Below are 57671 nucleotides of genomic sequence, written 5' to 3' on the forward strand. Positions count from 1 at the left end.
TCGATCAGGCGTTCTCCTCCACGCTCGGGGTTACGATCGACTTCGACTACTCCTGCGAGGGAGCAGCTGCGCTCGGCGACGGCTTCAGCGTCTATGTGATCGATGGTGCGCACACCACCCAGCCCGGCGGTATCGGCGCCGCGCTCGGCTACTCCATCACGAAAACGGGGTCGGGGCAGATCACCGCGCCGGGAGTCACCGCCGGGTTCGTGGGAGTCGGCTTCGACAACTACGGCAACTTCGCCACACCGCTGGCAGGCATGGGAGGCGGCGCGCAACGGCCCAACACCGTCGGGGTGCGCGGTTCCGGCAATCTGCGGGAGGGGTTCGGCTGGCTGACCGGCGTTGCGGTGCCGGGTGGGTTCCACGCTGATTGGGAGCGCGGCGCCCATATCCAGGTCTCCATCATCGGCGGGCGGCTCACCGTTCGCCACGCAGACAAAACCAACCCGAACGGCACCCTGCTGATCGACAACTTCGATCTCGCCGGCGCCGACGGTCAACCGCGTGTGCCGGAGACCTTTAAACTAGGATTCGCGGCCGGAACCGGTGCCGCGACTGCCTACCACCGGATCCGCAACCTCAAGGTGACCCTGCCCGCGGAAATGCCTCTGGAGATCAGCGGCCCGCAGACAGCGCAGTCCGGTCAGCGGATCACCTACCGCATCGGCGTGCAGAACCTCGGCCCCAACGACGCCCCCGACGCCCAGCTGGAGGGGACGATTCCGACAGAGCTGACCGATCTGGAACTGACCTGCCAGGCCGAAAACGGGGCCGTGTGCGGGACCGGTTCGGTCCGCGACGGCTTACACATGCCCATCGACCTGCCCAAGGGCAGCAAAGCGACCATCACCTTGGCAGGCACCATCGATCCGCAGTACGAGGGCCGACTCACCTGCACCAGCCTGATCACCTCACCTTCACGCGCCAATACCGCCGAGCGGCACTCCGGCTCGGTCACCACCGAGGTCGATCGGCCTCCTGTCACCGTCTCCCCGGTGATCGTCGGGCAGTGGCCCCAGACCTGGCCCGAGGACGCCAAAGGGTGGGTTGTCAGCTACGACCTCACTCTGGCCGCCCACGAGCAGCGGGTGGTGTGGTGGGAGATCCGCTTCGACGTCCCGCCACGAACCCGAATCAATCCGCAGCAGAGCCAGTGGTACCAGGTGATCAAGGACGGCACCGACGGATCGGTCGTCATCGCCACACCGGACGACACCCACACCATCGAACCCGGAACACCCCTGACCGTGGCCGTGCAACTGCTCTACCCCTCCCAGCACGAGGCCGGTGACGGCACCCTGCGCAACCTCCACGCCACTGAGGTCACCCGCCCATAGCCCGCCGAACTCCAGAAATCCTCCTCGGAGTCGGTGCCCGAATCCTGAGGACTGTAAGACATGTGTTGAGTCAGAGTCGAGCAGGCCGGGGCACAGTCGGGATAACTCCCGTTCGGTGCCCCGGACCTATCGCCGAGCCGCGGCCAGGTGCGGCCGAAGGACGGGATCGGCGCGTCAGCGGGGCCGGATCTTTGCGGTCAGAGCCCGCTGCTGCCGAGGGACAGAATGCTGCTTCCGGCGCTGAGCAGCAGCGACAGAATCGACAGGAAATTCATTTCGGACTCTCTTTCCCCTGGTCACCGCCAGGGCTCTGATGGGCCGGTCCGGGGGAAGGTTGCGAGCGCTTCGGCGCTTCGTCCGCGGACCGCTGGGCTGCAGCGTAAACGGTCACGGCGGTTCGCCTGCGGGTTGCACTGCCCACCTCTGGCAACAACTACACCGAGCAACCTCGGGGTGGCCTCCCGCGCGAGATTGGATACTAATTCGAAGTCGCAGGATAGTCTGCAGCTAAGACTGTGTCTTACGGTTGTGATTTGTTCGCGTTGTGCCGGGATCGGCTGTGCTGCATGATGTCCGACTCGTGGCCGATGAGTTGTCGAAACGTCTCGTTCCGGATGAGTTGTGGGCTTTGGTCGAGCCGTTGCTTCCGGAGTTCACTGCACGTCCGCAGGGTGGTGGCACCGCTCCGGTCGATGAGCGTGCGGTATTTACCGCGGTGGTGTTCGTGCTGACCAGCGGTTGTGCGTGGCGGATGCTGCCGCCTTCGTTCGGGGTCACCGTGCCGACAGCGCACCGCCGGTTCAGCGTGTGGACCGAGGCCGGGCTGTGGCGACGTTTACACAACACCGTCCTGGACGAGTTGGGTCGCGCAGGCTTGATCGACTGGACGCGAGCGGTGATCGACGCGGCGAGTGTGCGGGAACCCCGCTGTCGGTGGGTATCTCGGCCGCCAACACCACCGACGCCGAAGCGCTGCGGCCTCTGGTCGAAGCCGTCCCGGCCATCCGCTCGCGGCGCGGTCCGCGCCGACGCAAACCCGGCAAGCTGCACACCGATAAGGCATACGACACCGCCGAACTGCGGCAATGGGTGCGAGACCGCGGCATCGGCGTCCGCATCGCCCGCAAAGGCATCGAATCCAGCGACCGCCTCGGCCGCCACCGTTGGGTGATCGAACGCACGATCTCCTGGCTCACCGGCTACCACCGCCTCTACATCCGCTACGACCGCAAGGCCACCCACTCCCTGGCCTTCCTCACCCTCGCCGCCACACTGATCTGCTACAAGAAACTCGCGAATCAACCACGTGAGACACGGTCTAAGAAGAAGCGGCCCCCAACCCGGCACGGTTCAGCCGGATCCGAAATCGCTGCTCTGGAAACTGGTGCGAGAACCCTTGAATGCAACTTTGTCGAACGTGGCGTCGCCGCTGAAGCTCGCCCAGTCGGATCCGGCGTTGCGGCTGAGAGTGGACTGGCCGAACTCGGCGTGGGCGCTGAAGGTCGTCTCGCCGAATCCGGCTGTGCCGCTGAAGGTCGCCCGGCCGAACTCGGCGTCGCCGCTGAAGGTGGCCTCGACGAACCCGGCGTCGCCACCGAAGGTCGCCTCGCCGAACGTGGCGGTGCCGCTAAAGGTGACATGTCGAACCGGGAGGTGCCGGAGAACGTGCAGCCCCGGAAGTCGACGTCTTCCAGATCGGCGGTACGGAAGTCGAACTCGCTTGTTGACCAGTTGTATTCGGTGTCCGGTTTCGGGTGGTCGGCAATGACTCGGACGATGGTCTTGCGGACCTTGCGGTCGTTCTCCCGATACTCGACATGTTCCTCGATCTCGCCGCGGTCTACACGGGGCGTCTTGATCACTAGCTTGGTGCGCCCACTACCACCGTGTTCGGCATCGTAGGGCAGGCGCAGATATCCGCAGAGTACGTCGATACATTGCTGTCGGCGCAGGCCGTTGGTCTCGTCGGCGACGCCGGCCATCGCGTACACGCCAGCGAGGCGGACCGCGACATCGGGCGCCCCGAGCTGCGCGGCCGCGGCGCCGAACCGTTCGACGAACCGGCTTTGCTCCAGATCGCGCTGACGGCGGTAGGCGATCACTAGTGCGACGACACCACCGACTCCCGCGACGATGGTCAAGGAAACCCGGGTGATGTCGATCGGCGCTGCAGCAGCCGTACTGGTGGGCGTGATGATCGGTAGGAACCCGTAGGCGGCGAAGGCGACGACCAGGCCGGCGCCTAGCGCGAAACCGACTACAGGGAAGAGCCCGATCAGTCCCGCCCGGCGCCGAGCGCCGCCCTGTTGACCCTGCTTATCCGCGCCCGCCCGCGGCCGTCTTTGTACATGTCTGCGCGTCAGCCGCACTCGCCCACCCGAGCATTGCCCGATTGTGATCGAAGACGCGCTACCCACCCGATCCTGAGAACTATCCGTAGCGGCCCAAAAGTTTGGGCTGTGCAGTCCCGCTAGCCGGCGAACCCCGGGCACAGGTTGGTGGTGGCGGCGCTGACGAAGAGCACGCCCTGGTGGAACTGGTAGGTGGCCTCGACCGCGGAGATCTCTTCGAGTACCGTGGTGCCGCCGCGCAGGTGATCGCAGGTCGCGTACCCGGCGGCGACCATCTCGTCGGCCTTCTTACCGGGCAGGGTGGCGTTGTTGATGCTGATCTCCTCGAGGAAGGAACCCTCGGCACTCGGGTCGGCGGTGGCGATGGCACCGCCCAGCACGGTTGCGCCGAGCGCGGCGGCGGTGACGGCGGTCGCGACGGCGAAGGTGCGGAAGCGGTTGCGGGTGATCCCCATGATGTGGTTCCTGTTCGAGAGGTGTTGTGCCTGTGGGACTTAATGATTCCGCCCCGGCGCGCCCGGAAGTAGCCACCCCAGGGATGAGTCGGCCACCCCCTGTGGCGCGCTGGACGCACGGGGAAGGGCCCCGGTGCGCGGACGGGGCCGCGCTCGAAAAGCGCGAGGTTTGTTTTCCGGTTCTGGTAAGCCTGCTGTCAGTCGCGGGCGGAGCGCCGTGGACTGAAGGCGCTCGGGAACTATCGCAACGCCGCTTCGACCTGTGTTCCTCTGAGCCGAATCCGCATCGGCGGGCGATGGTCGCCACGCCGCCACCCAGGGCCCTCGAGCGTCCTTCCATATGCCGGAAGTACTGGGTGGGCGGCGTGGCTACCAGCGTGCGAGGGGGTGAGGCTCACTGGTGAGTGCGGCCAATACCGCAGCGACCGTCGTGTTGCCCAGCAATGGGTTACCTTCACGTCTGCGCAACGCGGCAGCTTGGCGCAGTGCTGACTCGACGAACGAAATGTTGCCTCGACCAGTTGAATCCGCCCAGTACACTTCGGTGCGGTTCGCCGAGTCGCTACTGCTGGCCGGGATGATGCCGTCGATCGGTAGTGTCGCCGACGCATACGATAATGCGTTGGCGGAAAACATAATTGGGCTCTACATGACCGAAGCGATCCGCGCCGACTCCCCGTTCCGTCGCGATCCGCTGCGCGACATCGGTGATGTGGAAGCGGTCACCGCCGCCTGGACGGCCTGGTACAACAGAAGCCGCCCGATGCACCGCCTCGGACGCAAACCGCCGGTCGAGTACGAGGCCGATTACCCTGCGAAGGCCACCGGCCAACAAGCCGGAATCAAATAAACCGGTGTGCACCAATCCCGGGGCGATTCACCGGCGAGCGCGCCCCCATCTGACCACGTGCCTGACGCAGCAGCCTAGCTGCTCGTGAATTGAGCCTTGACTACTGGTATCGCACGATTTGCGAGCTCAACGCCTGCTGAGCTTCTCCCGATTCCCGGGAGCGGCGGAGGCGATCGTGCACCGCACGGTCACCACGCTCCGGTGAGGGTTTGGGACTCCGGCGCGGGCCGAGAGGTTTCGGGGCTCAAGTGCGCCCGGTGCGCAGCCAATGCGCCCAGTCGATGCACCCCGGCTGTGGCGGCCTTGTCGATCACCGGTCGAACACAGAAGGAAGGAGATTACCGGTGCACTCGCCGGCCCCGATCCGGGCAGCGCCGGGACCAGGGACGGCGGGCGGCGCCGGCCGGTCTGATGGATTATGCCACCTGATGCTGGTAGGCGGAGTAGTCGAGGTAACCCTTGTCGCCGCCGACGTAATAGGTCGCCTCGTCGGCCTCGTCGAGCGGAAGGTCGGCCCGCAGGCGCTCGACCAAGTCGGGGTTGGCCAGGAACGCCCGCCCGAAGCTGATCACATCTGCACCCAGCTTGAGCCAGTGATCGGCGGCTTTGCGGTCGGCAGGAGTGGCGCTCAACGGGTTCGAGGGATTCACGATCAGGGTGCCGGGCCATGCTCGGCGCAGCTCGACCAGGACCTCCTCGTCGGTGGTCGCCTCCAGGTGCACGTACGCAAGGTCGTGCTGTGCGAGCTCGGCCAATAGCGCGCTGTACAGCTCGGGGATATCATCCTCGATCGCGTCCCAAATTCCCGCACCTGGACTGAGACGAATGCCGACCCGGCTGCCGCCGATCGCTTCCATGGCCCCCTCGACAGCCTCGACGGCGAAACGGATCCGACCGGCGATCGAGCCACCGTAACGGTCGGTTCGCTGATTGGCATTGCTGGAGAGGAACTGCCCGATGAGGTAGCCGTTGGCGCCGTGCAGCTCGACTCCGTCGAAACCTGCCTCGATCGCCCTACTCGCCGCTGCCGCGTACGACAGGGCCTCGGGGGTGACTTCGGCAGTATCGAGCGCTCGGGGGACGGGTGTCGGCTGCGGCCCGGTCGGGGTGAAGACCATCGCCTCACGCGCTGCGATGGGCGAGGGGCCGACGGGTTGCAGGCCGGTGGTGTCCGGGTGGCTGATCCGGCCGCCGTGCATGATCTGAGCGAAGATCCGTCCGCCATTCGCATGGGTCGCCGCGGTGACTTGTCGCCACGACTCGACCTGGGCGTCGGTGTACAGTCCAGGCGTCATTGGGTTGGACTGGCCGATCAGGCTGGGCTGGATGCCCTCGGTGATGATCAGCCCAGCAGTCGCCCGCTGCGCGTAGTACGTCGCCATCGATGCTGTCGCCAGGCCATCGGCGTTGGAGCGCACGCGTGACATCGGAGCCATCGCAATCCGGTTCGGGAGCCGAAGCCCCGCGAGGTCGTAGGAGTCGAACAGGGTTGTCTCGGTTGTCATGGCTCGACGGTAAGACCTACCATTGACGTCAGAGGCAAGTATTTGCGATGGAGGTCACAGTGCGGATCGGTCAGCTGGCAGAGCAGGCAGGGGTGAGTGTCCGTGCATTGCGCTACTACGAAGAACAGGGACTGCTGACCAGCACGCGCAGCCCCAGCGGCCAACGGACCTACGTCGACGGCGCTGTCGAGCGGGTCCGCCTGCTCCGCCGCCTGTATGCCGCCGGACTGTCGAGCCGCACCATCGTCGAGCTGCTCCCTTGCGTCGACTCGCCGCGCGCCGAGCAGTCCGACGAGACCTGGGCGCGACTGCTGGAGGAACGTGCGCGCCTCGACGCGCACATCTCCGACCTGCTCCAAGCCCGCGATGTCCTGGACGGGATCGTAACGACGAACCGCCGCCATCGCGAGACATTCGTCGACCAGGTCGACATTCACTGACCGCGAGCACGATGGTGTATGAACCCCAACGAGTGGTTCCAACTCGACGTCACCACTCGACTGGTGGAGACCGGGTTCGAGGTCGGATCGCTCGAACTGGTGGCCGTCCTCGAGCCGATGCCGGGACTGCCGAAACCCGCACCACGTCTATGTCGGCCGGATCCCACCGTGAGGTCCGGGTGTTCCTACCGGTCGCACGGCCTCCTCGACTCTGGCGACCAGGTACTTGGCGTGCAGGTCGGGGCATGCGCGTCGAGGCCGACAGGTGCACGATCAGCTTCGGGTCGGGCAAACCGCTCCGCCTGAATGTGGCGCAGAGACCCCTTGTGGAGAATCGTCGATCCCGTTGTCGATTCCCTTGAGCCCACTTGTCGAACCACGCGCACTGCAGCGCCGCCGTGAGAGTGAAGATCTTCTTGCGCGCGTCGCGCTGGTCGGGACCGGCGGCCACGAACCTCACCTCGACGATGTCCTTGACCGTAGGGGCCATGGTGTGGTGTCGGACACCCTGCTCGTCGCCAGGTCGGCGGTGGTCATCGGACCGCACACGTCGAGCATCTCCAGCACTGCAGCGAGGACGAAATGCCCCTGACCTGAACAGACGTCGCGCAGGTCGAGTGCCACCGGCCGGGCACTATTGGGAATGGGAGCGACCAGCGGTTTCGTGGAGGACGCTGAGGTCGAAGCGAGATTCAGCCGTCCCAGCCTGATTGACGCACAACCGGAAACTGAAGCCCCGAACCCACTGTCGTGGGTTCGGGGTCATTGTGTTCACAGTGGGCGGTCGAACGGTTCGGCCGGCACCGGTGGGTGATGGGGTGAACCATGGTCTGGCTAAGAGGATTCCGTGAGCTCACGCTCCGCTACGAGCGCCTCGCGGCGCTGACCGGCTACAACAAGCTCGAACTCCCGAACAACATAAGACCGCTCTGAGGAGCCGATCGTCGCGCCCTCCAGCAGCGTGCTGGTCGCATCGTTGATGCAACCGAGGCGCCCCTGGCATTGTCGCCACTCGTCCGATGCCGCAGACGCGCTAATGTGTGGTGACGAACCGCCGTTAAGTTGCATCTGCTACTCGACTGACGGATTCGGTATGTGAATGCCGGATGTCGGAGATTGATTTTCGCTGCAGATCCCGGTCAGCTATCACTGCGACCACCGGAGAAGCCAGAAAATTGATGCTGTAGTTGATGAGCCCTATGGCGATAGCAAGCGTGAGACCAGGCGATGCCACCATGATGGCGCCGATGCCTACCGACAAAGAAATAATGCCCAAAACGGTCTCGCCGGCGGCTACGCGTAGCGCGCCCAAGCCGGAAGGCAACGAGCGGAACTTGTTGGTGCGCTGCCAATGTGCGGGTAATCCGAGGTCAGCGGCAAAAGCAGCGACAAGGATCACGCAGGTCAGCGCGGTTGTGGCGATCTCCCCACCCACCGCTTGCCGCCAGGTCGACTGAAGCACATGACGATAGGTCAGCGCCCGCATGGCTTTCCGCGACGCCGCCATAGCAATCAGGGCAGTCCAGACCGGTACTAGAAGCGGGAGCGAGTCCTGATTCCAGACGGCCGCGGCGATCAATGCTATCGAGAGCGCGATGAGTACCAGTTGAAGGCCCGCCAATCCTATGGACAACCCATGTACCGCGTGGTGCATCCGTTGGCGGACTGTGAGTGCAGAGGGAGACCTCGCTGGACCAGGTACAAACAGTCGCCAATGTGTCCGAAACTCCTGCACCGGACCGTAGGTCCACCGGAACCGCTGCTTCTTGTAGCCCGCATATGTCTCTGGGATGAGCCCCCTGCCATAGGCCTTGGTCAGATAGACTGATCGGTACCCGAGGGCATGGATGCGGATGGCCAGTTCAGAATCTTCGGTCAGACACCACTCGGCCCAGCCTCCGGCCTCGAGTAGCGCATTGCGGCGAATCAGTGACATGGTTCCCACGGTCAAACCGGTACCGTGTTCATCCAACGACACCATGGACGTGTGAAAGAACATCGCATACTCGGCGTTGGCCATTCTCCCGAATACTGAGTCGCTGTAGTCGCGATAGGCGTGCGGACATTGAACGAATCCCATCTCCGGATCATCAAAAAAGCCGACCGTGTCCCTCAGCCAATCTGGATCAACGTGGTAGTCGGCATCCACCACTGCAACAAGCTCGGCAGTCGGATCCGTGTGCTGCAGAGCCCAGTTCAGTGCACCGGCTTTCGCGCCGGTTATACCCATGACGCGCAGGAAGCGGAACCTTGGCCCGAGACGACGGCAATGCTCCTCAACTGGCCGCCACAACGTCTCGTCCGCTGTATTGTTGTCGATCACCAATACCTCGAAGTCCACGTATCGCAACTGCGACAACACGTTCAGGGTCTCGATTACCAAATCCGGCGGCTCAGCATGCGTCGGAACATGAATCGACACCCTTGATGGCCGATTATCTGGTTTCCAACCTGCAAGCGGCTCGGCCCGCCTGGTCCACTGCTGCCGGAGCAGAACCTCCCAGTGTTCGAAGACATTAATAATATGAGCCGGAAGAACTATCAGACCCACCACAGCCATGGCTATCATTAGCAACCATGTCACCATGCTGGTGTGCGACAAGATCAAAAAGCGCGTTCCCCATAGGATCTGACTGACGATCATCAAAAGGAAAGATATCCAAACCGCCATTCCAACCACTCGAAAATGTGGCCATCTTCGAACCGCGAGCGCGGTCGCCGCCATCCCGATGGCCGCAATCGCCACTGCAATAAACCAATCGCAACCCAACACGCATGCAGTTGCGGCGCCGACCCCATGTGACACCGGTATCGCCAGCAGAGCTGGACGTCGCGTCATCCGCCCGCGCCAGCTTAAAGCTAGAAATCCGATACTCACCAAATGGGCAATCGATGCCTCTACCAGCCCAGCAGTGATCCATGCATTGAAGCTCATCGCCCCTCCAGTTTTGCATTCACAAACACGATTTCGTAAGAAATCGGCATTCTGCGCGCAGAATAGGTTCTACTCATGACTGACCTTTAACGCGATCAGTATCTATTGCAGGATGCAGCTCTTTCTGCGGATCGAGGCTTTCGACTACAAAGGCGAGCGGAATCTGCGCAGACCGCTACGATCAGACTTGAGGGGGACGCGGTCACCTTTCGCCAGGGCTTGCAGGATATTTTCCTTTCCAGTCCTGGCCGGCCGCCTCGAATGAGTTCGATTGGGTTCATTCGACCGGTCTGCGCTCCATCCGCCGCACCGCAAGCTGCCAGTAGGTCAGGCCGAATAGGTAGAGCACACCAAGATGGAAGAGGTCGACCAGACCGTCGAAGCCGAACACCGCATGTCTGACGAGCTGGATTCAGTGATGAACCCGGATTTGCATTGGCAGATTATCTGCATCCACTTCGGCAGTGCGGAAATCGGGCAGTTTGTGCCAGCGGTGACGATGCCAGGGTCGTAGGCGAAGTTCCTATCGACCGGAACACCCGCAATTAGCATGCTGAACGAAGCCCATCCGAATTCCGTCACGAACCCGATGAGTGGCACTGCCAACATGCCCAAGCGGGATGTAAGCCGAAGATCGGCGAGACCACGGGCGCCATCCAACCGTAGATCCCGCGCGCAAATCCCGCTTGGACGGCGATCGACGGCGCCGTGGAGTCAACAGCTATCGTGGCCGACTCGGTTGGCGATCCGTGTGGTGGCGCACCAGCTCGTCCCGCGCGACCGTGGTGGCGCAGCCACACAGTGCTGTGGCTGCTGTCCGGTCAGCGTGCCGCTAGCTGCACCTGCTGAGGCTGGGCCAGATGATCGGCGAAGTGGGGTGCCAAAGCGGTCCAGCCGATCTGCTTACGCACTCGTTTGATGACCTTCTTGAACGACTTCGCGTCTACGTATCCAGCGTGGCGGGCCGACTTGACGAGGTGCAGACCGCCGCTGAGGTCGGGACGGTCGGTGGCGATCAGGCGGTCGAACTGCGCAGCCCTCTGTGGCTGGGTTGTCTGGTCACGCAGATATTGGGCGACGATGTTGGAGATGTTGTCGAACAGTGTGTACGCACTCGAGTTGGTTTCGAGATAGCCGAGGGTGAACAAGTTGCGGTGCTCACGGTTGAACGCTGTCAGGTACTGCGCCGGCCGGTCGCCGTTCCAGGCGAACAGGTCTGCGTTCACATACGGGATGCGCATCTCGTAGCCCGTCGCGTACAGCACCAGGTCGATCTTCTCCCGGGACCCGTCGGTGAAAACGACGTCCGGACCGTCGAAGCGTTCGATATCGGGTTTGACAGCGATGTCGGCATGCTGGAGATGGTGCAGCAGTTGACTGTTGAGCAGTGGATGGCTCTCGAGCAGCTTGTGATCGGGTTTTGGCAGACCCCATCGGGTGACGTCGCCGACGATCAGCCGCAGTAGCGCGGTCACCACCGGGGTTTCGAGCCATCGCGGAATCGTGAAACTGGTGTCGTCGAACTTGTCGGCGGGCACGCCGAACACATGCTTGGGGATGATGTGGTAGCCGCGGCGGACGCTGATGAACGCCGCATCCGCAGCTTGGGCCGCGTCGCAGGCGATGTCTGCTCCAGAATTGCCCAGACCGACGACCAGCACACGCTTACCAGCGAAGTCGGAGGCTCGACGGTGGGTCACCGCATGACGGACCTCGCCGGCGAAGGTTCCCGGATGGGTCGGGATCCGCGGATGCCAGTTGGTGCCCGTTGCGCAGATCACCCCCCGGTAGCGACGCTGCTGGCCGTCGGCGAGGGTCAGCACCCAGTGGTCGCCGTCGGGGGTGGCCGCCACGACCGCGGTGTCGAACGAGATGGCCTGTCGCAGATCGAAGGTGTCGGCGAAGCTGCGGGTGTAGGCCAGGATCTGCCGGCGGCTGGGATAGTCGCCGAAATGCTTCGGCATCGGGAAGTCGTAGAAGCCCGAGAGATCGCGTGAGGAGATGAAGTGCGCCGACTCGTACATCGGTGTTCCCGGATTGTCGATATCCCAGATACCGCCCACGTCGGAATGACGTTCGAACTGGTCGTATTCGACGCCGTAGTGGCGCAGCATGCGGGCCATGCTCAACCCGGCCGGACCAGCACCCACGATGGCGACAGCATCGCCGCGGTCGACGAGTACCTCGGCAGCCTGTCGAGTCTCCTTGGCGCCGTTGGCCTCGACCGTGGAGCGGGTTGCGGTCTTGTTTTCCTTGGTCATGGTTCTCCGATGGTTGGATAGAAGATCTGATCGTGACGAACGGCGGTCAGGCGCCGATGCGGGCGAGGTAGCGTTGGCGGCCTTTCTCCCCGATCCAGTTGGCGGCGGGCAGCATCAGCGGGACCAGCCGTGGCATGGACTGCGCCAAACGGGTGAGGATCCCGTCGGAGGCTGGGACGAAGATCTCCACGCGGCCGGTACGCAGGGCTTTGTCCACCGCGTCGGCGACATCGCCGGGTGAGGAGATCGTGCCGACGAAGTTGAGAACGCTGCCGCCGTGGGCCGCCTCGTGCCGCAGCATCGGAGTGTCCACCGCGCTCGGGTACACCCCTCCGGCCGTGACACCGCTGCCTCGAAGCTCCAGATGCAGTGCAGCCAGGAATCCACGCAGCCCGGCCTTGGCCGCCGAATACGTTGCGCTGCCCGGCAAGGCGAGTACCGCTCCCTGCGACACGGTCGCCACAATGTGCCCGCTACCGCGCTTCGTCATCGCAATCGCCGCCGAGCGGGCCAGCTTGATCGCCGACACCAGCATGATCTGCAATTGCAGGTCAACCCGTTCAGGCGAGGTGTCCACGACATCTTCGGGAACCACGATGCCAGCATTGAGGAAACACACCTCCAACTCGCTGCCCCACTCGTTCTCGATACGCGCCGACAACGCCGCGACGGCGGCACCATCGGCCAGATCGCATGCCACCGCCACCGCTCCGGCTCCGATCTGTTCGGCGGCCTGCTCGGCCAGCATCTGGTCTCGTTCTGCGGCGAGAACTACATGACCGCGGGACACAAGTCGCCGCGCGACCTCTAACCCGATACCACCTGCAGCGCCCGTGACCAGCGCAAATGTCTTATCCGTCATGCTTCTCCTTGGCTTCAACCATGCTGGTCAATTGACCTGGTCAAGCGACCCAACTTTGTTCAGAGTAGATGGCGTGCACGGTGCTGCCCAGAGAATTCGTGTTACAATTCGGTCAATCGACCTGTTCATTCGACTGGGTCGGCTGACCAAGAACTGATGACCTGCCACAAGCGGGCACAGGCCGCGGATGCGTGCACCCAAGCCACGTCCCGGTAGGGCCAGCGCCATGCCGCCGTATGCCGTCGGCTCCGCTGCCCGCCGTCCGCTGCTCTGCCCGCCGCGGCCCACGGCGGGCGGAGCCCGCCATACTCTTCTCATCACCAGGTGACACCTATGGTTTTGCGCCAATCACACGCCGACACACACGATGGCCGGAGAAGCGCCGACGACCCCGCCCTACAGGAGGCGCGAATCCCTCCGAGCGTGCTGCTGGGCGTCTTCGATCTCGCCGACCATCGCGGCGTGGCCTGCGAATCTTGGCTTGACGGGATCGGCCTAACTCGCCAGCAGCTGACGATGCCCGAGACTCGGGTGTCGTTTCGTCAGGCCACGGCCATCCTGCTGCGCGCCCTGCGAGGGTTGGAGCCCGGGCCCATCGGCATCCACGTCGGTAGCCGTGATGTGTTCGTGTCCTGGGGGCTGACCGGCTTTGCCCTGCGCGCGGCGGCTTCCGTCGGCCAGGCCGTGTCGCTTGGGTTGGACCTGCACCAGGCTGCGGGCAGCCTGCTCGACTACGAATTCGAACCAGGCACAACAGAATTCGCGCTGCGGCTCGCCGAGCGCAGCCCCAACCCGGAACTGCTGGCCTTCCTTTGCGAAGAAGCGTGCACATCGATACTCGTGTTGGCTCGGTCGATATTCGGCAGTCAGGTGACACCGACTCGGCTCGAATTCGCCTACCCACGGCCCGTATACGCCGAGGCCTACAACCGAGCCTTCCGCTGCCCCATCCGATTCAACGCATGCGCCACCCGCGTCTACTTCGATGCCGCCCTGTTGAATCGGCCGCTGCCCACCGCCAACCCCGCCCAAATCGGGTTGGCCGTCGAAACAGCCCGACACCTCGCCGACCCCGAACGATCCCGCCACGACCTCGTCGCCACGGTGGAGACCCTTCTGCGGCAGAATCTGCGACGACCGATCACCGCGGCATTCATCGCCCAGCGCCTCAGAATCAGCGAGCGCACCCTGCACCGGCGACTCGCCGAGGCCGGTGAGAAATTCGGCGAAATTCGCGATCGAGTACGCACGCATCGCGCCCGAATTCTGCTGCGTGAATCGGACATGCCTCTGACGGCCATCGCCATGGAAGTCGGATTCAGCGACCGCCGAGAATTCCGGCGCGCCTATCAACGCTGGACAGGCCGAAGCCCCAGCGCCGAACGAGCCTCTGCTACGGCAGCAATGGAAAACTCACCGCACCGCGGTGGTGGAGTTACGCCGATCTCGTTCTAACCCGCCGTGAGCGGCGGACTCGTCGCCGCGCGGCCGAATAATGCCAGTTGCATTCAAATCGAAGGATTTATTTGCAGAAATAGACCCGCGGTTCGAGTTGTGACGCAGACGCCCCCCGTGCCGACAGCAATTCCCCTATGCCTGTCGGGTGAGTGCTGATTGAATCTCGCGACAGCCGGAGTTCGAAGAGACCGGATCCGCTCGAGGGCACGACCCTGATACCCCTCACAACAAAGCCTCAGCTCTTATCCAGTCGCATGCGGCTTCCACGTACACCATGGCTCACCGAAAATGTAAAAGAATTTTATACAAGGGGAAATGTCTCGTGCATCACACATCCCGCACTCGTCTCACAGTAGCAACCACCGCCTTCGCGATCGCGGTACTGGCCGGTGAAAACACGATCACCGCCACGAATGCCTTGGCCGAATCTTCACTGTCCCCGGCCGCCACGGCGACAGCCGCAACCCCGGACCAGGTCGCACCCCAGACCGCCGTCGACACCTGGGTTGCCGCAGCTCTCGACGTCCCTGACACCGGTATCGACCTTCGCCCGCAGCCAGACATCGCGGATGTGCCCGACCGGCCGCAGTCGGCGGTGGCCACTGCAACCGACATCGACGCACAAACCGATATCAACAACGCGCTCAGTCAGGCTGGCAATGAGTTCATGCTGGCCGTCACCGTAGGCACCATGGTCGGCGGTGTCGTCGGACTCGTTGGCGGCTGCGCAGTCGGCGCAGTCGTCGGCGCAATCGGGGGCTGCATACCGGGACTGGCTCTGGGCGCGGCGGTGGGCCCCATCCTCGGAGCGATGATCCTCGGAGTTCCTGCCGCCATCGTCGCGCTGGCCCAGGCCTACAGCACCCTGCACGCCGCAGGAGAGATCAGCGCGCCGCTGCCCACTCACTGACCGGCATCGTCCGGTCGAACCCACACCCGCATGAAGCTTCCCATGACAGCCGGGTTGCACGGTTCGGGTGGGAGAGCTTCACCGCTCTCACACCCGAGCTGCTGTGCTGGGCGACCGAATTCGGGACGCCCGTTCCGCTCGACCGAAAGCCGGCATGAACGACACCAACACCTCAGCCGCGGACAGCGCCACGGCCCCGGTCTGCGGCAGCTCTGCGCGACAAGTCAGCCGCCGCTGGATCGCTGCCTTCGCCCTTGCATGGCTGGGAATCTGGATGGCGCAGTTGACGTCGTTCCAGCTGATCCTGCCCTCTCAACTCAACACCAGCCTCGGCATAGGAACCATTCTGCGCCAAGATAATTGGCAACGCAGCGTCGCCGACTTCGGTCTCATCTCCGGCATAGCCGCAGTGTGCTCGGCAGTCGCGTTCCCCGTCGCAGGCACGCTCAGCGACCGCACCACCAGCCGCTTCGGCCGCCGCAGACCGTGGATCGTCGCCGGATCCCTCGTGTTCTCGGCGGCACTTGCTGTGCTGGCCACGCAGCACACAACGACCGGGATAGCACTGTGCTGGTCGATGGTGATCATCGGTTTCAGCATCGCTTGCGCGTCGCTGACCGCAATGATTGGCGACCAGGTGCCCACATCGCAGCGCGGCGTCGTATCCAGCTGGATTTCGGCACCTCAGGCGTTCGGCATCATTCTCGGTATCGGGATGATCGCGGCGCTGGCCCTCGACACCTCCCGTTCCTATCTGCTCGTCGCAGCCCTGCTCGTCGCCTGCGTGGCGCCGTTCGTGCTATTCACACCCGACCCCCAGGTCAGCAGACCGCGCCGCGCCTCACAAACCCTCCAGCATCTGCTGGCCGTGCACGATTTCCGTTGGACCCTCATCGGGCGCGTGCTGGTCAATCTCGGCAACTCCCTGGGTACTTCGCTCGCCCTGTACTACCTGCAGTTCGGCCTCGAGGTCACCGACCCCGACACCGCGCTTCTGACCTTGACCGGCGGCTACACGATCTGCGTCGTGGTTGCTTCCATCCTCAGCGGCTGGCTGTCTGATCGCTTCCGGGCCAGAAAGCCGTTCGTCATGATCGCCGCTCTACTACAGACGATCTCCGCCATCGTCATCCTTGCCACCGGAAGCGTCTGGGGCGCGGCAATCGCCAGTGCGATCACCGGTGCTGGTTTCGGCTGCTTCATGTCGATCGATCAGGCACTCGCCGCCGACGTCCTCCCTGATAGCGAACACAACGGTCAAGAACTCGGCGTCATGAACATCGCGATGGCTCTGCCCCAGGCTCTGGGCCCGCTCGTCGGCGCCTGGGTGATCGAGCTCGGCGGTGGATTCTCCGGGCTGTATATCGTTGCCGCCGGCTTCGCCACACTCGGCGGATTGTCGGTGATGAAAGTCAAGACCGTCCGATAGCCCGCTATGGCGCTCACGGCCACGCACGGCTGACTGGGTCAACTGACCCAGTATGGTGGTGTGCACGGAGGCTAGGTCTCAAGCCTGGCACAACGTCGCGGAGGGAGTCTGCTGTGGCACGGTTGAAGTCCGAAGAGCGGCGGCGTCGGCTGGTGGACGCCGCGTTTGCGGTGATGGCCCGCGACGGAGTCGCCGCAGCGACAACCCGCGCGATCTGCGCGGAGGCAGGGATGGCGCAAAGCGCGTTTCACTACGCGTTCAGATCCAAGGAGGAACTCCTGCAGGAACTGACCGAATCGGTGGTGCAGTCGCAGACTGCGGTCCTGGAGGGGTTGGAGATTTCCTCGGATTCGTTGCGCACAGCGGTGTCGACCGCGATGGAGCGGATGCTGAGTGCGGGGATGAACGATCCCGGCCGGCAGGCGGTGCTGTACGAACTGACGGTGCAGGACATCCGTTCGACCACCAACCCCGGAGAGCTCGGCCGCTGGCAATACCGCTTGTACACCGATATCGCCGCGATGTTCCTGCGCCTGGGGAGCGAACGCTTCGACGTGCAATGGCGAGTTCCCGAACAAGCACTGGCACGCATGGTTGCCATCACCCTGGACGGAACCTTGTTCGCGTGGCTGGCCGACCGAGACACCGCCGCAGCGACCGCGTCGGTGCAGGCGCTGGCCGAAGCGGTGGTCTCGCTAGCCGTACCTCGCACCGACGACGCCGACAGGCAGCAACCCCCGGTCGAGCACGCCGGAGCCCCCCAATTCTCGGCCATCGACACGACCACACCGCTCGGCACCCCGTGAGCTGCCTTCCACAACGGCGCGCCCGCTGAGGGCGTCCTCGCCAGCAGCAGCCAGTGCGAGGACATGCCACAGCGGCGCGGCTGATAACGGGTCGACAACGGTTTCCAGGATGTTTTCCCAACCCACCCACGGGATCGCCGACCGGGGGTGGCGTCTCAACCGTGCGAAACCTCGACGGTGGGAGAACCTCGCCCGACAGCCGGGGTGTAGCTCAAAATTCGGACTCTTCGATCGTCATCACGTCATTGTCGAGAGCCGCCAGGATGGCGCGCGTCGCATTGAGTTCGGGCAACACATTCTTGGCGAAGAACGACGCGACCGCGATCTTTCCTCGATAGAACGATGCGTCTTCCTCCGAAACGTTGTCCTTGTGCAAGGCACCGCACGCGACGTCGGCCTGCACCAGCAGCCGCCAGGCCACCAGCAGATCTCCCACCGCGTAGAGGAAACGAACCGAGCCCGCGCCGACCTTGTAGATTTCGCTCGGCTCGGTTTGCGCGACGACCAGATAACCGGCCAGCGCTTTTGCCATGTCGCGAACCTCTGTGGTCGCGATCGCGAGCAATTGCCGCTCACCGAGCAAGGAGTCATCGGGGTGCGCGAAGGTGGCGAAATCCTCGACCAGGGTCAACACATGTTCGAACGCGCGGCCGTGGTCACGAATAATTTTGCGGAAGAAGAAATCCTGTGCCTGGATCGGTGTGGTGCCCTCGTAGAGCGTGTCGATCAGGGTATCGCGGATGTACTGCTCGAACGGATAGTCCTGTAGATACCCCGAGCCACCGAGCGTCTGCAGGCTCAGCTTCAAGGTGTCGTAGCCGCGTTCAGAGCCGAATCCCTTCACCACGGGCAGCAAGAAGTCGTTGACCGACCTCGCTAACGTCGGGTCCGCCCCTGAAAGACCGTATGCCAGCGTGGGTGTGGGGTCCTGATAGACCGCGGTGAACATATAGAGCGAGCGCAGTCCTTCGGTGTAGGCCTTCTGCGTCAGCAACATCCGCCGCACCTCGGGGTGTCGCGTGATCGGTACCCGTGGCGCGGCACTGTCGGTTGCGCGGGTGAGGTCGGCACCCTGGATCCGCTCTTTGGCGTAGTCGAGTGCGCTGAGATAGGCGGTGGACAGCGTTCCGGCCGCCTTGACCCCCACCATCATTCGCGCATTCTCAAGGACTTTGAACATTTGCGCGATGCCGTTGTGTTTGTCACCGACGAGCCAGCCCACCGCAGGGGAACCATTGGTGCCGAAGCTCACCTCGCAGGTGGGTGAGGACTTGATCCCCATCTTGTCCTCGACGCCAGTCACATACACGCCGTTGCGCTCACCCAATTCCAGTGTCACCGGGTCGAAGTGATACTTCGGGACGAAGAACAGACTCAGTCCCTTGGTTCCCAGCCCGGCGCCCTCGGGCCGGGCCAGCACCAGGTGGAACAGATTCTCCGCGGTATCACCGACGTCACCGCCGGAGATGAATCGCTTGACACCTTCGATATGCCAGGTGCCATCGCCCTGATCGGTTGCCTTCGTGCGCCCGGCACCGACATCGGAGCCCGCATCGGGTTCGGTCAACACCATGGTGGCTGCCCAGCCGAGCTCCTGGCTGCGGGCAGCCCAATGCTGCTGTTGCGGCGTACCCAGATCGAACAGCACCCCCGCCATGGCCGGCCCCATGTCGTAGAAGCTCACGGCAGGGTTGGCGACATACAGCATTTCGCGCACGGCCCACACCATCGCCATCGGCGCGCGCTGCCCGCCGATCGCCTCGGGCAGACCGAGCAACGACCAGCCCGAGCTTTTGAGCGCCATGACCGAACGGCGCAGCGACTTGGTCAACACGATCTCGTGAGTCTCGCTGTCGAAACTCACCGGGTGGCGGTCCGCCGAGGCGAACGACTCCGCAATCGGCCCCTCGGCCAACCGCGCGGCTTCCTGTAGCATCGCGCGCGCCATCGAGGCGTCCATCTCGCCATAGTGCCCCTCGTCCAACAACTTCCCGACACCCAGGACCTCGAAGAGGTTGAACTCGATGTCGCGGACGTTACTTTTATAGTGCCCCATAGGGTGGTTCCCTGATCCTTCGACGGAGATGGCTATCAGCACCGCGACAGCTCATAACGCGCTGGCAAGCGAACACTCGCGAGACAGCCGACGGTGAGGCCGCGGTAATGACCGTGGACATCGGAGCGGTCCATGCCGTCCGCGCGCAGGGCGCAGCGGTGGTCACCTCTGAGGCTAGCCAGCCCAGAAGGACGGTGGACAGGGCTGAAACCGCCAGTACGGTAGCCGAGACCGCCACATCGGCGGGCCCAGTACACGACGCAACCACCACGTCGGCTGTGCTGTCCGGATTTCGCCCCGAATCCGCTGGATCGCCCTTGGCCGCGCGACGACGCTACGGCACCGGTGGGAGACACCGTCCTCGGTCCAGGGCTCGAGGTATTCACCGGTGATATCGACGCCGATCTCACTCGAGACCGCGACCGGGCTGACCTGATCGCCGGGCTCGGACCCCGCCTGACCAGAGGACGGCGGCGTGCCCGGCGGGCTGGGCGAAGAACCCCAGCGCTATCTGCGAGCGCCCTGCATTCTGGTTGCAGAGGAACAACACCACCGGCTTGCCGGTCAGCACCTTGCCGTCGACCTTGGCCAGCGCTCGCAGACGCTGGCGGGCGAAACGCTCGCCCAGCGGTGGCAGAAAGTTGAGAAACGCTGAATAAGCCTCCATATATGCAAACAGTAGATAGCCGTGCTGAGGTGTCATCAGCGATGCACGCTGGCGGGCTTGCCGTCCACAATGGCAGAGATGCCCCTCATTTGACGTATTCAGCCTTGCTCCGCTGGAGCTGCTGATGTTCACTACGTGACGCGCCGCTAGTTTCGATTATTGGGAGTGTTATAAGTGACCGCGTGGTGGTGGCCGGTGTGGGGATGGTTCCGTTCACCACACCGAGCAGCACAGAGACCTACGACGTCATGGGCACCCGCGCCGCGCGGGCAGCGCTTGCCGACGCCGGGATCGAGTACGGAAAGATCCAGCAGGCCTATGCCGGCTATGTGTACGGCGACTCGACCCGCGGGCAGGCTGCGGTCTACGGCCTGGGGCAGACCGGAATCCGGTGGTCAATGTCAACAACAATTGTTCGACTGGTTCGACGGCGCTTTTCTTAGCGCGACAAGCGGTGGAATCTGGTGCGGTCGATGTCGTACTCGCAGTCGATTTCGAGCAGATGCAACGCGGTGCTCTGACGATGGGCTACACCGATCGGCCCAGCCCGTTCGAGCGCTTCAACGCAGTCATGGATCATATCCAGCAGCGAGACGAATCGCCTTTCGCGGCACAGATGTTCGGTGGAGCGGGCCGCCAGTACGCGCAGTAGGCGACTGACCCACCTCATTCCTCGACTGATCCTCAGCATCCTCCTGGACTACTACGGGAAAACAGACGCAACAGTCGAACACCTGCAACGCGCTACCGAACTCGGTTGTTGGTCGACGGACTCAGAGCCTGTGAACAACCTGCCTCTATCGTGAATCGCGGCGGATGCATGACGGCGCGATACCGTCCGCCGCGGCAAGGGCGCTGGACATGGCCTGGTGGCGCGTCGGCCAGGAGATTCGGCGAGCTCATGACCGTTAATCGGAAGTGCGGCGGCCGAAACCCGATGACCTGTACAGCCGCTCCCCGTTCGCAGAAAGCGTTTTGGCATGGCGCGTAGCGGCTCCAGGTGGCGGGCAGCATCAGTGGCGATCCTGGTTGTGGTGACGTAGTGGTAGCCGGTCGGCGTCGGCTACGACCGGCGCGGGCATTTTCGAAACGTGCCGACGGATCGCGGACGTTCGAGCGAGATCGGTAGGGACGCCGAGATTTTGGACGCGCCGGACCGGCCGGGCTTCGAGTAGGGTCTTCGTGGCCAGCCGGCCCTGACGCGGGGTCATGAAATGCTGTGGAAGAAGGTGCGTATGTCGTCCGCGAGCAGCTCCGTCTCCTCCATCGCGGGGAAGTGGCCGCCCTCGGTGAACTCGCTCCAGTGGCCGATCGCCTTCCCCGGGTCCATCGTGCGGCGCATGAGGGGATGGGTGTCGAACACGGCCCATCCGGAGGGCACGCCGGAGGGCATGAGCAGATCGAGTCCGGAGTGCTCGGACTCGTAGTAGAACTGCGCGCTCGATTCGCCGCTGCGGGTGAACCAGTACAGGCTGATGTTCGTGAGGAGTTGGTCGCGGTCGACCGACTCGTCCGGCGTCCGGTTGTCGCCGGAGGCCTTGGTTTTGAACTTCTCGGCGATCCACGCGAGCTGGCCGACCGGCGAGTCGGTGAGCGCCGCGCCGATGGTGTCGGGACGGTGGTTCTGCATCAAGAGATATCCGTGATCGGCCGTATCCGCGGTGCGCACTGCCTCGAGCTGGGCGATCTCGCCATCGGACAGACCGTCGGGGAAAGGGAACTTGTCGCCGACCAATCCGAGATACCGGGGGTCGGCGCCGATGTGCGTGCCGATGACCCGCTGCGGGTAGAGCGCCGCCAGGCGACCGGTGATGCCCGAACCCATGTCGGTGCCGTGTGCGGCGAACCTCTCGTAGCCCAGACGCGTCATGATCTCGGCAAACGCCTCCGTTGTCCGCGCCAGCTCCCAGCCGGTCCCCGACAGCGGGGTGGAGAACCCGAAGCCGGGCGGCGAGGCGATGACCACATGGAATTCGTCGGCCAGTAGCGGGATGAGTCGCTGGTACTCGACGAACGAGCCCGGCCAGCCGTGGTTCAAGATCAGCGGGGTGGCTTGCGGGTTCGCCGACCGCGCGTGGACGAGGTGGAACCTCTGGCCGTCGACAACCGTCGTGAACTGTTGGTACTCATTGAGTTTCGCCTCCTGCGCACGCCAGTCGAACCCGTCGCGCCAGTACTCGGCGAGCTCCTTCAGATACGGCAGCGGGATGCCCCGGCTGAAGTCGGTGCGATCGCCTCGGCCTGGCACAGGGATCGGCCAGCGCGTGTGGGTCAGGCGGTTATGAAGGTCGTCGACGTCGGCCTGCGCGATGTCGATGCGGAACGGTGTGAGTGCGTTGTTCTCGATCATGGCGCTCACGTTCGCAGGTAATGCGGCAGGTTAGCTTCCGCAATTGCTGGAATGATCGCGAACATGTTGGAGACCTCGGCCCGCCTGCTCGAACTGCTGTCGTTGCTCCAGCTCAAGCGGGACTGGACGAGCTCCGAGCTCGCCGCCCGGCTCAAGGTGAGCACTCGGACCGTGCGTGCCGACATCGGTAAGCTGCGCTCGCTCGGCTATCCCGTGGGCGCGCGCCCTGGCGTCGCGGGCGGGTACCGGCTGGCCGCCGGGACGGCGATGCCGCCACTGTTGCTTGACGACGACGAAGCCGTCGCCGTCGCGGTCGGACTGGGTGCGGTCGCGACCCAAAGGCTCGGAGTCGAAGAAACATCGCTCACCGCGCTCGCGAAGCTGGAGCAAGTGCTGCCCACGCGCCTGCGTCGGCGCGTCGAGGCGGTCCGCGCGGCGACAAGCGTCGTTCCAGGGACACAGCCGCCGCTCGATCTCTCGGTTCTTGCCGCGGTCGCTGCCGCCATTCGCGGCCACGAACGGCTCCGGTTCGGATACACGAAGCACGGTGGCGGCGTAGGGGCCCGCCACACCGAACCGCAACGGCTAATTACCTGGGGGCCACTCTGGTATCTGCTCGCCTGGGATCTTGACCGTGACGACTGGCGGGTCTTTCGAGTGGACCGCATGGGTTCGCCCGCACCGACGGGTGCGCGGTTCCAACCGCGCGTGATCCCGCAGGACAATGCCATCGAGTACGTCGTCGGGCGGGTCAGCAAGGCGGCCTGGAAATACCGCGCCCGAGTACTTGTGCATGCTCCTGCCGCCAGGGTCGCCGCGAAGATCCGAATCCCGGTCGATATCGAGGTTGTCGATGAGTCCACTTGTCATGTCGAGCTGGGTTCGCATGACCCGGACATGCTCGCACTGTCCTTGACCCAGCTCGATGTCGATATCGAGGTTATCGACGGAGATGCTCTCGCGGTGGCATTCGATCGCCTTGCGATGAGATTCCGCCGCGCGGCGGGTGGCGCATCCACGACATGAATCCCGGCCGTCGGTCGGTCGTTCGACGACGTCATCCAGAGCCAGCGGCCGGTATCCGGTGCCTCGAGCACTTCGGCCGTCGGCCTGTGGCGAGCCAGCACAGTTGACCAGTTGAGCGAAATCGACGCTCACTGATGCGCTCGGAGCTGATCGAACCTCCGGATTCAGGGCCACCGAGATACTGCGCGCCGTGGCCGCGAACATCTGCGCGCATCGGCCCGGAACCGCTGACCGCCGCAGGGTTGCGCGGCAGCTTTACGTATGAAGCGCACAAAGCGCCGCCCGATAGCGCTCACCAGGTGGCTGGGCCGCAGTTCAAGAACCTGCCAAGGTGAGACGGCTGCTCGTCTTCAGCTGACCTCCCCGTATCGAGTACTGATCGCCGATCGGCGGCTGTGTTGGCGGCAAGTCCGTAGTGGACATCGGCGGGGGTGTGCAAGCCGATGCCGGTGTGGCGGTGTTCGCGGCTGTACCACTGCGCGAAGTAATCCATGAATTGCCTTGCCTCGGGGAGTGATCCGAAGCGTTCGGGGAATTCCGGTCCGTATTTCACGGTCTTGAAAAGTGCAGCTGGACTTGCGGTGGCGTGGGTTCAACGTCGAACTTAGGCGATACCCCGAATTCACGTCCATCAGACCAGGCCAGGCTGACCGGTCACAGGCGGACTTCTTGTACAGCAGCTTCGGCTCGTGCCTCGAGGATCGCGAGGAGGACCATACGGCACACGGACATGTCAGACAGGTGTCCGGGGAGCGTCAGCACGATGTGCGACTCGGCTCGCCGGCATTCCTGGACGAGATCGACGAACGCTGGGGGCAATGTCGCGTTCTGTGGTGCCCGCTCATGGAATACGGTCCCAGCGCATACCCGAGTGATCTGGCGACAGCCCGGAGGTAATAAAGCAGTCATCGAAGCACACGGCTTGCCACCCAGGTCGCAGCCGCCTCCCGCCGGTGGTTTCCAGTTCGGAGCGCGTGGCCGACACCAATCGCGAACTCGCCGATTTTCTGCGGCGCGCCCGTGCCCAGGTCGATCCCGCACGGGCAGGTCTACCGCCGGACGGACGCGTGCGTCGTGTGCCTGGTCTGCGTCGCGAGGAAGTCGCGCGGCTAGCCGGAGTGTCGACCGATTACTACGCCCGCCTCGAACAGGGGCGGCGCATCGTGCCGTCCATGGCAGTCGTGGCGGCGATCGCCCGCGCGCTCGAACTCGATGCTGCCGGACGCGCCCACCTCGAAGACCTCATCGCGGTGCCTGCGGCGCCGGCTCGCCGACGAGCCCGGAGTGCGCAGCGCGCACGTCCCGGTCTCTACCAGCTTCTCGACGTCCTCGACGGCGAGCCCGCGCTCGTCCTCGGCCGTCGCACCGACGTCCTAGCCGCCAACCGGATGGGCGGTTCGAAGTCGGGCGTGACCCCGACGACCGCGCCACCGCCGCTTTTGTCGCCGAGCTCTGCGAACACAGTCGTGAATTCGGTCGGTGGTGGGAGCAGCACCGAGTTCATCAGCGCACTCACGGCTCGAAACGGCTACGCCACCCCCTCGTCGGCGACCTGACCGTCGAATACGAGACTCTCGCCCTGCCCGGCGACCCGGACACCACCATGTTCATCTACACCCCCAGGAAGGATCATCGTCCCGGCGAGCCATGAACATGCTCGCCAGCTGGACGGCGCCGAACACTGCTGCACGGCGCCCGAGTCGCCAACCCGGCCGCGCCATCGAGCAATGACTAGCTCCTGAGGTAGCAGGTGGTTCACGAACTGAGTTACCAGACGCCTCCCGGCGACAACATGGGCATCGGGAATAGAACATCGCAGTCGGCCTGACCACGCGGCAAGAGAAGCAGCAGCTGCCCCCTTCCCCGGAGATCGGTTGCGCTCGCTTGTTCCACCGAGTTCGCGGATTTGGAGGGTGGGAATCGCTTTGGCGAGCTGTGCGGCCTTGTGCGGGCAGCAGCGTAGCTTCCGTAGAACTTTCCAGCTCTTGAGCTGAGCGTTGGCGCGTTCACCAGGGGCCCGCAGCCGTGCGCGGGCTCGATAGGCTTGCTGGGGAAGAAATATCATTTCCGTTTGATCAATTATTGGCGCGCAACCACTCCGCTAATGCCCACAATGGGAAATAGTGTCGAAAGTTGTCGTAGTTAAGCATCGTGGTCCGACCGAAGACTCCGTTGTAGCCCTCGCGCACAAAATGACCGTCGCCGTGCTGGCGCTCGATCAGAAAGCGGATGCCGTTCCTAACTCCTGGGTGGGCGGAGTAACCAGCCCGTATCAGAGCCAGCAACGCCCAGGCGGTCATCACCACCTGACTTCTCTGCGACGGCACATACCGCCTGCTGATGCAGCTCTCCGGAGACTCCCCCCAACCATTGTCGTCCTGCTGGATAGACAACAGAAATGCACAAGCCCGTTCGATGCTTTGGTGTCCAACAGGCACTCCAGCCGCGAGGAGACCCCAAACGCCGAACCAGGTGCCATAGGTGAAGCAGACCCCCCAACAACCTTCGAAGCTGCCATCGTTCCGCTGTGAGTCGAGCAGATATTGTCGACCTGCGGTGATCGGTCGTTCCAGGGACTTTGCTATATGAGGAAAGTGCGTCCCGGCTAGGGCGAAGGCTTGGAGCACCGAACTCGTGCACTCCACGTATGTGCGTTCGATAACAACGTCATCGAAGACCTGCGTCGGATTGAACCATTCCAGCCATCTCGGCCCACGGATAGGCTCATAACTTGCCCAGCCGCCATCGGGGTTTTGCCAGGACAGCAACAGACGGACAGCAGCGAGCAGCCTCTCTTCGCCGATACTCGGTTCGAGACCAAGATCCTCACCAATCAGTGCGGCTTTGAAACCCTCAGCCGTGCAGTCGGCCACCGGCCAGCCTTGTCGGCCGACAGAGAACGGCCAGCTGCCTCGAGAGAGTTCTCTATAGTACTCGCGGTGGTAGGGAGGGTCTTCGAGGATCTGATTCTCGTCGACGAACCGGAACGCCGATGCGATCATCCGGCTGTTGGAATACGAGGCATCGACGCACCCGGCAGCATTGAGCGCCTGCAGCGAGAATGCAGTATCCCACAATTGCGCCGAGGTGTAGCCTTGCATGCTGGTAGCGTCTTCGGTCTCCCAGAGATATTCGTTCAGCATCACCATTCCCGTCGCAAATTCTTGGCCGCCGGGATCTCGAAAGTGATGTACCAAAGTGTTCAGCATTGCGTCGATCGGGCCGAGGCCTAGGCCCGACGTCACACGGTCCTCATACCGAATGTGCTCCACGACCACGTCCAGCGCCTTCTTTCTCAGAAAGCTCGGCACGCACTTCTCGAACAGTTGCAGGACCGCGGCGGTTGCACGGAAGATACGGGTCACCGGCCGATAGTTGTCCGTTGCTGCGATACTAGACCGATGCTTTCTCCAATCGATCTGATCGTAGCCTTGGGGGTACAGCTCTTCCCGCAGTTCCTGAATTGTCGTATCGAGCGGTCCATGCTTGCGCATCCCATACAGCCAGGACATGGGCAGGGCCACCTGCCGTGCCTGGCAAAACGTCCGGCGAGGGTGTAGGGGTGACGAGTACGGCAGGAGCCAGACCTCGGGTGGGAGAGGCTGAATTCCCTCGTAGTCGTACAGGCCCAGCAAACACAGCGAGAATTTTCCCCAGGACGCCGAGCGTAGCGGAGTGCCGTTCTCATGGATCCACTCACGCAGTCGCGCGACTGCGGGTTCCTGCACGTCTTCACCCAGGATGCGGAGTGCAACGTACCCAAGGACAGAGGTGAAAACCGTTCCAGCTCCGCCCTCATACAATCCTATGCTGCCATCGGAGTTGACGGTGGATATCAGATGCCTGCGGATACGTGCAACTCTATCAATAGGCAGACGGTACCCGGAAACCTGGCACAACACCACGTACATCGGCAGCAGGAATGCCGGACCACCATAGTGACCCCGCCAGCTGCCATCTGGTTCCTGGCGCCTCTCCAGATTGTCGATGGCCCTTCGCAACGCTTCGGCTGCCAAATCCTCTAACCGCGCAGGATTCATAACCGTCGACTCCTCACCAGCGTAATCGGGTCCGCCACAAAAATACTCGTCGACTGGTATTTGGCCGCCACCCAGCACAGATCAGTGGCTGCGCGATCAATCCCTCTGCTCAATCGTTTGTGGCGATCCGTGCGCCTACACAGATGCCGCCGGGTTGCCCGAGGTTGTGGCATGTCCCTGACGCCCCTTCTTCTCAATTGATTCCTCGGAGGTATTTGGCGGTCTGCTGTCGGTCGTTGCGCGTAGCCGTAGATATTGTGCAGAGACCGCGATCGTGAGTGTGAGCGCGGTCATTGCGGTCAGCATCATGACCGAAATCCAGAACATCCGGTCGTAAAGGCCTATGTCGCATCGGATGATGGCGCGCCGTGCAAAGGTGAGTGGGCTGATATCGGCGAATGGCTTGAATGCCGAGGGAGTGGTGCCGAGTGGGAACACGCCACCGAATGCGAACAACCCGAACATGTAGAAGCTGAACGCCGCGATGCTGCCCGCGACGCGCCCGAAGACAACGATGAACATGTGCGTGGTGACCGCGGCAGTGATACCGACGAGAACCACGACAGCAATCATGGTGGCCCAGTTGCGGGGTTCCCATCCGATCGATTTGCCGTATGCCGCAGTGGCGCCGGCCGCGACGATTCCCCACACCGCACCGATCAGCGTCTTGTCGACCACTGAGCGTAGTGCACGCCGTGGCAGCGAGCGGGGGTGTGTGCTTGCCCGTAACGGTTTCAGCAGCATCCAGGCGACTATGACGGTGAGGAATGTTCCGAGCACCACGATGACCGGGCCTGCGCCGCCGGCAAGAACTTTGTGGCTGCGATCGCCGTTGACGATCCGTTCGGCGGGCTCCTGGTTGGAGATGTTCATCGAGAACGGCTCGCTGAACATGCTGGCCGAGGCGTTCGGGTCGGCGATGTGGGGTGCAGCCGCCGACCCGTCGGTGAGTCCGGCGTCGAGTTGATGCATACCGATGTCGAGCTGTTCGGCGCCGTCCTCGAGCTGGTGGCCGCCGGTGGCGAGCTGCCCCAGTCCGGTGGTGAGCTGCTTGGTTCCCTGATCGAGTGCTTGCGCTCCGTCGCGTAACTGTCCTGCGCCCAGTGCAAGTGCCAGCACCCCGGCCCGGTAGTCGGCGTTGGGGTCGGTGAGTTGCCGGGCGAGTTCGCGTGTGCCGTCGCGTAGTTGGGTGATCTGGGAAGTGATGCTGTCAGGATTGGTTTGGCGGACCTGGTTGAGCAGTGATCGCAGTTGCGTGACTGCGGAGATCATCGCCGGATCGGAACTGGCGGCCAATTTGTCCAGCAAAGGATCGAGCTGGGTGGCGAGCTGATCGAACGGGGTGAGTGCGGCCAGGATCGGAGAGGCGATCTGGTCGACTCCGTCGCGGATCTGGGCGGCTCCGTTACCAAGTTGGTCTGTACCACCGACGAGTTGGGTCGCTCCGGTGGCCAACTGTGTGGCCCCGTTGCTGAGCTGGCTGGTGCCGTCGGCGAGTTGAGTGCTGCCGGTCCGTGCTTGATCGAGCCCGGTGGCCAGTTGTGCCGATCCGTCGGCGAGTTGGGCGGTGCCGTCCGCGAGTTGCGTTGCGCCGTGGGCGGCGTCGCCGAGGCCGGAGCCGAGATTGTTGATGCCGATGAGGGCCTGGGTGGCGAACTCCCGCCCTATCGAAGCGGTGATTTGCCGTTGTGCTTGTGCGATGACGCTGTCGGCTACTGCGGATCCGTATGTTCCATTGAAGTCGTTGTACCAGACGTTGATTCGTGCGGGGGTGGGTTCGGGGTCGGTGACGGTGAGGATGTCGCGGGTGAAATGGCGAGGAATGACGACGGAGAAGGCGTAGCGGGACTCGCGCAGTCCGGCCACTGCTTCTGCGCTGGAGACGCGATGGAATTGCACGTCTTTGCCCGAGGTGAGCCCGTCCAAGATATGGGCACCGAGGTTTTCGGGTTTGCCATTGTCGATGCCGCCGACGTCGTCGCTGGCGACTGCCACCGGGATGTGTTCGAGATATACCTCGGGATCCCACATGACCCACATATAGACAGCGGACACCAACGTTGGTACCACGAGCCCGAGAACCAGCAGTGCTCGCAGAAGATCAGGCCTGCGCGGCGGCTCAGCTCGGAGAACGCGCAGTCCGTCGATGGCCCGCGCTGTGATGGAATTACCTGCCATGACGGCCCTTCCGGCACCGATCGGGCACAAGTGGCCCGTGGCGCTCATGCCCTGAAAAGTTGGAGATCCGCGGGCCTTCCTGCGGGCACGATCGGATTTGGCAGAACACTAATCAGACGCGTGCGCATTCGGTGACCAAGTCAGACAGTGTGGCAGTGAACACCCACCCGATGTCGCAACTTCCCCCATGGCGGCAAGACGGCGGATTCACCGTAACCAGGTCGTCGCCGCGACGAGATAGCGGGCGATCCGATGATCCTAGCGATCGCGACTGTCCAGAAATCGTCCCACCGTGACGTATACGGACACGCCGTACAGCACAGATATCGACCGACGAATTACGCCGACCACCGGCTTCGCGTACCGAGCACGACGGCAACGTTGGAGAACAGACGCGAGGTGTCGTGGGCCAAGGCCGCAATCTCGCCGAGCGCCCGTGCTGAGTGCAGGACGTCAGCCACCACCTCGCTGCCACCAGCGCCGTTACCGGCCGGATCACCGGGTTGCCGCCCTCTTCCTGGAGTGTGCGATGGAATACCCGATGGGCCTCGGCCCAGGCCTCGCTGTAGTACTCGCCGTCATCCGGGGCGAATACCAGCGTGCGGGCCAAGCGGTGGTGGGCGGCTCGGATCGGAATCGCCCTCCCAGTTGACGTCACCACGTTAGATCGGCATGCGCAGCAGGACCGGCTCGATGGCCCGGCGGGCCTCGTCGATCTGCTGCCAGCGGTAATCGGAAAGACTGGCCGCCGAAAGGCTGACCGGAAGCCCCATCTTGCCGCAGTCGGCGAGCACATGGAGCTTCGAGCCGGATTTGCCGCGATCGACCGGACTGGGCCCTGTCATATCGTTGCTGGAAACCTTCGGCCAGCTGTGGGTCGCGAGCGAGCTGGCCCGCCGCTGGTCGGCACAGCGCGACCCCGACCGCGACAGCATCGCCGATTGGCGGGGGCGGCGCCGGCCCGTGACACCGGCACCGCCTCCGACATACCGACCCGACACCTCACCCTGACCACGGCCGCACTGACAGAGCAACAAACCTGGCATCGACCATGACGTAGGTCGCCCTCCGATCGGGCCGGATGTCGTCAGTCGAGGAAATGTTCGAGCTCTGCGGTGACGAACTGGGGATTCTCCTCGACGAGCCAGTGCCCCGCGTGTGGGACGTCGACGGCTGCCACGATGTTGGTCAGGCGCGGAGAGACGGTGGCTCGGATCGCGTCGAGCTGGCCTTGGGCGGTCATGAGCAGGGTCGGGACGGATGTGGGCGGGTCGGCCACGGTGTTGCGGACGTCCTTGTCGAGGGCGCGGTAGAGCTCGAAGCCGCCCGACAGCGCCGCGGGTCTGCTGTAGGTGCGGGCGAATTCGTCGATCTCGGCGTCGGTGAATGGGGACCGTTGCGAGGTGCCGCCGAATGCCGTGCCGCCGAAGGAGACCTGTGGGTAGAACATGGCCAGGTACTGGCGGACGTTGTCGCCGACGATCGCTTCCGGAATCCGTGGCTGGGCGTGTAAGGCGATGTGCCAGCTCAGCGTGCGGTAGGTGCGGGCATCGATCGCGGGGCCGGGGAGCGGCAGGTCGAGGTAGCCGAGGCGGGCAGTGTCGGCGGGGAACTGGTCGGCGTACTCGAATGCGACGGCGGCGCCCCAGTCGTGGCCGACGACCCGGGCGTCGCGCACGCCGAGCCGGTCGGCGATGAGGGTGTGCACGTACCGGGCGAGGGTGGCTTTGTCGTAGCCGGTCGGTGTGCCGGTGCTGTCGCCCAGTCCTGGGAGGTCGATCGCGTAGACGGTGTGGTGTTCGGCGAGCGCGGGCATGATCGGCCACCAGCCGTACCAGGTCTGGGGCCAGCCGTGGATCAGCACCACCGGTGTGCCGTGGCCGCCGGTCACATAGTGCATGCGGACACCGTCGATGTCGGCGAACTCGTGCTGAAAAGTGTTCTCGAACTGGGGATCCCCGAGTGTGGCTGTGGCGTAGGAGGGAGCGGTGGGGGCGGTCGTGGCGCAGGCCGCGGTCCCCATAGCGAGCGAGATCGCGAGTGCGGCGATGGCGACCGCGCGCGTGCAGCTGAGCAGGCCGTGCGGCCGGGTTGCGGTAATCATGTGGTCCTGTCCTGGGTGAAGTCAGCGGCCGGTCGAGCCGTCGATCAGTTCGCGGAGAATGTCCGCGTGGCCGGCGTGGCGGCCGGTCTCCTCGATCATGTGCGTGAGCGCCCAGCGGAGGCTGGGAGCGGGACGGCCCGGCCGCGGCACCGGTGCACTCAGATCGGTGCAGCCGTCGAGTATTTCGTTGGCCCGCTCGACCGTCTCGCGATAGCGCTCGACGACAGTGGCCACGGTGTCGGTCGGTGCCGCCTGGAACGTCGCCTGCCAGTTGGTGACTCGGTACCCGAGGAACATCGAACGCTCGACGAAGGTGAGATGCCGCAGCAGGCCCAGCAGGTTGGTACCCGATGGCACCGCGGCCATGCGCACCTGCGGTTCGGGTGCGTCCTCGACCTTCACGGCGATCGAGGCGCGCAGATAGTCGAGAAATCCCCGCAGCACCTCAGCCTCGCTGCTTGCGGTCCGGGGCGGCGGAGTGTCGTTGCGGCGTTTGGTGGTTGGCACGGTGGTCTCCTTCACGGGGTCAGGCGGTGCGGCGGATCAGTAGTACGTGGTCGGTGACCTCGGCGGTGCGCCCGTCCGGTCCCGTCGCGGTGCGGCGGGGGGAGTCGGCGCGCTCGATCGTCCACGTCGCCGGATCCAGGTCGATTCCGGCCGCGACCTCGTGCGGGGAGGGGTACTGGACGTCGGGATCCTGATTCCACGACCAGGGCGCGGTCGAGCCGTGGTCGACGACCAGCAGCCGCCCGCCCGGCCGCAGCGCGTAGGCGGCCAGGCGCAGGACGGACGCTCGGTCGAGGTCGAACGGGGTGTGCAGGTAATGCGCGGAGACCAAGTCGAACCGCCCCTCTGGAAAGGACGCGCGCAGGTCGTGCCGCTCACCGATGATTCGGTCGTTCAGGGCGTGCGCGTGTGCGAGGCCGGCGAGCCGCTGGATCGCCACGGCCGAGATGTCGACGGCGGTCACCCGCCAACCGCGCCGGGCGAGCCACAACGCGTCGCCGCCGTCGCCGCAGCCGAGGTCCAGGACGTCGCCGGGTGTCATATCCGGGACCGTCTCGGCCAGCGGCACATTCGGTCGTGGGTCCGCTGGCGCCGGTCGGTCGGCGTACACGCCGTCCCAGAACGTAGCCGCATCGGTGGTGGCCATCGAGACTCCTATTGTCGGGATAGGCTCAGTCTCGTCTGGTGCACCATGCTCTGGCACGCAATCTTGCGGTTCCGGCAAGATGGGCCCATGGATCCCGAAACAGACGACGTACTCGATGCGGTGGGCCCGCGCCTGCGTGCGTTACGGCGCGAGCGCGGCATCACCCTCGCCGACCTCGCCACGACGACCGGCGTCTCCGAGAGCACGCTGTCGCGGCTGGAGAGCGGGCAGCGCCGGGCAACCCTCGAGTTGCTGCTGCCCCTCGCCAGGACCTACGACGTGCCGTTGGACGACCTCGTCGGTGCGCCCCGCACCGGCGACCCCCGAATTCATCTGAAACCCATCAAGCGGTTCGGGATGATCTTCGTGCCACTGTCCCGGCGGCCGGGTGGGGTGCACGCGTTCAAGATGATCATTCCCGCGCGCCCGGTACCGCTGGAACCGACGCCGCAGACACACGACGGCTTCGAGTGGCTGTATGTGCTCAACGGCCGTCTCCGACTGGTGGTCGGCGAGCGCGACCTGACTTTGCCGCCCGGCGAAGCCGCGGAATTCGACACTTCTCAACCGCATTGGCTGGGCAGTGCCGACGGCAGCGCGGTGGAGTTGCTTATCCTATTCGGCTTGCAGGGACTGCGATCGCACGTACACGCCGACCCGCATCGGTGAACGAACTGTACAGGCCAATGATCATCTCGGTGGGGTCCCAGTTCGGATGCCGTTGGCGCAGCAGATCCGACCATTCGGATATGTATGCGCGTTGGGCTGCGCTGGTCTGGTGTCTGTCCTCGGTCGGGAGCTGGGTCAGATCGGAGGTCAGTAGTCGAATATGGTCGGTGTATCCGAATACAAACTCGCAGTAGCTGGTGATGAGGCGGTCGATCGCGTCGGTCGAGTTGGCGGTGCATGTCGGTGCGCAGCGGTTCGTTGCCGCGCAGCATCGCGGCAACGAGGATGTCGACTTTGGTGTCGAAGTGGTTGTAGAGGCTCGGGCCGGAGATGCCGACGGCGTCGCCGATGTCCTCCATTTCCACGTTGGCGAAGCCGTCGCGGGCGAACAAGCGGACCGCGGCTCGTAGAATCGCCTGTCGCCGGGTAGGTGACAAAGGGTTCGGGGGCTGTCGGTCGGCGACCGGTGCCGGATGGAGCGGGGTGGGCGGGGCCGCGACGGAACGGGTCAGGTCGGCCATCAGACCGGTGAACTGGTGAGCCGCTAGCTGAAGTCGGGACGGCTCCGGCGCAGGATTCGAGCCAGGCGTGCGCCGATGCCCCGTAACCTCAGGCGCAGTTCGCTTTTCGCGTCCTCAGGGAGGTATTGGGCCTCTGTGTGCCACAAGCTGGCGATGCCGCGCTGGTCGAGCAGGGTGCTCGCAAGGATGGTGCTGGTTCGGCTGCAGATTCTCGAGCTGATCTTGGAGTGTGGTTTCGACGGCGGTGAGCCCTGCCGAGGCGGCTGCCTGCAGGAGATCTTGTTTGCCGACGAAGTCGCGGTACAGGACGCCCGGGGTGATCGCGACCGCGTCCGCGACCTCTTTCATCGAAAGTCCGACGTAGCCGTCTCGGAAGAACAGTTCGGCAGCAGCGGACAGGATCAGTTCGCGCCGGTTGGCGGGGCGGGCAGCGAGGCATCGTGTACGAGGGGGGCGACACAGCCAAAGTCGGGGGCAACTCGGACGAAGTCCTGTTCGAGGATGACTGACATCTGCGCCAAAGATACGCTCCAATCGACTGAATGCACAAAATAGCTGCTGCCCAACAAAAGATGCTCGGCCGTGGGGATTGCGTTCCGTCACTATGCCGGTGAGGAAATCGGGTAGCAATATAGTTCGGAAACTTCAAAACCTCTTGTTTGCATGAGGAGGCGATTCGCCTTGAGTGCCGAAGGGCGACCCCCGGGCAAGGATGACGTGCACCTCCGGATCTGGCTGGCTGACGTGGTATTGGACTACGCTGCCACTGCGACGGCGGTAGGCAATTTAATACATGATTGGCGACGAAACCCGTGGTGCACGATAGAATTGATATCGGATTTCTTTGAAGACTGTAGGTTGATTCCACGTCTCCCCTGTGAGCGACTGTTCCTCGGGCCGTGACGGGGTGGCGGCCAAGTTATCTAATGGAGAGAGTTTCATTGAGTTCAAAGGTAAAGTGGCCTTGGAAGTAGGCGCTTCATCGGCCATCGGTAGAGTGGCTGCCATAAGACTCGGCTCGCAGAGACGCTTTGATTGCGGCGCGCGGACCAACTGGGACTGCTCGTGAGCCAGATCCCACCGACGGGCAGTGCCATGCGCTTCCGGCAGATTCCACCGACGCAGGTGAGCGAGCTTTACAGTGACGACTTGCGAACTCGGGTTATGATTTTGAGAAATTTCGATAGAATTAGTCGCCTCGACGGACAGTTCGTGGTCGATGTCCATGCTCGCACTGGCCTGGCTGAGCGGAGCAGAAGCCGTTGCGGCAAGAGGGGAACCAGCAACCACGAACAAGGCAGATCGCACGCACACTACGAGATCCGCCGCCTGGCCGTCGCCTTGACCCTGCCCGTCCTCCGCTGCACCCACCACATCTGAGCCAGTCGAACTGGCGCCGCCGAAGACAATACGAAGCCCGCCTATCCCACTACCGGCGACGAGGACACCCACTCACCTGCGTGCCGCTGCAGTATTAGTTCGCCAGCTTTCTCCGATCACCCACTACAAACGCTGCGATGCAACGCGTGTCCACGACGGTGAGTTCCGAAGGAGGGCGGCCGGGACCGTGGAAGCCACCTTCACGCCTGTGGGGCGCTCGTAGATGACGATCGAGTCTGCTTCGATCAGCCAGCGGCCACCAGCGATCGGTGCATCGGATGTCTCCATGTAGATCTCGACAGCGGCGCGCCGGTAGGTGGCGTCGGACATCGTGTGCGCGGCTTCGCCGACGGTCCCGGTCGACGATCGCGGGCCCTGTACGGACGGGTCGGGCCATCCGCTGTACCCGTGGTCGCCGGTCTTGCGCGTGGCGAGCGCCCCGCGCGCGGATCTGCCCAGTGCGGTGAGCGCGACCGTGGCGGCATCGGGGTTGGTGCTGCGGCGCGGGTACCCGGCCCCGCGTGCGCTGCCATTTCGGCGCGCGCCCGCCGCGGTGGCTGGGCAGGTGTTCAGGTGTTTAGCAGTATCGGCTCGGTGGGGCGCGATTGCTGCGCCGGTCGGCTGCGGCTGCCCGGCCGCAGAGCGGAGTCGAACGCGAGAATGGCTGGGTGCGCTGCGCTCATGGAGCCATTGCTTCCATGCGGCGCGGTCGTGGTGGTGGCGGGCGAGGCGTTCGATGCGCTGGTGGTGGAGGCCGTGGGCGTGCGCGACGTCGTTGAGGCTGGTCGTTCCAGGTTGCAGGCGCCCGCGGGTATGGGTGATCAGTCCTGCGGTGGTGAGGACGGCCAATGCGTTGTATCCGGCGCTGAGGCTGATGCAGGTCGCGGCGAACACATCGGCTGGAGTGGCGACCCCATCGCGGGTGACGAGTTCATACAGTCCTCGGCAGTGCATGCCGAGGACCGACCAGGCGGGATGGACGGATTCCACTCGTGCGCGGCTGATTTGGGCCTCGTCGGGGCGGACCGGGTGGACACCATGGTGTGGTGTGACCAAGGCGTAGCGGTCGGCGAGCAGTCCTTGACCTGGGCGAGTCCGCAGGATCGGTGCGCCGGGTAGCTCGCGCAGTTCCCGCAGCACGCCCCATATGGTGGATTCGGGTAGGTCGCCCGCGGCCAGAGACAGCGACCGCCCGCCGAACTCGACGACGGGCACGCCACGTGCGATCTGCCCGCTGACCGCGGAAGCCCATGCCAAGGCCTGCAACACCGCCAGCACGGTCCACCGGCGCGGGGATCGGGGCCACTGCGCGTGCACCCACAGTGTCGCGGCTGCCAGCCACCGCTGCTGTAGGTGTGCCGCCGGGCGGGGCCTGGGTGCCTCCCTGTGTCTTTTGTCTTGTGCGCCACAGGCAGGAATTCGGGGACGGAGTGCTCGGCCCACCGGCAGGCGGAGATCCAGTCGCGGTGTATCGCGGCGTCGGCGCCGTGGCCGTAGCGGTGGTAGGCGTCGGCGAACCCGCGCCAGGTGCCCCCGGCGACAGGTAGTTTCGCGCGCACGTCGAGGTAGGAGTAGCCGCGCATGACCGCGGCGGCGAGCACGGATTGGCGTGCCGCGGAGCGATCCAGCCGACCCGCGCGCGTGATCCAGCGGCCATCGGACGGCGCAGCGCCGTCGCGCGCGAAGGCCTCGACGGTGGCAGAAAGCGGGCTTCGGCGGCGGTATTCCGCGCGCAACCGCGCGCACTCGCCTTCACCCTCCCACAGCTGCATGTCGTGCGCAGTTGGGTCGGCTGCGCACGATGCGCGCGCATCGTGCACGGTGTTCGCGTCGTGCGCGGTCCCGGCGAGCAGGTGCTGCAGTCGGGCCACGAAGCCGGGTGCGGATCGTGTGGTGAGGGTGTCGATGGCGTCGTCGATGGTGCCGTCCAGACGGCGGTATCCGCCTTGTTTGCAACGCGATCCGGGCGGGGTGATGCAGCCGGTGGCAGGGTTGAGCATCGGTGTGATGTCCAGGCTGGGCAGCCGCGCAGCGAGCAGCCGCGCGAGGGATTCGGCCTGGGCGAGGTCGAGGGCGACCCCGAGGGGCAGCGGGATGAGGATGTGGCGGCCGCCGCTGGTGGAGCAGTCGGTGATCGCGCGGCCGCCGGCCTCCTGAACCCATCCCCGGCAGCGCTGGACGTCTCGTTCGACCGCAGCGGTGTCATCGCGGGTGCTGTCGAAATCCAACGCCAGCAGGCGGGTTCGGCCGTCACGATAGATCGGCACCGCCGCAGGCTGGTCGGGCAGTTTACGGGTCAGAGTTCGGGCGTGGTCGTTGTAGCGGCCCAGGCTCGGGTTCCACAGGCGCATCGAGCGGCGCGCGGCCAGCAGCGGCGCCAATCGCATGAACACCGCACGCGCCGCGGCGGCATCATTCTGATCAAGACCGGTTGTGCGCGAATGGTTTTCGGGTACAGTCACCCCCGCCCAGGGGTAAAACCGCAGGTCACGCGCGCTGCCGGAGGGCGAGTGTCCGGGCAGTGCCCTGACACGTTTTCTGTAGCAGAAATGGGTCTTGGGCTCAAGGGGTGACTGCATTACCGCGTGGATGATTATGTCGGCGTGGAGGTTTGGGTGCGGGACTATGGAATGTCTGCGGCTTGTCAGGACGAGGTGTGGCGTAGGTGGCGAGCGGGAGAATCGTTCAGTGCGATAGCGCGATCCCTCGGGATGCCGCTGCAGCACGTCAGGCGATTCCTGGCCCAAACCGGAGGACTCCAACGCCGACCGCCGCAGCGGCGCATCCAACATTTGACGATGGCCGAGCGAGAGGAGATTTCCCGCGGCCTGGCCGCGGGCAGCTCGGCCCGCACGATCGCCACCGGGCTGGGCCGTTCGCCCTCGACGATCGCGCGCGAGATCGCGCGAAACGGCGGATACGGCGCCTATCGGGCAGCGGTGGCTGATCAGCGGGCCTATCACCGTGCGCGACGGCCGAAACCAGCCAAGCTGGTGCAGAATCCGATGCTGCGAGAGCTCGTCGAGGGCAAGCTCTCGGTTCGTTGGTCGCCTGAGCAAATCGCGGGATGGTTGCGCCGGGAATTCCCCGGCGACGAATCGAAGCAGATCTCTCACGAGGCGATCTACCTGGCGTTGTTCGATCCCCGACGTAGAGCGATCGAGAGAACACTGACGCGCCGACTACGAACCGGCCGGCTGATGCGACATCCGAAACGAGCCGGCCGCCGTCGAGACGGTCGCGAGTCATCACCGACCTGGTGCCGATCAGCGAACGGCCGATCGAAGCCGAAGACCGCCGGGTCGCAGGGCACTGGGAAGGCGACCTCGTGATGGGCTCACGCCCGTCTGCCATCGCGACACTGGTCGAGCGGACCAGCCGATTCGCCGCGCTGGTCGCGCTGCCCGAGGGCATCAAGGCCCACCAGGTCACCCCCTACTTGACGAAATACCTGCTCAGCCTGCCGACAACGATGCGCCGATCCCTGACCTGGGACCGGGGCCGCGAAATCGCAGGCCACAAGTCCATCACTGCCGCGACCGGCACGCCGATCTATCTGTGCAAACCTCGAAGCCCGTGGCAGCGAGGCACCAACGAGAACACCAATCGCCTACTGCGCCAATATCTACCGAAGAACGCCGATCTTCGCCGGTTCACCCAGCACGATCTCGACGCCATAGCCCTCGAACTCAACCACCGGCCCCGCAAGATCCACGGGTACTGCAGCCCTGCCGAGGTCTACGCTGAGCGTCTGAACAGTGGTGACGCGCTGACTGTTTGAGCGCAGCATCGGTTCTCGACAGAAGAAGGTCGATAGAAGAGTCGGACTGGCGCGTGTCTCGAAGTGGTTCCCCACAGTCCTCGACGGCATCCGGGTGCCCGGACTCGGGCGCGGAGGGCAACGATTCCTTACCCGTCGGGCCCGATCTGTGGTGCATGAGGGTTCTGGCGGTGGTGGGGTTGTGACCGGTCATGGAGGTCGGGCTGCGCCGTGGCGTGGAGGACGTGGTGCTGGCACTATCGGCACTCTAACTGGACGATTGACCAACTTCTGTGAGGAAGTGCTGATGACCACTGCCGACGAGCCGATCCGTAGTGAGTGGACCCCCGAGAGCGGGTGCGGGCTGAAAGTGGCAGTGGTGAGCACTGCCGATGGGGGCCGTTTCCGCGTGACCCGGATCGGCCTGTACGGCGGTCAGCCGGTTGTGCTGGTACCAGGCACGTTCGACAATCGCCGATTGTATCTATGGCCGGGTGGCGGCGGCCTTGCTGCCGCATTGGCCGCGGCGGGATTCGATGTCTGGATCGTGGAACGCCGCGGCGCCGGGGGCGTGAACCAGGCGGCGGGTGTTCGGGCCGGGTGGGAGGAGGCGATGCGTCAAGATCTCCCCGCGGTCCAGCAGCTCATCGCCGAGACCGGGACCGGTCCCGCGTTCTGGGTCGGGCATTCCCTCGGCGGCGTGCTGGTGGCCCGGGCGGTCGCCGAAACCCTGGATCGGCGTAGCGTGGCCGGGATCGTGCTCATCAACGCCGCCGTCGAGATTCCGCTGCTGATGCACCCGCTCGCGACCGCACTGCTCAATTCGCGCCGGTGGGGGCAGTGGTTCCCGGCCCGGGCGATGCGGCTGGGGCCGGAGAACGAGCCGGCCGCGGCGCTGGAGGACGCGACCGGGTGGGCGGATGCCGAACACCGGAACTCGGCCATCAGTGGTGTCCTCGCCGGTGTCGATGTGCCGGTGCTGGCCTTGACCAGCCCGCGCGACCTCATCGCGCCACCCGGTCGCTGCCGCCGCCTGGCCCGCGCCTGCGGTTCACCGGACCTGCGGGTGCAATCGGCCTCGCGGCGAGATGGTTTCGCCGTCGATCACACCCACGAATCACCGCTGCTGCATCCCCGCGCCGGTAGCGACGTGTTCCCCTTCATCCGGGACTGGCTGATCACCCGCAGCCCCGCCCAGACCCCGGCGGCGCCGAGCGAGCCTGCCGACCCCGCACCGCGCCGCCACCGCCTGCACTTCACCGTCGACCTGAACGCCGACATCGAGACCGTGTTCGACGTGCTCAGCGAGCAGTGGGCGGCACTGTGGCCGGTGCGTCAGCAGCGTGTGCGCGACAGCGTCATTCCCGGCCTTCCCGACGGGCTCGGCTCCGTCCGCGCCCAGCGCGCTCTCGGGCTGTGGCCGATCCAAGAGCAGATCACCGCCCACCACCGGCCCCGGCTGATCGAATACCGCACCATCCGCGGCCCCGTCCGCCGCCACCACGGCCGCATCCAGCTCACCCCCACCGGCCCGGCCACCCACCTGGACTACCACATCCACTTCGACACCCCACCCTGGATCCCCGGCACACTCCTGGCCACCGCGCTACAACACACCTGGCACCACTACAGCCTGCCTCGACTGCGATCACTGTCCACACACCCCACCCGCTCGTGAAGTGTCGGAGAATCGTTCGGTTGTTGGATACAGGACCATCCCGGGCGGAGTTCGTGGTCGACCTCGCTGCGATGGCGTCCGACATACGTGTCGAAAAGGCTCTCTGTCCAATGACTCTCGCCGTAAGTTTCTCACACACCCTCGGTGCGCACCCCTCTCCTCGGACGCGCCGACGGTAGGGGCTGCTCAGAGGGAGGAGGCTATGACGCCGGCCACTACCGCCAGCAGAGCCATGGCTATCCAGATGAGCTATAACCCCACCAAGGGGGTTATGTGGTCAGGTGTGCACCCGGGATCAGGTTGGCCGGAGAAGAAGACTAGGACGAGCGAAACGGTTCCCACGAACACACACCAGGCGCCGATTACCATGCTCACCGCGCCACCGAATGTTCGGGTGCCAGCGTTCTCGGATGAGAGAGTGCCGACGGCGACAGCCGCGGCGATAATGGCCAAGAATTCCCCACCGACGAACACTCCAGCCCAGTCCGGGGCTTTCTCGATTGAGAACGGGTAGGCATCGATGGTCTGCAGGACTCCCCAGTCCCGGCCGGAGCAGCGACCGGTGAGGTAGGCCAGTGGGTTTGATAGGGATGAGGACCACAACATGAACGCCAGTCCCACGCAGCTGCGTAGGAACCAAATGTGACCCGTTTGGGTGGGTGGCGTTTCCCCGTCATCGCCTTGGCCTTGCATCAACCCCACCGAACGGCTCCTACCCGGGACGACACAGCTCGCAAGCTCCGAAGTCTATGTGAGAGTCCGAGCGGCGTAACCGCAATCGCTGTGTCCAGGAGACAGGGCTCCGTCTCCAGTCCTCGTATCGGCCCGCGTCAGGTCCAGCACCGGTACGACAAGGGCGAGGCATAGGCAGAGCGTCCACTTCACTCCGGAAGCGATGTGTGAACCGCCCTGGGTTTGGTGCGCACCGGTTTATCTGTCTCCAGCCGGTTGCTCGGCGTGGAGTGCATAGTAGTCGGCTTCGTGTTCGGCCGGTGGGCGCCGACCGAGTCGGTGCATGATCCGGGACTGGTTGTACCAGCCGACCCAGTCCGCGGTGAGGAGCTCGACGTCGGCGAGCCGGGTCAGCGGGGCAGGCCGGAACGGGGAGTCATCTCGAATCGCTTCGGTTTTGTAGAGCCCGATCGTGGTCTCGGCCAGTGCATTGTCGTACGCGTCACCGACCGACCCGATCGACGGTCGCATATCCGAAAGTGCCAGTGTTTCACCGAGTTTCACCGCCGTATACTGAGACCCGGCATCAGAATGATGGATCGCTCCACCGATCGGATGACCCTCGCGGGCCCGCAGCGCGACCGCCTGCCGGATCGCTTTCTCCACGAACGTTGTGTGTTTGCTGGTCGAGCATTCCCAACCCAGGATTCGTCCGGCGTAGGCGTCGATGACGAACGCGGTGTAGACGAACGTGCCCGTGACCAGACGGACGTAGGTGAAGTCGGCGACGAGCAGCACGTTCGGTGCCGGGACCCGGAACTGCCGGTCGACCAGGTCCGGCGCCCTCGACGCGGCCGGATCCGGACACGTCGTGCGGACCTTCTTGCATCGCACGACACCTTTCCAGCCGTTGGCACGCATCAGCCGTTCCACCGTGCACCGGGCGACTCCGATTCCCTGTCGTTGCAGATACGCCCACATCTTGGTTGCCCCATACACCGACTCCGGCGTTCGTCGGCCCCGCTCGTCGGGCTCGTAGTGCCCGGCCAGGACCTCGGTGACCGTGGTGTCCCACAGCGCCCGTTTCGACGGCGCCCGCCGCGCCCAGGCGTGGAAGGTTCTCGGGGCGATCGTGCATCCGTGCGCGGTGAGCGCACGGCAGATCGGAACGACCCCGAACCGAGCCCGATGTTCAGCGATGAACGCGCAAACTACCGCTGTCGCGGGTCGTTCGCCCGCGCGAAGAAAGACGTTGCCGCAGACAGGATTTCAATGGTCTGTTCGAGTTCGGCGATCTTGCGTTTCTGCTCACGGATCGTCCGTGCTGCCTCCGCCGTCGTCCCCTCGGCGTCACCGCGGTCGATCTCGGCTTGGCGGACCCACTTGCGCAGGGTTTCCGCGGTCATTCCCAGCCTCGCGGAGACCGCTTTCATCGCGGCCCACTCGCTGTCGTAGTCGCCACGGTGATCGACGACCAGCCGGACAGCCTTGGCCTTGGCCGCTTCGTCGTACTTCGCAGGCATGATCTGCCCATCCTTCCCAAGAAAGAAGGTGGGCACCAAACCCAGGGCGGTTCATCCCAAGCCGGACCGGCCAAGTAGTGCGGTCGGAGCAGATGTCCAAGACCTGGGCGGCGATTGTCAAGGGGCTGGACCTCGAGTGGTCGACGGTGAAGACGCTCCGCTCCACCCGTGCGACGCGCGTAGCCGAAAAGTACGGGCTTCCGGCTGCCCGGCTGATCCTGGGGCACGAGGTGGATTCGGCCGTGACTACGAGGCACTACGTCCCAGAGGCTCGCCACGTTGTTGATCTCGTCGATGCCCGGTGACGCGCGGGTCGTTGGTCCTGACCCGCCCAAACGGCCACAAAACGGTCACTGGAGATGTGAAGCTGTGTTAAACCGCAGGTCAGGCGAGGAAACAGGGTCATGAGGGTACACCGAGCCGATCCTGCATCGCCGTCGCCGTCGCCGTGAGGCCAAGGCGCTGGCCTGCGTCTAGGCCCACCTGTCGTGAATCCCCCGGCCCCGGCGGCCGGGGGATTCACGCTTTCGCGGCGGTCGGAGTTTCGACTCCTGTTTATCGGTCCGTTACCCTGGGTGCCGCACGAGATCGTTCGATTTGTGAGGAAGATTCATGGGAAGCGTTGTGCTCGACATCGTGGCATTGCTCGCCAATCGCGCGGCGATGTTCTGGAATTGGATGGCCACCGGATCGGCGGGCTTCCCGCCGCTGTGAGCGTGCGGTGCACGATCTGTTTCGAGTAGCGAATCCCCTGGTCAGCCAGCGCTGGCCGGGGGATTTTCCGGTCCGGGGACGGAATCGGAAAACGTTCCGGAATGTTTGTTTTCACACTGACGATCCCACTGCCCGCGGCCGCGGGTAAGCATCGGCTGCCCGAATTCGGTGGACATGGCCGCACCACACCGCAGGAACTCTCCCGCGCGGATTCTTGAATTCGACGTGCACCCGTGCCGCGGGCTATCTGTCGCGCTCGAAGCGGCTTCCCCGTCATGGGGATCGTCAGGGAGCAGGGCGATTTCGGCGCCGATCCCGCGCGCGAAGCCCCCGCCCCTCGTATCTTGAACACGTGAACTCCGCAGGCTCCGTGCGCACACGGTCGCGTATTCCTCGTTGGTTCGTGCTGTGGATGGGGCTCCTGACCGCCCTGGTCGCGCTCTGCTGCGCGGCGCTGTTCTGGCAACTCGCCGCGGAGGGAACGTTTCCCACCCTCGTCGTGCTGTGGGTGGTCCTCGGCGTGCTGGGCGGAATCGCCGTCCTGTTCGGGCTGCTCGGCCTGCTGCGCTACCGGGCCTTCTTCTACAGCCTCGCCTCGCCCGTGCTGATCGGCGTCCTGGTGGCGCTGACACTTTACGACGTCCCGGAGGACACCGGCTGGCGGTTGTCTCGCGGCATCCTCGAAGACCAAGCCGTCGACTGTGCCCACCCCGGTCAGCGCACCCGCCTCGGCGTCTACACCATCACCTTCGTCACGCCCCGTGACGGCGGCTGCCTGTTCTACACCCAGGCGGGCGACTCGGATTCGGAAGGCTTCGCTTTCTTCCGCGATCCGGCCACCCCACCACACCTCGGCCCGCCCGCCACCAACGGCATCGAGTACTCAGCTTTCGACGGCCAGTGGTACCGCTTCGTCGACACTCACTGAGTCCGGTCGCCGAAGATCTCCTCGAGCGCGCTCGCCGTCGCGGCACGGGTGATCCATTCTGTGAGGCGCGCATGATCGGTGCAGGCCTCGATCTCGGCGGTGAGTACCGCGGGGACGTCGAATCCGCGGGCACCGAGCATGGTGAGCAACGCCTTGGCCTGGCTTCGCCGATGGCTTCGCCTTCGGCCACGCCGTCGGCGTACAGCTGCTTGAAGTACTGGCTGTCGGTGAGGGTGACGACCAGGTCCGCGCGATACTCGGTCGGCTCGATGTCCGGTAGGTCGCCGGAGTCGACGCGGGCGTGATCGAACTCGGGAAGTGCCAGGCCGAGCGTGGAAGTGAGCAGTTCAGCGACCAAAGTTGGTCTGCGGCGGACCAATTCGATGAGGACTTCGTCTACCGACGAGGGCATGGCGCGGACGTTACCGATAGCCACCGACAGGTCCGGGTGGGGTGGATCACCATTCGAACGGCAGCGGCCTGCGGGGCTCGATCCAGAGGGCTTCGGCGAGGGCGCAGAGCGTGCCGTCGGTGCGGGCCAATGCGACGCCGACGGTGTGTTTCCGGCCGGTCGCGGAGATCGGCCAGCCGTAGGAGAGATAGGAATCGCCGGCGCGGACCGGTTCGAACCGAGTGGCGGTGAGGGCGGCGGTGACCGCTCCCGGGCGCAGGTCACGCAGGGCCATCGCGGCCCAGCCGCCGGGGCAATCCAGTGCAGCCCAGACGTTTTCGGTGGAGAGGAAGCCGTCGGGTCCGCCGAGCAGTGGATCGGGTGTCCAGGCGGCGACGACCATGTCGTGGGTGGGCATGGCCCAGGGCGACAGGCGCAAGCCTCGGCCGGGTGCGCACGCGGCTCCGCAGCCGTAGCAGTGGCTCATCTTGCGCAGCACGTCGGCGGTCGCAGTCGCCGCCCGTGCCTCCGCCCAAGCGGGTGCGGGCCGCGGCGTCACCGTAACCATCGACTCGGATGCCTCGGCGAGCACCGTGCCCTCCTGATCGGTGAGCGACGCGCCGCCCGAGCCGTCGGCGGTCAGCACAACCGGGGAATCCACCGAAACCGCGCGCCGGAAGTCGACGCGCACCTGCGCGGCGTCGCTCGCCGCGGCGAGCAGGCCCGCCACATACCCGCCGAACGCCACTCCCGGATAGCCACGCACGTGACCCGGCACCGTGAACGCATCCGTCCGAATCATCCGCTGCCCAACCTCTCCCGGCCGACGATCATGACCCGGCTCAGCCGACCATACCGTCCCGGCGTCGCCGGACGGTCTCCGGGCAACCTCTCGCGCCGCCAGCGAGGATGATCTCGCCGATCGCCCACGAGCCGGCCCTTCCGGCGCGCTGCGTGATCCGGGCACACGGCGTCGATCTCGCCCACCCGCTCGCAACCGGGCTGATGGGGGAACTCGCGGAGGCCGATCGGGTGCCTCGCCCCTGGTCGAAACCGTGCGCGCAGGGCCTGTGCGCATTTGCTCGACGTTGTCGGTGGCGATGCCGCCTGTGGATTTGCACCATGCCGGGCGTGGTCGCCTTCCGGACGCTTCGCGGATCTCGATCCGGTCACCGAGCCGCGAGACGAGATCGCCCGCGGCCTCGTGGGCGGCGAGACGCCCCGCCAGGACATTCCACACCATCGCGGCAGTCCGTCTGCCGCCGCGCGTCCGCGCAGGTCGAGGGGATGGCGAAATATCCGCTGTTCCGAACGCTGTTGCGCCGGGATGTGACGAAAGCCGGAATGAACGTACTGATCGTGTACGCGCACCCGAAGCCGGATTCACTCACCGGTGCGCTCAAAGACGTGGCCGTGCGGCAATTGCGGGCCGACGGGCACGACGTGCGAGTTACCGACCTCTACGCGATGGGCTGGAAGGCCGCGGCCGACACCGAGGATTTCGGTGTGGTCGAGGAGCCCAACTTCATGCTGGCCTCGGGTGTGGCCTACCGCGACGGGACGCTGAGCCCCGACATCCGCGCCGAGCAGGAGAAACTGCTGTGGGCCGACGCTGTCGTGCTGCACTTCCCGCTCTGGTGGTTCGGCATGCCCGCGATCATGAAGGGCTGGGTGGATCGGGTTCTCACCTGCGGGTTCGCCTATGGGGCCGGGGGTGAGGCGCTGCCCAGGTACGGGGCGGGTGTCCTGGCGGGCCGTCGTGCGATGCTCGTGGTCGCGGTCGGGGGCAAGCAGCCGTCGTACTCCGATCGCGGGATCAACGGCCCGGTCGAGGATCTGCTGTTCCCGATCCACCACGGCATCCTGTATTACACCGGCATGGACGTCCTGCCGCCGTTCCTGGTGCACGACACCATCCGGCTGGACTCCCCGCGTTTCGGTGACGTCGCGCTCGACCTGCGGCAGCGGATGTCGGAGCTGGCGCGGCTGGAGCCGATTCGGTACCGCTCCCAAGCCGGGGGCGACTACGACCGGAGCCTGCGTCTCGAGCCAGGGCGTGAGGCGCGGGGGGCGACCGGGTTCGGGTTGCATGTGGCGTCGTAACCGACGGTCACGGCAGTGCCGCAGCCCCGCGCTGGGCGAGCAGCATGCCCATCACCCCCGCTTCCTGACCCTGACCGTGGATCATGGACCGGGCGATCTCCTTGACCGGCCCGGAGCGCAGCAGACCGTCGGCGGCCTCGGCCATCGCGATGCCGCCCTGGTGGTGGCGAAGCATCAACTGTAGGAACAGGATTTCCGCGTCGCGTCCGTGCGCCCTCGCCAAGGTGTCCAATTCCGCCGTGCTCGCCATCCCCGGCATGGGCGGTGCGGCGGCGCTGTGCGCTGTCGGATGCCGATGCGCTGACGCGTCCGCGCTGTGCATCCACGCCATCGGATGCGCCGAGCCGGGGGGCGCGTCCGCCAGGCGCAGCCAGCCGAGCATGGTGCCGATCTCCAGGCGCTGGGTGCGGTCGAGTTGCTCGGCCAGCCGGGCGATCGCCGGATCGACCGAGCGATCCAGCCGCTGCACCATGAGCAGCGCTTGCTGGTGATGGGTGGTCATGTCCTGGACGAAGCCGATCTCCACGTCGCTGAGAATCGGTGTCGCGGACCGGCCTTCCGGAAAGATCGCGGGGCGCAGCGCGGCGCCGAACACGAGCAGCGCGAAGACCGCCGACGCCAGTGCCGCGAGGCGCGTCCAGTGCCGCATCGCTACGATCCGACGATCGAGTGCTGGTCCGGCGGTGGCGAATACACCTCGTCGTCCAGTTGCAGCACCATGAAACCGTTGTCCGAGCACGCGACGTAGAGTTGCGTGCCGCGCCATTCCGGCGGAGAGAGACACCAGTCGGTGGAGACGTCGCCGAAGGCGAGCCTGCCGGTGCGCGCGGTGGTGGCGTCCAGCGGATCGAACTCTCCCTCCAGCACGGCGCGCAGCGCCGACGGCGCGCTCATCAGCGGAACGCCGATGATCGAGGCGAGCGCGTGCGGCGAGTTCCACAGGCTCAGGTTCTGCCCGGTGCGAGCGGGCGGGTTGTAGTAGGCGATCTCGCGGATGGCGTAGGGATCGCGGATGTCGAAGACCCGGATGCCCGAGGAGATCCACCCGCAGGCCAGGGCGGTCGGGTTCGCCCGCCGGTCCGCGGCGCAGTAGTGCGATTCGTAGGCGAAGGCGGAACCGCCCATGGAGGAGCCGATATTGCTGTCGAGATGCTGGGGCAGGTTGATCTCGAGCTTGATCTTGCCGACCACCTCGGGCGCGGTTTCGTCGGAGATGTCGATGAGTTTGACGCCGCCGGAACCGCCCTCGTCGACGGTGTAGAGGTAGGGTTTGCCGTCGTAGCTGACCGGGACACTGTGCTGGGTCGCCCAGCCGTCCGTCCAGAACGTCCGGCCGAGGTGGTGCACCTGCGGGTTCGGGTCGCGGCGCTGCACCGCGCTGATGTCGAGGACGGTGAAGCCGCCGAGCGCGGAGATGTACATCCGGTTGCCGTCGGGGCTGATGCCGAAGCCGTGCGCCTCGATGCCGGTCAGTCCCTGCCAGACGACGTGCGGGTTCGCCGGATCGGTCAGGTCGACGGCGCTGACGAATCCGGGCGCGATTCCCGAGGCCCAATATGTGTTGCCGTCGGGGGAGAAGCCGCCTTCGTGCGTGGTGATCGGCAGCGGCATCAGCAGATTCGTCCCAGGGCCGGGATTGAGCAGTCGCGGATGCGCGCAATCGGAGACGTCGTAGACCGACAGGTAGCCCACGCCCTCACCGACCGGCACACCCGTTCCGACCAGCAGTTTGCGCTCGGTGTTGACCTTGAGGCTCTCCCAGGTGCCCGCGAGCATGGCGGGCTCGGTCAGCGTCATGGTCGGGCGCGGATGCGCCGGATCGGACACGTCGAGCACCTGGACGCCGCGCGCCTCGCCGATCAGGTCGCCGGGAAAGAACGAGCCGAGATAGGCACAGTGCTCGAAGCTGGTGGAGGTGATGCCCGCGCCGCGGCCCGCATAGCCGCCGACGAACGAGATATTGCATCGGTAGCCCTGCGTACTGCGCCCACTGTCGCGGTCGGCGGCGGTGACGTCGCCTTGCAGGCCGTTCTCGGGTGCGGCGCCCGGTCCGCAGTCGGCGCGGGGCACCGAGGTGCGCCCGACGTCGAGGAACTCCTGGACGGCGTTCCGGATCTCCGAAGGTGGATCGGCCGCGGCGCTCGCGGGCAGCAGCACGGCCGTGACCATGCCGATGGTGAGCAGAGCGAGCGTTTTGGCACGGCACAGCCTGGCCAGTGGGCGCATCGTCGCGACCCCCCAACTTCGTCGTCGAGTTTGGCTACCAGAGTGACTGGGACAGTCAGCACTGAACTGACTGAATGGTAGTAATCCGCGGTAACTTCCGAGGAGGGTTTCGTCGAATCCGCACGGATCCGGGAAGTTTTCCGTTGGGCTGCGGCGGCGTCAGCGTCGGTGGACCGATGCCGTGCACTCGTCCGATGCCAGCAGTTCTTCGCAGACGCTCAGAAAGGATCGGCGCAGTTCGGCGGCGCGTTCGGCCAGCGCGGACTGGGCGCGGACGTACTCGGCTCGTCCGGCGGGCGTCTCGATGCGCACCGGGTCGTAGCCGAACTCGGACAGGTCGTAGGGGCTGGCGCGCATGTCGAGTTCGCGTGCGGCGCAAGCCGACTCGAAGCAATCCAGCAACAACTTCGAAGGGATCAGCGGGACCAGCTTGAAGCCCCACTTGTACAGATCCATGTTCGCGTGCAGACAGCCCGGCTGTTCGCGGTGGAGCTGGTCGTCGCGGGTGAGCGGCTCGGCATTGCGGCCGACGGCGTCCGGAGTGAAGAAGCGGTAGGCGTCGAAATGCGTGCACCGCAGCGACATCGAGTCGACCACCGCGTCGGTGCCCGCGCGCCCGAGTCGCAGCGGCACCTTCTGGTGGCGGATATCGTCGGTCCGATACACCATGGCCCATTCGTGCAGGCCGAAACAGGACAGCTGGGCGGGGCGGGACGCGGTGGCGCGCAGCAGTTTCGCGACGAACGCGACGGTGTCCCTGCGTTTGACCAGGTAGGCGGGATCGGCTGTGTAGACGCTGCGCCCGGCGGGATCGCCGGTAGTCGAGCCGGTCGCTTCGTCGGCACGGTGATACCCACGGGCGCCGTCGTACTCGGCGGCATCCGCCAGGCCGATGCCGTATCCCGGATGCCAGCGCCGTAATTGGGCGGGTTTGTGTCCGTAGTAGGTGAACAAGAAGTCGATCACCGGGTGCGATGACCCTTGTGCCCGCCGCTCGAGATAGGGCCCGACCAGATCGTCCAGCCGGGCCCGGTGCGCGGCGGCGGACGCCCGCCACCGCGCACCGGACAACACCCGCATGATCACCGCACCTCGCGCGAGCCGGTGATGCCGATCGTCATTCGCCCACCCGGTGCGTTCCGTCTCGGACGGTGCCGACGAACTCCTCGACCAAGTCCTCCAGGGCGACGATCCCGGTGGTGTTGCCCCGGTCGTCGACCACGCGGCCGAGATGGCTGTTGGTGCGGCGCAGCCGGGCGAGCGCCTCGTAGAGCGTGGTCTTCATGCCGACCGTCGGCAGCGGGCGGATGTCGGTGCGCGGGATCGGCGTCCCCGGACCGGCGCTCTCGTCGGCGACCTTGTCCAGCACGTCCTTGACGTGCAGGTACCCGACCAGTGAGCCGTCGTTCGCCCGCACCGGGAAGCGGGAGAAGCCGGTCTCGGCGACGGCGGACTCGATGTCCCCGAGTGTGGTCCCGTTACCGCGCAGAGGGATCGATCGGGTCGCGTCCCGAGGCACCATCACGTCGGCGACCACGCGGTCGCTGGTGCCCAGGGCCTGGGTGAGACGGCGGTGCTCTTCCTCGTCGAGCAGCCCCTCGGAGCGGGACTCACCGATCATCTCGGCCAGTTCGACCGTCGAGACGGTGGCCTCGAGCTCGTCCTTCGGCTCGATCCGCAGCACGCGCAGCGACAGATTGGCGGCCAGGTTGTACAGCGCGATGAGCGGGCGGGCCAGCCGCAGCCACATCAGGTGCAGCGGCACCAGCAACAGCGCGCTGCGTTCCGGTCCGGCCAGCGCGATGTTCTTCGGGATCATCTCGCCGAACAGGATGTGCAGGATGACCACGATGGTCAGCGCGAGGGCGAACGCCACCGGGTGCAGCAGCTGTTCGGGCAGGCCGAGCAGCTCGAACGGACCTTCGAGCAGGTGGGCGACGGCGGGTTCGCCGACGCGGCCGAGCAGGATCGAGCAGATGGTGATGCCCAGCTGCGCGGCCGCGAGCATCATCGAGAGGTTCTCGCCCGCCCGGATGACGGTGTTCGCGTTGCGCTTGCCCTGCGCGGCGAGCGCTTCCAATCGGTCGCGGCGGGCGGAGATGAGCGCGAACTCGGCCGCGACGAAGAAGGCGTTGCCACCCAGCAGCACCACGGTGAGCAGGACGCCGAGCAGGTCACCCATGGCTGTGCTCCTTGGTCGCGAGGGCGTCGGCGTCGACCGGGATCAGCCGGACCCGGTCGATGCGCCGTCCGTCCATGCGCTCCACCCGCGCGATCCAGCCGCCCGCGTCGGGGCTGTCGGCCGTCGTCCACTGCTGCGAGCGAGGATTCGGCAACACGACCTCGTCACCGGTCACCGGGATGCGACCGAGCCTGGTCAGAACGAGGCCGCCCAGCGTCTCGTACTCACCCTCGGGGGCGTCGTATCCGGTGGCCCGGGAGACCTCGTCGATGCGCAGCAGGCCCGAGCAGTCCCAGCCGTCGGAGACGCGCCGCACGTCGCGCTCCTCCTCGTCGTGCTCGTCGCGGACGTCACCGAGGATCTCCTCGATGATGTCCTCCATGGTCACCATGCCCGCGGTGCCGCCGTACTCGTCCACGACGAGGGCGACCTGCATGCCGTCGGCGCGGACGCGTTCGAGCACCTCGTCGCCGTCCAAGCTGGCAGGCACGATCGGGACCGGCTGGGCGAGCCGGTACAGGGGGATCGTCCTGCGCGCGTGCACCGGACGGGTGAAGGCCTGCTTGACGTGCACGAATCCGAGGGTGTTGTCGAGGTCGCCGTCGATCACCGGAAAGCGCGAGTAGCCGGTGCGGCCTGCCGCGTCGATCAGGTCGGCGATGGTGTCGTCCTTGTCCAATGCTTCGATCTTCACCCGCGGGGTCATCAGTTCCTCGGCGCTGCGCTCGCCGAACTGCAGGGAACGGTCCATCACCTGGGCGGTGGGCTGGTCGAGTGCGCCGCGCAGGGCGGAAGTGCGCACCAGGGAGCCGAGTTCCTGCGGCGAGCGGGCCGAGCGCAACTCCTCGGCGGGTTCGACGCCGAGCCTGCGGACGACCCAGTTGGCGGTGCCGTTGAGGAAATGGATCATCCACTTGAACACCACCGAGAAGGCGATCATCGGTCCGGCCGTGACGCGGGCGGTGCCCAGTGACTTGGCGATGGCGATGTTCTTCGGCACCAGCTCGCCATAGATCATCGACAGCGAGGTGGCCAGGATCAGCGCCAGCGTCAGGGCGATACCGCTCGCGGCGGCTTCGCTCAGCCCGGCGGCCGTGAACAGCGGATTCAGCAGCCTGGCCAGCACAGGCTCGGCGATGTACCCGGTGATCAGCGTGGTGATGGTGATCCCGAGCTGGGCGCCCGACAACTGGAACGACAGGGTGCGATGCGCCTTGCGGACCATGCGGGCGCGGACGTCGCCGGTGCGTGCGTGCGCCTCGACGGTGCTGCGCTCGAGCGCGGTGAGAGAGAATTCCGCGGCGACGAACAGGGCCGTGCCCGCGGTGAGTGCGATGAACCCGATCAGGCTGAGCGCGGTGAGCGCGATGGACATCGTCAGCACCACCTGCACGGTGCTGCGAGACGGCCTGGGTGGAATGGGACTACTGCGGGGAGGAGGACGCCGGGTCGGTCACCCGGCTCGGTAGAGGAGCCCTCCTGTGCGGCGCCCTCGGACGCGGGTGACAACTGGATCCTTTCGCGAATGTGTCGTGGTGCCGGTGTCCGGCAACCACCATGCTACCGGCCCACGCGCGAAGCGTCGTGGGCCGGTGCCGGTGCGATGCGCGTGTCGGCGCTCACCAACCGCCGGGCAGCGGGCGCCCTTCGGCGAACCCGGCGGCGGACTGCACGCCGAGTACGGCCTTCTCGTGGAATTCGGTGAGCGTTCGCGCGCCCGCGTAGGTGCACGCGCTGCGCACGCCCGAGCAGATGTGGTCGAGGAGGTCCTCGACGCCGGGGCGCTCGGGGTCCAGCCGCATCCGGGAACTGGAGATGCCTTCTTCGAACAGCGCCTTACGCGCCCGGTCGAATTCGCTGTCGGAGGCGGTGCGGGCGGCGACGGCCCGCTTGGAGGCCATACCGAAGCTCTCCTTGTAGGCGTTGCCGTCGCGATCGACGCGCAGGTCACCGGGGGATTCGTAGGTGCCGGCGAACCAGGAGCCGATCATCACGTTCGACGCTCCCGCGGCCAGCGCGAGCGCCACGTCGCGGGGATGGCGCACGCCGCCGTCGGCCCAGACGTGCACGCCGAGTTCCCGGGCGGCGGTGGAGCATTCGGCCACCGCGGAGAACTGCGGGCGGCCGACGCCGGTCATCATCCGGGTGGTGCACATGGCGCCGGGCCCGACACCGACCTTGACGATGTCCGCGCCCGCCTCCGCGAGATCCCGAGTGCCCTCGGCGGAGACCACGTTGCCCGCCGCCAGCGGGACGCCGAGCCCGAGATCGCGCACGGCGGAGAGCGTTTCGAGCATCTTGGCCTGGTGGCCGTGTGCGGTGTCGATGACGAGCAGGTCGGCGCCGGAATCCACGAGGGACTTGGCCTTCGCGGCCACATCGCCGTTGATGCCTACCGCGGCCGCGACGCGCAGCCTGCCCGCGGCGTCGACGGCGGGCTGGTAGATGCCCGCGCGCAGGGCGCCGGTGCGGGTCAGCACCCCGGCCAGGGTGCCGTCCTCGGCGGTGAGCACGGCGAAATCGGCGTGCTCGGCGTGCAGCAGGTCGAACAGGTCGCGTGGGGTGGTGCTCGCGGGGGCCCGCACGAAATCGGTGGCCGCGACCTCACGGAGCCGGGCGAAGCGGTCGACGTCGGCGCAGGCGGCCTCGGTCACCACGCCGACCGGCCGTCCGCCGTCGACCACCACGACCGCGCCGTGCGCACGCTTGTGCATCAGGGCGACCGCCTCGGAGACCGAGCGGTCGGGGTCGAGGGTGACGGGGGTGTCGGCGGTGAGCGAGCGGCTTTTGACGAACGCGATGGTGTCGGCGGCCGCGGTGATCGGCAGGTCCTGCGGGAGCACGACGATACCGCCACGCCGGGCCACCGTCTCGGCCATTCTGCGCCCGGCGACCGCGGTCATGTTGGCCACGACGATGGGGATGGTGGTGCCCGACCCGTCGGACGTCGAGAGATCGACATCGAAGCGCGACGCGACGTCCGTCCGGTTCGGGACGAGGAAGATGTCGTCGTAGGTCAGGTCGTACGGCGGCTGATGACCGGGGAGAAAGCGCACTCGACCGATGATATCCGTGCGCCGACCGGAGCGCGCCGTTCTCCCGGAGGTGCTGCCGCATTTCCCGGCGATCTCGGGTGAACGCTGGGGAGTGGTATCGGGCGGGGTAGGACGCGGCCGCTTCGTAGCGAGGCCCGGGCTCGTGGCACGGCGGGTTTCCGGACCCCGGCCGGTGCTTTCGTGTGGGCCGGCGCGGCGTCAGACGGTGGCTTCGGAGCGGGAAAGCGCGATGGTGGTGACCACCATCACGAGCACCGCGCCCGCGGTGACCAACAGTCCGGCGGTGTCCGCACGCAACCGCTCGTCGAGCACGGCGATGCCGATGAACGCGGCGGCCAGTGGCTCGGCGACCGAGACGGCGGGCAGCGAAGCGGTCAGCGGCCCGACTTGATAGGCGCGCTGCTGCAGATAGACGCCGGTGACGCCGGCCGCGATCAGCGCCCAGGTCTGCCAGCCGCCGAGCACGTCCGCGAGACCGTGTTCGAACAGGCCGGTGACGTAGTCGGTGAGTGCGGCGGCCAGCCCGTAGAGCGAGCCGCTCGCGGCGCCGAGTAGCAGCGCGCGCCACGTGGGCCTGCGCGCGGCGACCCCAGCGGCCGTGGCGGCGGCGATCAGGCCGACCAGAAGGCCCAGCGGCAGGACCCAATGTCGCAGCGGCGCATTGATATTTCCCTCGGTCGGATCGCCGACGAGCACGAAGCAGGCCAGCGCGGCGGTCAGCGCGAGCGCGGTCGCCCACGTGCGCGGCGCCACGCGACGGTTGTTCAGCCGGGCCGACAGCGGCAGCGCGAACACCAGCGCGCTCACCAGGATCGGCTGCACCAGCAGGACCGCGCCCAAGGCGAGCGCGGCGACCTGCATGGCGTATCCGCCCGCGTCGCCGACGACGCCGCCCCACCAGCGGGGAGTGCGTAGCAGCGAGCGGACCAGGGACTCGCTCTCCGGCACCACGGACGCCGCGCTCTGCTGTGCGACCGCGGCCACCGCGAACAGCAGTGCGGCGAGCAGGGCGCAGAGAACGGCGGCTGCCGGATGAGTCGACACCCGACTAGTTTGCTGTGCGGTTGCCTCTCGCGGGAGACTGCTGGGCTCGTACGGCGCGTCGCCGCGTCCGGCCCGCCGTGTCGCCGGCCGCGGAAGCCGCGGTGCGGCCGGAGAACCCGCTTGTCGCGCCGGAATTGCGGGTGGCAGTCCCCTTGGCCGAGCCAGCGCCGCGCCCCACGGGGTTGCTCGCGGCGACCTTCGCGGTGCCTCGGCGGCGCGCGGGCGCGGTGACCGCCTCGCCACCACGCCCCGTCCCGGCGGCCGACCGGCTCCCGGATTGCTTCGCCGCACCGGCGCCACGGCCACCGGCCGCGGTCGGCTCACCGCGCCTGCCCGGCTTGCGCCGAGCGGGTTTCGCGGAGGCCGCGGCAGGGGCGGCCACGGGCGCGGCCGCCGCCGCGATCGGAATACCGGATGGCTTGCGGGCGCCGGTGATCTCGATCAGCGTGCGGTCGCCGGGGCGGACCGCGACCCCGTCGACCTCGACGCCCGCCTTGCGGGCCATCGTCTCGACGTCGCGGCGCTCTTCGTCCATCACCAGCGTGACGACCACGCCGTCCTCGCCCGCGCGGGCGGTGCGCCCGGCCCGGTGCAGGTAAGCCTTCGGCTCCGGCGGGGGATCGACGTGCACGACGAGGGAGATCCCGTCGACGTGGATGCCGCGTGCCGCGACGTCGGTGGTGACCAGTACCGGCACCGAACCGTCGGCGAACGCGGCGAGGGTGCGGGTGCGGTTGTTCTGCGCCTTGCCGCCGTGCAGCACGCCCGCCGGGATGCCCGCGCCGCGCAGCTGCTTGGCGAGCCGGTCGGCGCCGTGCTTGGTGCGGACGAACATGATGGTCAGACCGTCGCGGGCGGCGATCTCGGTGGCGACCGTCCGTTTGGCCACTTTGTCACCGACGAACAGCAGATGATGCGACATCGTGCTGACCGCCGCCGACGGCGGGGCGGTGGAGTGCGTGACCGGGGCGCGCAGGTAGCGCTTGACCAGTTTGTCCACCTCGCCGTCCAGCGTGGCGGAGAACAGCAGGCGCTGGCCGTCGCGCGGCGTGCGGTCCAGCAACTTGGTCACCTGCGGCAGGAAGCCCATGTCGGCCATGTGGTCGGCCTCGTCCAAGGCGGTGATCAGCACCTCGGATAGGTCGGCGGACCCTTGCGCGATGAGGTCGGCGAGTCGCCCCGGCGTGGCGATGAGCAGATCGACGCCGCGGGCGAGCCGGTCGGCTTGACGCTTGATCGGGGCGCCGCCGACCACCGAGGCCACCCGCAGGCCGAGCGCGAGCGCCGGTTCGTCGAGCGCTCGCTCGATCTGCGCGGCCAGTTCGCGGGTCGGCACCAGCACGAGTCCGCGTGGGCGGCCGGGCTTGGCCGAAGCGCCCATCAAGCGGGCGAGCATCGGGAGGCCGAAGGCCAAGGTCTTTCCGGAACCGGTCGGCCCGCGGCCGAGTACATCCTTGCCTGCCAGGACGTCCGGCGCCGTGGCGGCCTGGATCGGGAACGGCGTCTCGATGCCGTCGCGTCGCAGTGCCTGGATGAGCACGGCGGGCAGGCCCAGTTCCGCGAAGGTCGCGGTGGGCGCCACGGCGACGGTGGTCGAGGGGGTCACGAGGTGGATGTGCCTTTCGTCGCACGGCGCGGTCCAGCGGAA

The 57671-nt window shown here is 65.8% G+C and carries 41 protein-coding genes and 9 pseudogenes (1 of these 50 only partly in view); 19 read left to right on the forward strand and 31 right to left on the reverse strand.

The window, feature by feature from the left end; all coding sequences use genetic code 11:
* Both ABZ803_RS28370 and ABZ803_RS28375 read left to right on the forward strand, forming a co-directional pair.
* On the forward strand, positions 1-1340 hold the 3' portion of the coding sequence (locus ABZ803_RS28370; protein ID WP_357043881.1) for a hypothetical protein. It extends 172 nt beyond the left edge of the window; only the last 1340 of its 1512 coding nucleotides appear in the window; its start codon lies off the left edge, out of view; its stop codon occupies positions 1338-1340.
* Positions 1341-1932: 592 nt separating this feature from the next.
* Positions 1933-2618, forward strand: a pseudogene (locus ABZ803_RS28375) (transposase); the annotation flags it as partial.
* 72 nt (positions 2619-2690) lie between these two features.
* On the opposite strand, the gene ABZ803_RS28380 reads toward ABZ803_RS28375, so the two are convergent.
* A complete protein-coding gene (locus tag ABZ803_RS28380; protein ID WP_357044112.1) occupies positions 2691-3077 on the reverse strand; it encodes a pentapeptide repeat-containing protein in 387 nt (128 codons plus the stop codon).
* 149 nt (positions 3078-3226) lie between these two features.
* On the opposite strand from ABZ803_RS28380, the gene ABZ803_RS28385 reads away from it, so the two are divergent.
* A complete protein-coding gene (locus ABZ803_RS28385; RefSeq protein WP_357043883.1) occupies positions 3227-3445 on the forward strand; it encodes a hypothetical protein in 219 nt (72 codons plus the stop codon).
* A gap of 365 nt (positions 3446-3810) precedes the next feature.
* Here ABZ803_RS28385 and ABZ803_RS28390 read toward each other — a convergent pair whose 3' ends face one another.
* Positions 3811-4146: a DUF732 domain-containing protein gene (locus tag ABZ803_RS28390; protein ID WP_357043885.1), complete on the reverse strand. Its 336-nt coding sequence runs from the start codon at positions 4144-4146 to the stop codon at positions 3811-3813.
* Between the two features lie 532 nt (positions 4147-4678).
* Between ABZ803_RS28390 and ABZ803_RS28395 the strand changes: the two are divergent.
* Positions 4679-4996 (forward strand): annotated as a pseudogene (locus tag ABZ803_RS28395) (integrase core domain-containing protein); the annotation flags it as partial.
* Positions 4997-5412: 416 nt separating this feature from the next.
* Here ABZ803_RS28395 and ABZ803_RS28400 read toward each other — a convergent pair.
* Complete coding sequence (locus tag ABZ803_RS28400; RefSeq protein WP_357043887.1) at positions 5413-6501, reverse strand: alkene reductase; 1089 nt, start codon at positions 6499-6501, stop codon at positions 5413-5415.
* Positions 6502-6548: 47 nt separating this feature from the next.
* Between ABZ803_RS28400 and ABZ803_RS28405 the strand changes: the two genes are divergently transcribed.
* Complete coding sequence (locus ABZ803_RS28405; protein WP_357043889.1) at positions 6549-6941, forward strand: MerR family transcriptional regulator; 393 nt, start codon at positions 6549-6551, stop codon at positions 6939-6941.
* Positions 6942-7998: 1057 nt separating this feature from the next.
* Here ABZ803_RS28405 and ABZ803_RS28410 read toward each other — a convergent pair.
* Entirely contained in the window at positions 7999-9876 is a 1878-nt protein-coding gene (locus ABZ803_RS28410; RefSeq protein ID WP_357043891.1) for a glycosyltransferase, read from the reverse strand.
* Positions 9877-10231: 355 nt separating this feature from the next.
* Between ABZ803_RS28410 and ABZ803_RS28415 the strand changes: the two genes are divergently transcribed.
* A complete protein-coding gene (locus tag ABZ803_RS28415) occupies positions 10232-10390 on the forward strand; it encodes a hypothetical protein (protein ID WP_357043893.1) in 159 nt (52 codons plus the stop codon).
* Positions 10391-10697: 307 nt separating this feature from the next.
* Here ABZ803_RS28415 and ABZ803_RS28420 read toward each other — a convergent pair whose 3' ends face one another.
* Both ABZ803_RS28420 and ABZ803_RS28425 read right to left on the reverse strand, forming a co-directional pair.
* Positions 10698-12137, reverse strand: a complete 1440-nt coding sequence (locus ABZ803_RS28420) for an NAD(P)-binding domain-containing protein (RefSeq protein ID WP_357043895.1) — start codon at positions 12135-12137, stop codon at positions 10698-10700.
* A 46-nt stretch (positions 12138-12183) separates the two neighbouring features.
* Positions 12184-12999, reverse strand: a complete 816-nt coding sequence (locus ABZ803_RS28425; RefSeq protein ID WP_357043897.1) for an SDR family oxidoreductase — start codon at positions 12997-12999, stop codon at positions 12184-12186.
* A gap of 423 nt (positions 13000-13422) precedes the next feature.
* On the opposite strand from ABZ803_RS28425, the gene ABZ803_RS28430 reads away from it, so the two are divergent.
* The 4 genes from ABZ803_RS28430 (at position 13423) to ABZ803_RS28445 (ending at position 17602) form a co-directional block, all read left to right on the forward strand.
* A complete protein-coding gene (locus ABZ803_RS28430; protein WP_357043899.1) occupies positions 13423-14454 on the forward strand; it encodes an AraC family transcriptional regulator in 1032 nt (343 codons plus the stop codon).
* 277 nt (positions 14455-14731) lie between these two features.
* A complete protein-coding gene (locus ABZ803_RS28435; protein ID WP_357043901.1) occupies positions 14732-15367 on the forward strand; it encodes a hypothetical protein in 636 nt (211 codons plus the stop codon).
* A gap of 154 nt (positions 15368-15521) precedes the next feature.
* Positions 15522-16796 carry an MFS transporter gene (locus ABZ803_RS28440; RefSeq protein ID WP_357043903.1) on the forward strand — a complete coding sequence of 425 codons (1275 nt, stop codon included), beginning with the start codon at positions 15522-15524 and terminating at the stop codon, positions 16794-16796.
* Between the two features lie 113 nt (positions 16797-16909).
* Positions 16910-17602, forward strand: coding sequence for a TetR family transcriptional regulator (locus tag ABZ803_RS28445; protein ID WP_357043905.1), 693 nt, complete (start codon positions 16910-16912; stop codon positions 17600-17602).
* Positions 17603-17813: 211 nt separating this feature from the next.
* Here ABZ803_RS28445 and ABZ803_RS28450 read toward each other — a convergent pair whose 3' ends face one another.
* Both ABZ803_RS28450 and ABZ803_RS28455 read right to left on the reverse strand, forming a co-directional pair.
* Positions 17814-19658: an acyl-CoA dehydrogenase gene (locus ABZ803_RS28450; RefSeq protein WP_357043907.1), complete on the reverse strand. Its 1845-nt coding sequence runs from the start codon at positions 19656-19658 to the stop codon at positions 17814-17816.
* Positions 19659-20015: 357 nt separating this feature from the next.
* Positions 20016-20301, reverse strand: a pseudogene (locus tag ABZ803_RS28455) (arsenate reductase ArsC); the annotation flags it as partial.
* A 194-nt stretch (positions 20302-20495) separates the two neighbouring features.
* Between ABZ803_RS28455 and ABZ803_RS28460 the strand changes: the two are divergent.
* Positions 20496-20968, forward strand: a pseudogene (locus ABZ803_RS28460) (lipid-transfer protein); the annotation flags it as partial.
* Positions 20969-21532: 564 nt separating this feature from the next.
* Here the strand turns inward: ABZ803_RS28460 and ABZ803_RS28465 are convergent.
* On the reverse strand, positions 21533-22675 hold the full coding sequence (locus ABZ803_RS28465; RefSeq protein ID WP_357044114.1) for an epoxide hydrolase family protein: 1143 nt from the start codon (positions 22673-22675) through the stop codon (positions 21533-21535).
* A gap of 51 nt (positions 22676-22726) precedes the next feature.
* Here ABZ803_RS28465 and ABZ803_RS28470 point away from each other — a divergent pair, with 51 nt between their 5' ends.
* The gene (locus ABZ803_RS28470) at positions 22727-23701 is read left to right on the forward strand and encodes a WYL domain-containing protein (RefSeq protein WP_357043909.1); all 975 of its coding nucleotides are present in this window, start codon (positions 22727-22729) and stop codon (positions 23699-23701) included.
* 403 nt (positions 23702-24104) lie between these two features.
* Here ABZ803_RS28470 and ABZ803_RS28475 read toward each other — a convergent pair.
* Positions 24105-24269 (reverse strand): annotated as a pseudogene (locus ABZ803_RS28475) (integrase core domain-containing protein); the annotation flags it as partial.
* Between the two features lie 406 nt (positions 24270-24675).
* On the opposite strand from ABZ803_RS28475, the pseudogene ABZ803_RS28480 reads away from it, so the two are divergent.
* Positions 24676-25432: pseudogene (locus ABZ803_RS28480) on the forward strand (helix-turn-helix transcriptional regulator).
* 187 nt (positions 25433-25619) lie between these two features.
* Here the strand turns inward: ABZ803_RS28480 and ABZ803_RS28485 are convergent.
* From ABZ803_RS28485 to ABZ803_RS28515, 7 genes and pseudogenes are all read right to left on the reverse strand, one after another.
* Positions 25620-25751 (reverse strand): annotated as a pseudogene (locus ABZ803_RS28485) (IS5/IS1182 family transposase); the annotation flags it as partial.
* A 25-nt stretch (positions 25752-25776) separates the two neighbouring features.
* Positions 25777-27741, reverse strand: coding sequence for a terpene cyclase/mutase family protein (locus tag ABZ803_RS28490; RefSeq protein ID WP_357043911.1), 1965 nt, complete (start codon positions 27739-27741; stop codon positions 25777-25779).
* A 135-nt stretch (positions 27742-27876) separates the two neighbouring features.
* Positions 27877-29967, reverse strand: a complete 2091-nt coding sequence (locus ABZ803_RS28495; protein ID WP_357043913.1) for a YhgE/Pip domain-containing protein — start codon at positions 29965-29967, stop codon at positions 27877-27879.
* A gap of 692 nt (positions 29968-30659) precedes the next feature.
* Positions 30660-30764, reverse strand: a pseudogene (locus ABZ803_RS28500) (IS5/IS1182 family transposase); the annotation flags it as partial.
* A gap of 242 nt (positions 30765-31006) precedes the next feature.
* A complete protein-coding gene (locus ABZ803_RS28505; RefSeq protein WP_357043915.1) occupies positions 31007-32023 on the reverse strand; it encodes an alpha/beta hydrolase in 1017 nt (338 codons plus the stop codon).
* Between the two features lie 21 nt (positions 32024-32044).
* Positions 32045-32530, reverse strand: coding sequence for a DinB family protein (locus ABZ803_RS28510; protein WP_357043917.1), 486 nt, complete (start codon positions 32528-32530; stop codon positions 32045-32047).
* Positions 32531-32549: 19 nt separating this feature from the next.
* A complete protein-coding gene (locus tag ABZ803_RS28515; RefSeq protein ID WP_357043919.1) occupies positions 32550-33176 on the reverse strand; it encodes a class I SAM-dependent methyltransferase in 627 nt (208 codons plus the stop codon).
* Between the two features lie 87 nt (positions 33177-33263).
* Here ABZ803_RS28515 and ABZ803_RS28520 point away from each other — a divergent pair, with 87 nt between their 5' ends.
* Positions 33264-33845 carry an XRE family transcriptional regulator gene (locus ABZ803_RS28520; protein ID WP_357043921.1) on the forward strand — a complete coding sequence of 194 codons (582 nt, stop codon included), beginning with the start codon at positions 33264-33266 and terminating at the stop codon, positions 33843-33845.
* Here the strand turns inward: ABZ803_RS28520 and ABZ803_RS28525 are convergent.
* From ABZ803_RS28525 to ABZ803_RS28535, 3 genes are all read right to left on the reverse strand, one after another.
* On the reverse strand, positions 33740-34366 hold the full coding sequence (locus ABZ803_RS28525) for a TetR/AcrR family transcriptional regulator (RefSeq protein ID WP_357043923.1): 627 nt from the start codon (positions 34364-34366) through the stop codon (positions 33740-33742). The genes ABZ803_RS28520 and ABZ803_RS28525 overlap by 106 nt on opposite strands.
* 114 nt (positions 34367-34480) lie before the next feature.
* Positions 34481-34969, reverse strand: a complete 489-nt coding sequence (locus ABZ803_RS28530; RefSeq protein ID WP_357043925.1) for a helix-turn-helix domain-containing protein — start codon at positions 34967-34969, stop codon at positions 34481-34483.
* A 900-nt stretch (positions 34970-35869) separates the two neighbouring features.
* Positions 35870-37015 carry a hypothetical protein gene (locus ABZ803_RS28535; RefSeq protein ID WP_357043927.1) on the reverse strand — a complete coding sequence of 382 codons (1146 nt, stop codon included), beginning with the start codon at positions 37013-37015 and terminating at the stop codon, positions 35870-35872.
* A 1529-nt stretch (positions 37016-38544) separates the two neighbouring features.
* Here ABZ803_RS28535 and ABZ803_RS28540 point away from each other — a divergent pair.
* Together ABZ803_RS28540 and ABZ803_RS28545 are read left to right on the forward strand one after the other, a co-directional pair.
* Positions 38545-39527: pseudogene (locus tag ABZ803_RS28540) on the forward strand (IS30 family transposase).
* 286 nt (positions 39528-39813) lie between these two features.
* Positions 39814-41184, forward strand: coding sequence for an alpha/beta fold hydrolase (locus ABZ803_RS28545; RefSeq protein WP_357043929.1), 1371 nt, complete (start codon positions 39814-39816; stop codon positions 41182-41184).
* A gap of 930 nt (positions 41185-42114) precedes the next feature.
* On the opposite strand, the gene ABZ803_RS28550 is transcribed toward ABZ803_RS28545, so the two are convergent.
* Positions 42115-43379 (reverse strand): IS3 family transposase gene (locus ABZ803_RS28550; protein WP_357043931.1). Its coding sequence is split into 2 segments (ribosomal slippage): positions 42115-43106 and positions 43106-43379, totalling 1266 coding nucleotides; the frame shifts between segments, so codons are not numbered across the junction.
* 92 nt (positions 43380-43471) lie between these two features.
* On the opposite strand from ABZ803_RS28550, the gene ABZ803_RS28555 reads away from it, so the two are divergent.
* Both ABZ803_RS28555 and ABZ803_RS28560 read left to right on the forward strand, forming a co-directional pair.
* Positions 43472-43684 (forward strand): hypothetical protein, encoded by a 213-nt coding sequence (locus tag ABZ803_RS28555; protein WP_357043933.1) that lies wholly within the window; start codon positions 43472-43474, stop codon positions 43682-43684.
* A 761-nt stretch (positions 43685-44445) separates the two neighbouring features.
* Positions 44446-45021, forward strand: a complete 576-nt coding sequence (locus tag ABZ803_RS28560) for a hypothetical protein (RefSeq protein WP_157113816.1) — start codon at positions 44446-44448, stop codon at positions 45019-45021.
* On the opposite strand, the gene ABZ803_RS28565 is transcribed toward ABZ803_RS28560, so the two are convergent.
* Both ABZ803_RS28565 and ABZ803_RS28570 read right to left on the reverse strand, forming a co-directional pair.
* Positions 45015-45161, reverse strand: coding sequence for a hypothetical protein (locus tag ABZ803_RS28565; protein WP_357043935.1), 147 nt, complete (start codon positions 45159-45161; stop codon positions 45015-45017). The genes ABZ803_RS28560 and ABZ803_RS28565 overlap by 7 nt on opposite strands.
* A 318-nt stretch (positions 45162-45479) precedes the next feature.
* Positions 45480-46214, reverse strand: coding sequence for a hypothetical protein (locus ABZ803_RS28570; protein ID WP_357043937.1), 735 nt, complete (start codon positions 46212-46214; stop codon positions 45480-45482).
* Positions 46215-46756: 542 nt separating this feature from the next.
* Here ABZ803_RS28570 and ABZ803_RS28575 point away from each other — a divergent pair.
* Positions 46757-47515 (forward strand): NAD(P)H-dependent oxidoreductase, encoded by a 759-nt coding sequence (locus ABZ803_RS28575; RefSeq protein ID WP_357044116.1) that lies wholly within the window; start codon positions 46757-46759, stop codon positions 47513-47515.
* Positions 47516-47522: 7 nt separating this feature from the next.
* Here the strand turns inward: ABZ803_RS28575 and ABZ803_RS28580 are convergent, their stop codons facing one another.
* The 8 genes from ABZ803_RS28580 to ABZ803_RS28615 all read right to left on the reverse strand — a co-directional run bounded on the left by ABZ803_RS28580 (position 47523) and on the right by ABZ803_RS28615 (position 57629).
* Positions 47523-48164, reverse strand: coding sequence for a DUF305 domain-containing protein (locus ABZ803_RS28580; protein ID WP_357043939.1), 642 nt, complete (start codon positions 48162-48164; stop codon positions 47523-47525).
* Between the two features lie 2 nt (positions 48165-48166).
* Entirely contained in the window at positions 48167-49741 is a 1575-nt protein-coding gene (locus ABZ803_RS28585; protein ID WP_357043941.1) for a hypothetical protein, read from the reverse strand.
* Between the two features lie 159 nt (positions 49742-49900).
* The gene (locus ABZ803_RS28590) at positions 49901-50821 is read right to left on the reverse strand and encodes a 3-methyladenine DNA glycosylase (protein ID WP_357043943.1); all 921 of its coding nucleotides are present in this window, start codon (positions 50819-50821) and stop codon (positions 49901-49903) included.
* 37 nt (positions 50822-50858) lie between these two features.
* Positions 50859-51923, reverse strand: a complete 1065-nt coding sequence (locus ABZ803_RS28595; protein WP_357043945.1) for a hemolysin family protein — start codon at positions 51921-51923, stop codon at positions 50859-50861.
* Positions 51916-53298, reverse strand: a complete 1383-nt coding sequence (locus ABZ803_RS28600; protein WP_062967740.1) for a hemolysin family protein — start codon at positions 53296-53298, stop codon at positions 51916-51918. Before ABZ803_RS28600 ends, ABZ803_RS28595 begins: the two co-directional genes overlap by 8 nt.
* A 244-nt stretch (positions 53299-53542) precedes the next feature.
* A complete protein-coding gene (locus ABZ803_RS28605; RefSeq protein WP_357043947.1) occupies positions 53543-54979 on the reverse strand; it encodes a GuaB1 family IMP dehydrogenase-related protein in 1437 nt (478 codons plus the stop codon).
* 198 nt (positions 54980-55177) lie between these two features.
* On the reverse strand, positions 55178-56023 hold the full coding sequence (locus tag ABZ803_RS28610; protein ID WP_357043948.1) for a DMT family transporter: 846 nt from the start codon (positions 56021-56023) through the stop codon (positions 55178-55180).
* 4 nt (positions 56024-56027) lie between these two features.
* Positions 56028-57629 carry a DEAD/DEAH box helicase gene (locus tag ABZ803_RS28615; RefSeq protein WP_357043950.1) on the reverse strand — a complete coding sequence of 534 codons (1602 nt, stop codon included), beginning with the start codon at positions 57627-57629 and terminating at the stop codon, positions 56028-56030.
* Positions 57630-57671: the final 42 nt, after the last annotated feature.

Source organism: Nocardia sp. NPDC047648, assembly GCF_040642815.1.
In the GTDB taxonomy this organism is placed as follows: Bacteria; Actinomycetota; Actinomycetes; order Mycobacteriales; family Mycobacteriaceae; genus Nocardia; species Nocardia gamkensis.

Excerpts from the sequence above, each read along its gene's own strand:
- ABZ803_RS28495 (WP_357043913.1), bottom strand. The coding sequence starts at position 29,967 with ATGAGCGCCACGGGCCACTTGTGCCCGATCGGTGCCGGAAGGGCCGTC.
- ABZ803_RS28425 (WP_357043897.1), bottom strand. The coding sequence starts at position 12,999 with ATGACGGATAAGACATTTGCGCTGGTCACGGGCGCTGCAGGTGGTATC.
- ABZ803_RS28400 (WP_357043887.1), bottom strand. The coding sequence starts at position 6,501 with ATGACAACCGAGACAACCCTGTTCGACTCCTACGACCTCGCGGGGCTT.
- ABZ803_RS28410 (WP_357043891.1), bottom strand. The coding sequence starts at position 9,876 with ATGAGCTTCAATGCATGGATCACTGCTGGGCTGGTAGAGGCATCGATT.
- ABZ803_RS28575 (WP_357044116.1), top strand. The coding sequence starts at position 46,757 with ATGAACGTACTGATCGTGTACGCGCACCCGAAGCCGGATTCACTCACC.
- ABZ803_RS28590 (WP_357043943.1), bottom strand. The coding sequence starts at position 50,821 with ATGCGGGTGTTGTCCGGTGCGCGGTGGCGGGCGTCCGCCGCCGCGCAC.
- ABZ803_RS28435 (WP_357043901.1), top strand. The coding sequence starts at position 14,732 with ATGGCTCACCGAAAATGTAAAAGAATTTTATACAAGGGGAAATGTCTC.
- ABZ803_RS28545 (WP_357043929.1), top strand. The coding sequence starts at position 39,814 with ATGACCACTGCCGACGAGCCGATCCGTAGTGAGTGGACCCCCGAGAGC.
- ABZ803_RS28470 (WP_357043909.1), top strand. The coding sequence starts at position 22,727 with ATGATCGCGAACATGTTGGAGACCTCGGCCCGCCTGCTCGAACTGCTG.
- ABZ803_RS28555 (WP_357043933.1), top strand. The coding sequence starts at position 43,472 with ATGTCCAAGACCTGGGCGGCGATTGTCAAGGGGCTGGACCTCGAGTGG.
- ABZ803_RS28525 (WP_357043923.1), bottom strand. The coding sequence starts at position 34,366 with ATGGCCGACCTGACCCGTTCCGTCGCGGCCCCGCCCACCCCGCTCCAT.
- ABZ803_RS28565 (WP_357043935.1), bottom strand. The coding sequence starts at position 45,161 with ATGCTCGGTGCCCGCGGATTCGACGTCCCCGCGGTACTCACCGCCGAG.
- ABZ803_RS28520 (WP_357043921.1), top strand. The coding sequence starts at position 33,264 with ATGGATCCCGAAACAGACGACGTACTCGATGCGGTGGGCCCGCGCCTG.
- ABZ803_RS28465 (WP_357044114.1), bottom strand. The coding sequence starts at position 22,675 with ATGATCGAGAACAACGCACTCACACCGTTCCGCATCGACATCGCGCAG.
- ABZ803_RS28600 (WP_062967740.1), bottom strand. The coding sequence starts at position 53,298 with ATGTCCATCGCGCTCACCGCGCTCAGCCTGATCGGGTTCATCGCACTC.
- ABZ803_RS28595 (WP_357043945.1), bottom strand. The coding sequence starts at position 51,923 with ATGGGTGACCTGCTCGGCGTCCTGCTCACCGTGGTGCTGCTGGGTGGC.
- ABZ803_RS28585 (WP_357043941.1), bottom strand. The coding sequence starts at position 49,741 with ATGCGCCCACTGGCCAGGCTGTGCCGTGCCAAAACGCTCGCTCTGCTC.
- ABZ803_RS28570 (WP_357043937.1), bottom strand. The coding sequence starts at position 46,214 with ATGATTCGGACGGATGCGTTCACGGTGCCGGGTCACGTGCGTGGCTAT.
- ABZ803_RS28420 (WP_357043895.1), bottom strand. The coding sequence starts at position 12,137 with ATGACCAAGGAAAACAAGACCGCAACCCGCTCCACGGTCGAGGCCAAC.
- ABZ803_RS28390 (WP_357043885.1), bottom strand. The coding sequence starts at position 4,146 with ATGGGGATCACCCGCAACCGCTTCCGCACCTTCGCCGTCGCGACCGCC.
- ABZ803_RS28580 (WP_357043939.1), bottom strand. The coding sequence starts at position 48,164 with ATGCGGCACTGGACGCGCCTCGCGGCACTGGCGTCGGCGGTCTTCGCG.
- ABZ803_RS28405 (WP_357043889.1), top strand. The coding sequence starts at position 6,549 with ATGGAGGTCACAGTGCGGATCGGTCAGCTGGCAGAGCAGGCAGGGGTG.
- ABZ803_RS28450 (WP_357043907.1), bottom strand. The coding sequence starts at position 19,658 with ATGGGGCACTATAAAAGTAACGTCCGCGACATCGAGTTCAACCTCTTC.
- ABZ803_RS28440 (WP_357043903.1), top strand. The coding sequence starts at position 15,522 with ATGAACGACACCAACACCTCAGCCGCGGACAGCGCCACGGCCCCGGTC.
- ABZ803_RS28415 (WP_357043893.1), top strand. The coding sequence starts at position 10,232 with ATGGAAGAGGTCGACCAGACCGTCGAAGCCGAACACCGCATGTCTGAC.
- ABZ803_RS28515 (WP_357043919.1), bottom strand. The coding sequence starts at position 33,176 with ATGGCCACCACCGATGCGGCTACGTTCTGGGACGGCGTGTACGCCGAC.
- ABZ803_RS28505 (WP_357043915.1), bottom strand. The coding sequence starts at position 32,023 with ATGATTACCGCAACCCGGCCGCACGGCCTGCTCAGCTGCACGCGCGCG.
- ABZ803_RS28490 (WP_357043911.1), bottom strand. The coding sequence starts at position 27,741 with ATGAATCCTGCGCGGTTAGAGGATTTGGCAGCCGAAGCGTTGCGAAGG.